The 56138-nt window shown below is 65.1% G+C and carries 55 protein-coding genes (2 of these 55 cut by a window edge); 29 read left to right on the forward strand and 26 right to left on the reverse strand.

The features are described 5' to 3' along the window. The 4 genes in view from FFS37_RS19320 to FFS37_RS19335 are tightly spaced (at most 53 nt apart) and all read right to left on the reverse strand, a layout consistent with a single transcriptional unit that may run on beyond the window. Positions 1-795: the 5' portion of a branched-chain amino acid ABC transporter permease gene (locus FFS37_RS19320; RefSeq protein WP_171026346.1), read on the reverse strand. 207 nt of this gene lie to the left of the window's left edge; 795 of the gene's 1002 nt are visible here — the first part of the coding sequence; it begins with the start codon at positions 793-795; its stop codon lies beyond the left edge, outside the window. Positions 796-836: 41 nt separating this feature from the next. After that, complete coding sequence (locus FFS37_RS19325; protein WP_137932561.1) at positions 837-2162, reverse strand: metal-dependent hydrolase family protein; 1326 nt, start codon at positions 2160-2162, stop codon at positions 837-839. A 53-nt stretch (positions 2163-2215) separates the two neighbouring features. Continuing rightward, positions 2216-2995, reverse strand: coding sequence for an alpha/beta fold hydrolase (locus FFS37_RS19330; RefSeq protein WP_137932562.1), 780 nt, complete (start codon positions 2993-2995; stop codon positions 2216-2218). Further along, on the reverse strand, positions 2992-3870 hold the full coding sequence (locus FFS37_RS19335) for a fumarylacetoacetate hydrolase family protein (protein ID WP_137932563.1): 879 nt from the start codon (positions 3868-3870) through the stop codon (positions 2992-2994). Before FFS37_RS19335 ends, FFS37_RS19330 begins: the two co-directional genes overlap by 4 nt. Before the next feature lie 222 nt (positions 3871-4092). On the opposite strand from FFS37_RS19335, the gene FFS37_RS19340 reads away from it, so the two are divergent. Then, positions 4093-4764 (forward strand): FadR/GntR family transcriptional regulator, encoded by a 672-nt coding sequence (locus tag FFS37_RS19340; RefSeq protein ID WP_137932564.1) that lies wholly within the window; start codon positions 4093-4095, stop codon positions 4762-4764. Between the two features lie 105 nt (positions 4765-4869). On the opposite strand, the gene FFS37_RS19345 is transcribed toward FFS37_RS19340, so the two are convergent. The 7 genes from FFS37_RS19345 to FFS37_RS19375 are packed head-to-tail and all read right to left on the reverse strand — an operon-like array spanning position 4870 to position 11189. Further along, entirely contained in the window at positions 4870-5661 is a 792-nt protein-coding gene (locus FFS37_RS19345; RefSeq protein ID WP_137932565.1) for a sugar isomerase domain-containing protein, read from the reverse strand. Positions 5662-5702: 41 nt separating this feature from the next. Next, a complete protein-coding gene (locus FFS37_RS19350; RefSeq protein ID WP_137932566.1) occupies positions 5703-6473 on the reverse strand; it encodes a GntR family transcriptional regulator in 771 nt (256 codons plus the stop codon). Beyond that, the gene (locus tag FFS37_RS19355; protein WP_137932567.1) at positions 6470-7345 is read right to left on the reverse strand and encodes an ROK family protein; all 876 of its coding nucleotides are present in this window, start codon (positions 7343-7345) and stop codon (positions 6470-6472) included. Before FFS37_RS19355 ends, FFS37_RS19350 begins: the two co-directional genes overlap by 4 nt. Beyond that, the gene (locus FFS37_RS19360) at positions 7342-8082 is read right to left on the reverse strand and encodes a PIG-L deacetylase family protein (protein ID WP_137932568.1); all 741 of its coding nucleotides are present in this window, start codon (positions 8080-8082) and stop codon (positions 7342-7344) included. Before FFS37_RS19360 ends, FFS37_RS19355 begins: the two co-directional genes overlap by 4 nt. After that, a complete protein-coding gene (locus tag FFS37_RS19365; protein WP_137932569.1) occupies positions 8079-8936 on the reverse strand; it encodes a carbohydrate ABC transporter permease in 858 nt (285 codons plus the stop codon). Before FFS37_RS19365 ends, FFS37_RS19360 begins: the two co-directional genes overlap by 4 nt. Continuing rightward, on the reverse strand, positions 8933-9865 hold the full coding sequence (locus tag FFS37_RS19370; protein WP_137932570.1) for a carbohydrate ABC transporter permease: 933 nt from the start codon (positions 9863-9865) through the stop codon (positions 8933-8935). The genes FFS37_RS19365 and FFS37_RS19370 overlap by 4 nt, the downstream gene beginning before the upstream one ends. Before the next feature lie 52 nt (positions 9866-9917). After that, the gene (locus tag FFS37_RS19375; RefSeq protein ID WP_137932571.1) at positions 9918-11189 is read right to left on the reverse strand and encodes an extracellular solute-binding protein; all 1272 of its coding nucleotides are present in this window, start codon (positions 11187-11189) and stop codon (positions 9918-9920) included. 322 nt (positions 11190-11511) lie between these two features. On the opposite strand from FFS37_RS19375, the gene FFS37_RS19380 reads away from it, so the two are divergent. Genes FFS37_RS19380 through FFS37_RS19390 form a run of 3 tightly spaced genes read left to right on the forward strand, consistent with a single transcriptional unit; the run spans position 11512 to position 14566 of the window. Continuing rightward, positions 11512-12804: an ABC transporter substrate-binding protein gene (locus tag FFS37_RS19380; protein WP_137932572.1), complete on the forward strand. Its 1293-nt coding sequence runs from the start codon at positions 11512-11514 to the stop codon at positions 12802-12804. Beyond that, positions 12804-13694 carry a carbohydrate ABC transporter permease gene (locus FFS37_RS19385; protein WP_137932573.1) on the forward strand — a complete coding sequence of 297 codons (891 nt, stop codon included), beginning with the start codon at positions 12804-12806 and terminating at the stop codon, positions 13692-13694. Before FFS37_RS19380 ends, FFS37_RS19385 begins: the two co-directional genes overlap by 1 nt. Then, positions 13691-14566 carry a carbohydrate ABC transporter permease gene (locus FFS37_RS19390; RefSeq protein WP_137932574.1) on the forward strand — a complete coding sequence of 292 codons (876 nt, stop codon included), beginning with the start codon at positions 13691-13693 and terminating at the stop codon, positions 14564-14566. The genes FFS37_RS19385 and FFS37_RS19390 overlap by 4 nt, the downstream gene beginning before the upstream one ends. A 61-nt stretch (positions 14567-14627) precedes the next feature. Here FFS37_RS19390 and pobA read toward each other — a convergent pair whose 3' ends face one another. The 6 genes from pobA to pcaD are packed head-to-tail and all read right to left on the reverse strand — an operon-like array spanning position 14628 to position 19436. Next, entirely contained in the window at positions 14628-15800 is a 1173-nt protein-coding gene (pobA, locus tag FFS37_RS19395; protein WP_137932575.1) for a 4-hydroxybenzoate 3-monooxygenase, read from the reverse strand. Next, the gene (locus FFS37_RS19400) at positions 15800-16852 is read right to left on the reverse strand and encodes a 3-carboxy-cis,cis-muconate cycloisomerase (RefSeq protein ID WP_137932576.1); all 1053 of its coding nucleotides are present in this window, start codon (positions 16850-16852) and stop codon (positions 15800-15802) included. Before FFS37_RS19400 ends, pobA begins: the two co-directional genes overlap by 1 nt. Before the next feature lie 12 nt (positions 16853-16864). Next, the gene (gene pcaG / locus FFS37_RS19405) at positions 16865-17479 is read right to left on the reverse strand and encodes a protocatechuate 3,4-dioxygenase subunit alpha (RefSeq protein WP_137932577.1); all 615 of its coding nucleotides are present in this window, start codon (positions 17477-17479) and stop codon (positions 16865-16867) included. Next, entirely contained in the window at positions 17479-18234 is a 756-nt protein-coding gene (pcaH, locus tag FFS37_RS19410; RefSeq protein WP_137932578.1) for a protocatechuate 3,4-dioxygenase subunit beta, read from the reverse strand. The genes pcaG and pcaH overlap by 1 nt, the downstream gene beginning before the upstream one ends. Then, the gene (gene pcaC, locus FFS37_RS19415; protein WP_137932579.1) at positions 18224-18631 is read right to left on the reverse strand and encodes a 4-carboxymuconolactone decarboxylase; all 408 of its coding nucleotides are present in this window, start codon (positions 18629-18631) and stop codon (positions 18224-18226) included. Before pcaC ends, pcaH begins: the two co-directional genes overlap by 11 nt. Then, positions 18624-19436 (reverse strand): 3-oxoadipate enol-lactonase, encoded by an 813-nt coding sequence (gene pcaD, locus FFS37_RS19420; protein ID WP_137932580.1) that lies wholly within the window; start codon positions 19434-19436, stop codon positions 18624-18626. Before pcaD ends, pcaC begins: the two co-directional genes overlap by 8 nt. Positions 19437-19530: 94 nt before the next feature. On the opposite strand from pcaD, the gene pcaQ reads away from it, so the two are divergent. The 8 genes from pcaQ (at position 19531) to FFS37_RS19460 (ending at position 27579) form a co-directional block, all read left to right on the forward strand. Beyond that, positions 19531-20448: a pca operon transcription factor PcaQ gene (gene pcaQ / locus FFS37_RS19425; protein WP_137932581.1), complete on the forward strand. Its 918-nt coding sequence runs from the start codon at positions 19531-19533 to the stop codon at positions 20446-20448. Positions 20449-20548: 100 nt separating this feature from the next. Continuing rightward, complete coding sequence (locus FFS37_RS19430) at positions 20549-21862, forward strand: ABC transporter substrate-binding protein (protein WP_137932582.1); 1314 nt, start codon at positions 20549-20551, stop codon at positions 21860-21862. A gap of 90 nt (positions 21863-21952) precedes the next feature. Continuing rightward, positions 21953-22627 (forward strand): ABC transporter ATP-binding protein, encoded by a 675-nt coding sequence (locus FFS37_RS19435; RefSeq protein ID WP_269750913.1) that lies wholly within the window; start codon positions 21953-21955, stop codon positions 22625-22627. Next, positions 22624-23346 (forward strand): ABC transporter ATP-binding protein, encoded by a 723-nt coding sequence (locus tag FFS37_RS19440; RefSeq protein ID WP_137932584.1) that lies wholly within the window; start codon positions 22624-22626, stop codon positions 23344-23346. Before FFS37_RS19435 ends, FFS37_RS19440 begins: the two co-directional genes overlap by 4 nt. Next, on the forward strand, positions 23343-24239 hold the full coding sequence (locus FFS37_RS19445) for a branched-chain amino acid ABC transporter permease (protein ID WP_137932585.1): 897 nt from the start codon (positions 23343-23345) through the stop codon (positions 24237-24239). Before FFS37_RS19440 ends, FFS37_RS19445 begins: the two co-directional genes overlap by 4 nt. Next, a complete protein-coding gene (locus FFS37_RS19450) occupies positions 24236-25303 on the forward strand; it encodes a branched-chain amino acid ABC transporter permease (protein ID WP_232375712.1) in 1068 nt (355 codons plus the stop codon). Before FFS37_RS19445 ends, FFS37_RS19450 begins: the two co-directional genes overlap by 4 nt. A gap of 2 nt (positions 25304-25305) precedes the next feature. Further along, entirely contained in the window at positions 25306-26091 is a 786-nt protein-coding gene (locus FFS37_RS19455) for a coniferyl-alcohol dehydrogenase (protein ID WP_137932723.1), read from the forward strand. A 42-nt stretch (positions 26092-26133) separates the two neighbouring features. After that, a complete protein-coding gene (locus FFS37_RS19460) occupies positions 26134-27579 on the forward strand; it encodes an aldehyde dehydrogenase (protein ID WP_137932586.1) in 1446 nt (481 codons plus the stop codon). A 31-nt stretch (positions 27580-27610) separates the two neighbouring features. Here FFS37_RS19460 and FFS37_RS19465 read toward each other — a convergent pair whose 3' ends face one another. Then, on the reverse strand, positions 27611-28540 hold the full coding sequence (locus tag FFS37_RS19465) for an aldose 1-epimerase (protein ID WP_137932587.1): 930 nt from the start codon (positions 28538-28540) through the stop codon (positions 27611-27613). A gap of 109 nt (positions 28541-28649) precedes the next feature. Here FFS37_RS19465 and FFS37_RS19470 point away from each other — a divergent pair, with 109 nt between their 5' ends. From FFS37_RS19470 to FFS37_RS19505, 8 genes are all read left to right on the forward strand, one after another. After that, a complete protein-coding gene (locus FFS37_RS19470; RefSeq protein WP_137932588.1) occupies positions 28650-29393 on the forward strand; it encodes a FadR/GntR family transcriptional regulator in 744 nt (247 codons plus the stop codon). Continuing rightward, positions 29390-31117 (forward strand): IlvD/Edd family dehydratase, encoded by a 1728-nt coding sequence (locus FFS37_RS19475; RefSeq protein ID WP_137932589.1) that lies wholly within the window; start codon positions 29390-29392, stop codon positions 31115-31117. Before FFS37_RS19470 ends, FFS37_RS19475 begins: the two co-directional genes overlap by 4 nt. Positions 31118-31127: 10 nt before the next feature. Beyond that, positions 31128-31907, forward strand: coding sequence for an SDR family NAD(P)-dependent oxidoreductase (locus FFS37_RS19480; protein WP_137932590.1), 780 nt, complete (start codon positions 31128-31130; stop codon positions 31905-31907). A gap of 32 nt (positions 31908-31939) precedes the next feature. Further along, positions 31940-32938 (forward strand): AraD1 family protein, encoded by a 999-nt coding sequence (araD1, locus tag FFS37_RS19485; protein WP_137932591.1) that lies wholly within the window; start codon positions 31940-31942, stop codon positions 32936-32938. Positions 32939-32991: 53 nt separating this feature from the next. Then, positions 32992-34017 (forward strand): ABC transporter substrate-binding protein, encoded by a 1026-nt coding sequence (locus tag FFS37_RS19490; RefSeq protein WP_137932592.1) that lies wholly within the window; start codon positions 32992-32994, stop codon positions 34015-34017. Positions 34018-34090: 73 nt separating this feature from the next. Further along, the gene (locus tag FFS37_RS19495; protein ID WP_137932593.1) at positions 34091-35194 is read left to right on the forward strand and encodes an ABC transporter ATP-binding protein; all 1104 of its coding nucleotides are present in this window, start codon (positions 34091-34093) and stop codon (positions 35192-35194) included. Beyond that, positions 35191-36063 carry an ABC transporter permease gene (locus FFS37_RS19500; RefSeq protein WP_137932594.1) on the forward strand — a complete coding sequence of 291 codons (873 nt, stop codon included), beginning with the start codon at positions 35191-35193 and terminating at the stop codon, positions 36061-36063. Before FFS37_RS19495 ends, FFS37_RS19500 begins: the two co-directional genes overlap by 4 nt. After that, the gene (locus tag FFS37_RS19505) at positions 36060-36860 is read left to right on the forward strand and encodes an ABC transporter permease (protein ID WP_137932595.1); all 801 of its coding nucleotides are present in this window, start codon (positions 36060-36062) and stop codon (positions 36858-36860) included. Before FFS37_RS19500 ends, FFS37_RS19505 begins: the two co-directional genes overlap by 4 nt. 15 nt (positions 36861-36875) lie before the next feature. Here FFS37_RS19505 and FFS37_RS19510 read toward each other — a convergent pair whose 3' ends face one another. The 5 genes from FFS37_RS19510 to FFS37_RS19530 are packed head-to-tail and all read right to left on the reverse strand — an operon-like array spanning position 36876 to position 42641. Beyond that, positions 36876-38279, reverse strand: a complete 1404-nt coding sequence (locus FFS37_RS19510; RefSeq protein ID WP_137932596.1) for an FAD-binding oxidoreductase — start codon at positions 38277-38279, stop codon at positions 36876-36878. Between the two features lie 19 nt (positions 38280-38298). After that, complete coding sequence (locus FFS37_RS19515) at positions 38299-38955, reverse strand: GntR family transcriptional regulator (protein WP_137932597.1); 657 nt, start codon at positions 38953-38955, stop codon at positions 38299-38301. Between the two features lie 16 nt (positions 38956-38971). Beyond that, positions 38972-40279, reverse strand: a complete 1308-nt coding sequence (locus FFS37_RS19520; RefSeq protein WP_137932598.1) for an aspartate aminotransferase family protein — start codon at positions 40277-40279, stop codon at positions 38972-38974. A gap of 5 nt (positions 40280-40284) precedes the next feature. Then, positions 40285-41343, reverse strand: coding sequence for a phosphotransferase (locus FFS37_RS19525; RefSeq protein ID WP_137932599.1), 1059 nt, complete (start codon positions 41341-41343; stop codon positions 40285-40287). Then, entirely contained in the window at positions 41340-42641 is a 1302-nt protein-coding gene (locus tag FFS37_RS19530) for an ArgE/DapE family deacylase (RefSeq protein ID WP_171026339.1), read from the reverse strand. The genes FFS37_RS19525 and FFS37_RS19530 overlap by 4 nt, the downstream gene beginning before the upstream one ends. A gap of 176 nt (positions 42642-42817) precedes the next feature. Here FFS37_RS19530 and FFS37_RS19535 point away from each other — a divergent pair, with 176 nt between their 5' ends. The 8 genes from FFS37_RS19535 to FFS37_RS19570 all read left to right on the forward strand — a co-directional run bounded on the left by FFS37_RS19535 (position 42818) and on the right by FFS37_RS19570 (position 51878). After that, positions 42818-43462, forward strand: coding sequence for a GNAT family N-acetyltransferase (locus FFS37_RS19535; RefSeq protein WP_137932600.1), 645 nt, complete (start codon positions 42818-42820; stop codon positions 43460-43462). Beyond that, positions 43441-46173 (forward strand): LuxR C-terminal-related transcriptional regulator, encoded by a 2733-nt coding sequence (locus tag FFS37_RS19540; RefSeq protein WP_232375713.1) that lies wholly within the window; start codon positions 43441-43443, stop codon positions 46171-46173. Before FFS37_RS19535 ends, FFS37_RS19540 begins: the two co-directional genes overlap by 22 nt. Positions 46174-46257: 84 nt before the next feature. Then, positions 46258-47379 carry a class II histone deacetylase gene (locus FFS37_RS19545; protein WP_137932601.1) on the forward strand — a complete coding sequence of 374 codons (1122 nt, stop codon included), beginning with the start codon at positions 46258-46260 and terminating at the stop codon, positions 47377-47379. Positions 47380-47383: 4 nt separating this feature from the next. After that, complete coding sequence (urtB, locus tag FFS37_RS19550; RefSeq protein ID WP_137932602.1) at positions 47384-48241, forward strand: urea ABC transporter permease subunit UrtB; 858 nt, start codon at positions 47384-47386, stop codon at positions 48239-48241. Further along, on the forward strand, positions 48238-49224 hold the full coding sequence (locus FFS37_RS19555) for a branched-chain amino acid ABC transporter permease (RefSeq protein ID WP_137932603.1): 987 nt from the start codon (positions 48238-48240) through the stop codon (positions 49222-49224). Before urtB ends, FFS37_RS19555 begins: the two co-directional genes overlap by 4 nt. Then, on the forward strand, positions 49221-49925 hold the full coding sequence (locus tag FFS37_RS19560) for an ATP-binding cassette domain-containing protein (protein WP_137932604.1): 705 nt from the start codon (positions 49221-49223) through the stop codon (positions 49923-49925). Before FFS37_RS19555 ends, FFS37_RS19560 begins: the two co-directional genes overlap by 4 nt. Before the next feature lie 2 nt (positions 49926-49927). Continuing rightward, complete coding sequence (locus FFS37_RS19565; RefSeq protein ID WP_137932605.1) at positions 49928-50629, forward strand: ABC transporter ATP-binding protein; 702 nt, start codon at positions 49928-49930, stop codon at positions 50627-50629. A 100-nt stretch (positions 50630-50729) separates the two neighbouring features. Beyond that, positions 50730-51878 carry a substrate-binding protein gene (locus tag FFS37_RS19570; protein ID WP_232375714.1) on the forward strand — a complete coding sequence of 383 codons (1149 nt, stop codon included), beginning with the start codon at positions 50730-50732 and terminating at the stop codon, positions 51876-51878. A gap of 35 nt (positions 51879-51913) precedes the next feature. Here FFS37_RS19570 and FFS37_RS19575 read toward each other — a convergent pair whose 3' ends face one another. Next, positions 51914-53560, reverse strand: a complete 1647-nt coding sequence (locus FFS37_RS19575) for an acetolactate synthase large subunit (protein WP_137932607.1) — start codon at positions 53558-53560, stop codon at positions 51914-51916. Positions 53561-53650: 90 nt separating this feature from the next. Next, positions 53651-54988, reverse strand: coding sequence for an aromatic ring-hydroxylating oxygenase subunit alpha (locus FFS37_RS19580; protein WP_171026340.1), 1338 nt, complete (start codon positions 54986-54988; stop codon positions 53651-53653). A 122-nt stretch (positions 54989-55110) separates the two neighbouring features. Between FFS37_RS19580 and FFS37_RS19585 the strand changes: the two genes are divergently transcribed. Further along, complete coding sequence (locus FFS37_RS19585) at positions 55111-56004, forward strand: LysR family transcriptional regulator (RefSeq protein ID WP_137932609.1); 894 nt, start codon at positions 55111-55113, stop codon at positions 56002-56004. 4 nt (positions 56005-56008) lie between these two features. Here the strand turns inward: FFS37_RS19585 and FFS37_RS19590 are convergent, their stop codons facing one another. Next, positions 56009-56138, reverse strand: partial view of an NAD(P)/FAD-dependent oxidoreductase gene (locus tag FFS37_RS19590; RefSeq protein ID WP_137932610.1) — the final stretch only. It continues 1139 nt past the right edge of the window; only the last 130 of its 1269 coding nucleotides appear in the window; the start codon falls outside the window, past its right edge — the gene reads right to left on this strand; it ends in the stop codon at positions 56009-56011.

Here is a 56138-nt window from a genome sequence, read left to right on the forward strand (position 1 = left end):
GTCCTCGCCGGGCGCGACGGACAGCGCCGAACCGCCGACGACACCAGCAAAGCCGGCAAGCCCGGCGCCGACGGCAAAGACGATGGCGAACACCGCGTGCACGTTGACGCCCGAGGCCTGCAGCATGGCGCGGTCGTCGACGCCGGCGCGGATCATCATGCCGACACGGGTCTTGTGCAGCATCAGCCAGAGGCCGACGCCGATCACGATCGCCGCCGCCAGCACGACGACGCGGTAGAGCGGATAGGTGAGGAAGACCGAAGCGCCATTGGAGCGCACGGCAGTGATGACCGGCAAGGTCAGTGCGCCGTCCAGCCATTCCGGCGTTGATATCTGGTAGGTGCCGCCGGCCCACACCGCCAGCATCAGGTCCGCGGCGACGATCGAAATGCCGATCGAAACAAGGGTCTGGCGCAGATCATCCCCCTCCAGGCGCCGGAAGACGAAGACCTGCATGATGACGCCGACGATGGCCAGCACGGCAAAACCGGCGGCGACGCCAAGCAGCCAGTAGCCGGTGCGGTTGGTCACCTCGTAGCCGATATAGGCGCCGAGCAGGTAGAGCGAGCCATGCGCCAGATTGACGTTGCGCATCAGGCCGAAGATCAAGGTGAAGCCGCTGGCGACGAGGAAATAGAGGCCGGCCAGCGTGATGCCGTTGAGGATGGCGCTGACGAAGGCTTTCTTCGAGATCAGGATCGCGTTCAGCCAATCCGGCCACGCGGCGAAAACCAGCCATGCCAGGACGGCGGCGGCAAGCAGACCGGCGAGACCCCAGGCCTGCCTGAGTGTCATGCCGCCGCTTGAGAGCGCCTGAGATGGCCGGTCGAGCAGGCTCATGCAGTCAGCCGCCGGCGCTGCTCGTTCATGCGCGGAGCCTTGTGGAACTTGCCGTCCTTCATGATGGCGAGGATGCGGTTCTTGTCCTGCAGGATGCGCACGTCGGAGATCGGGTCGCCATCGATCAAGAGGATATCGGCGAGGTAGCCTTCCTTGATCAGGCCGAGCTCGTCGCCCATGCCCATGATCTGGCCGCCATACTTCGTGCCGGCCTGGATGGCCTCCATGGGCGAGAAGCCTAGCATCTCGACGAAGGTCTGGATGTCCTTGGCATTGGTGCCTTGCGGCGTCCAGGCAAAGCCGTAGTCGCCGCCGATCAGGACGCGGATGCCGCGACGGTGCATCTTCTTCATCGTGTCGATGCACATTTCGAGCTCGCGCTCATATTCGAGCGACAGCGGGGAGCCGGGCTTGATGCCCCATTGCTCGGCATGGCGCGCGGTGTTGATCAGCCAGGCAATGCCGGGCGCGACGAAGTGCTTGTCCTTGACCGCCTCGAGCATATCAAGCGCTTCCTCGTCGGCGAAGGAGGCGTGGTAGATGTTCTGGATTCCGTGGCGCACGCACTGCTTGACCGAACCGGACGAGCGGGCATGCGCCGACAGCACCTTGTTGCGGCAGCGCGCCTCGGAGGCGGCCATGGCGACCTCCTCTTCCGACATCGGCGTCTCCTCCGCACCCATGCCGGTGATGCTCTCGCCGGACAGATTGAGCTTGATGGAATCGACGCCGTATTTGATCAGCTGGCGCACCGTGCGGCGGATTTCCTCCGGACCGGAAACGACGAGGCCTAGGTTCAACCCCTCATGCGGAATGTGCGATGGCGAGGAATCGCCGAGGCCGCCGACCGTGGTGATCTCGGGTCCGGCCGCGAGATAGCGAGGGCCGGGAAAGCGCCCCTGGTTGATGAATTTCTTGGCCACGACATCGAGGCGCGGCTTGGCGGCGGCGGCACCGCGGCCGGCGGTGAAGCCGGCGTCCAGCACCAGCTTGGCCATCTCCATGGTGACCAGCATGTGCTCCTCGACCTCCATCATCTGGATGGGGTCGATGCCGGGCGCATTGTTCCAGGACAGATGCAGGTGCGCGTCGATCATGCCGGGCATCAGCGTCGCGCCCATGCCGTCGATCACCGTTGCGCCACCGCTGTAGGAGGAGGACGACGAACCGTAGCGGGACGAGCCCTTGGTGATCTGCTTGATGCGGTTGCCCTGCACCAGCACCTCGCCGGTATAGGGATATTCACCCGTGGCATCGAGCACGCGCACATTGGTGAACAGCGTGCCGCCCGAACCGTTTCCGTTCCAGCTGTCGTCTGCCATCACAAGCCTCCCAACTTGCCGAGCGCACGAGTTCTACGCTCGATCAAAATTCCTCACCTATCAACCCGTCTCAAAAAATCGACCAGCTTCTGGCTGCTTTCGCGCGGGCTCTCCACCGTCGCCCAGTGTCCGCACCGATCGAGCGAAGAGAATACGGCTCCCTTGATCCTGTCGGCAAGCGCCTGTGCGACGCCGGGCGGATTGACGGTATCGGCATCGCCGGTGACCAGCAGCGTCGGCGCCGAGATTTTCCTGGCATCGACCGCCGTCGCCTTCGCCAACGCCTCGCAGGTGCGGGCATAGGATTCAGGATCCTGCCTGGTGATCGATTCCCGCACGAAGGCGACGGCCGCCGCGGAGGTCTCCCTTGTGTGCGCGGAAATCGCGTTGGCGACGATCTGGTCGGCTATCTCAGACATGCCGCCCGAACGCGCCAGCCGGGCGCGGTTGCCAAGACCCTGGCGTGTTGCTTCCGCCGGCTCGGCCAGAGCGCCGAACAGCGTCAGCGACCTGACCAGCGCGGGCTGCGTGGCGGCGATCTGCTGGCACACGATGGTGCCCATCGAATGGCCGACGAAGTGCGCGCCACCGACCCCCATGCCAGCCATGGCACGGATGACGGCCTCGCTCATCCCTTCAATGGTGAGCGGCTCGATCGGGCGCGGCGAACGGCCCGAGCCCGGCAGGTCGAGCCGGATGACACGGTGGCCAGACAGGGCCGCCATCTGCGGCTGGTACATGTTGGACGTGCCGCCGAGACCATGGATCATCACGACGGCGGCACCCTCGCCGACGGTTTCGGCGACCACATTGCCAACTGTCACGGTGGTCATGGCGCGTGCTCCGCGAAGCGGTTTTCCAGCGTGCCGATGCCGTCGATCTCGATACGCACGACGTCGCCGGCTTTCAGGTATTTCGGCGGATCGAAGCCGATACCGACGCCGACCGGCGTGCCGGTGGCGATGATGTCACCGGGCTTCAGCGTGATGCCCTGCGACAGCGTGGCGATGATGGTCGGGATGTCGAAGATCAGCAGCGCGATGCGGGAATCCTGGCGCAGATCCTCGTTGACGAAACACCTGATGCCGGCGGTCGCAAGGTCGAGTTCGTCCCTGGTCACCGCCCATGGGCCCATCGGGCAGAACGTGTCCTGAGACTTGCCGATCAGCCATTGGCTGTACTTGCCTTGCAGGTCGCGCGCGGTGACATCGTTGACGATGGTGTAGCCCCAGACATGGTCGAGCGCGTTCTCCTTGGAGATGCCGCGCCCACCCTTGCCGATGATGACGGCCAGTTCGGCTTCGTAATCGATGGCCGTCGAGACGGAGGGATCGATCAGCACGCTGGCATGGTTGGCGACCACCGATTCAGGCACTTTGGAAAAGATGATCGGGTGCTTGGGGATCGCGCCGGCACCGGCGCTGGAATCGAAGCCCGAGCGGGCGAACTCATGCGCGTGCTCGTGATAGTTCTTGCCAACGCAGAAAATGTTGCGGCGCGGCTGCGGGATCGGCGCCTCGACCTCCACCTGCGCCAAGGGGATCGGCGACAAGGTCCGGGGAATACCCGCGCCATTGCGCTCGATCAGCGCAAGGATTCCCGAACGCGCCTGCTCGACAGGAAAATCGAAAGGTGCGACCGTCTGGGCGTCGAGATCGACAAGGCCAACGCGACGTTCGCCTGCGATCGAGAAAGTCGCGACCCGCATCCAGTTCCTCCCTGAACCAATATTGAGCCAATTCTTCGCTCTTTTGTTACACGCTAGCGCCGATTGGTTTAGGCCGCAAGGGGGAATCTGAACTGAGCATACCGAAAAGAATTCGTGGCGAGCCCGCAAACGGCACGCTAGCATGAACCAGCCCGGCGATGGACTGTGATGCCGGAAGCTGCTATCAATGGTTTAATATTGGATCAGATAAAAGCGACCCAAATGCCGAAGCTTGTCGCCAGCGACATCGCCACCGCGCTGAAGAAGCGAATATCTTCCGGCGAGTGGGTCGAGAATGGCCGCATCCCGCCGGAGCGCGACCTGGCGAGCGAATTCGGCGTGGCGCGCAACACGATGCGGCGCGCCGTGTCCTTCCTCGAGGATGATGGCACCGTGGTGCGCCATGTCGGGCGCGGCACCTTCCTGACCGCCGCCAATCCGGCCTCGATGGCGGCCGTCGTCGGCCGGATGGAGGGCACCAGCCCTGCCGACATGATGGAGATCAGGCAATTGCTGGAACCGGCCGCGGCCTCCTTCGCCGCCACCAACGCCAGCGCCATGGAACTCAACGCCGTGCGCGAGGCGCACAGGATCGCCTCGGAATCGCAGGACATGCCGACCTTCGAGCACTGGGACGCGGAGTTTCACCACCGCATCTTCGCCTGCTCGCGCAACGAGTTCCTGAAAGAGATCCACAATCTGATGCGCATCCTGCGCAATCAGGCGCCGTGGTTCGAGATGAAGAAGCGCTCCTTTTCGGAGGAACGCCGCTCCATCTATTGCGAGGAGCATCAGGCGGTTCTCGACGCGCTGCTGCGCCGCGATCCGGAGAGCGCCAGCCAAGCCATGCTGGCGCATCTCAAGACCGTCCAGCGCAATCTGCTGGGACGGTAGAGCGGAATCCCGAAAAGCGGGAACCGGTTTTCGGGAAAGATCACGCTCCGGCACGGGGTCCAGGACCGGAAAGGCGTGAGGGCCACGCCTCCCCGGCACCAGATATCACTCGCCGCGCATCGTCGCCTGGAAGGTCGGCAGATGCTTCTTTTGCGCTTCCAGCATGCGCTCGCGGTAGACGCCGTAGATGACGTCGGTGTCGTGCAGCGTCACGCCGGCAATGGTCGGCGAGGCAAAGACCGGCAGTTCGATGCCGCGCTTGGCGAGCTGCTCGGCGGTGCGCGCGATCAGCTCGTGGGCCATGATCATGGCGAGCACGGTCGAGGAGCCGGAGACCGGACGGCTCCAGCCCTCGACCGGGACGATCGCGTCCTCGATCGGCGAGCAGGTGTCGATGACGAGGTCGGCGGCATCGGCCAGCCGCTTGCCGGAGGAATGCGTGGCAGGCTTGTCGAGATTGTTCTTGCTGGTGACGGCGACGACGAAGATACCGCGCTTCTTGGCATAGAGGGCGGTGTCGATGCCGGACGCGTTGCGGCCGCTATGGCCGAAGATGATGATGGAATCGCCCTTGTTGAGCGGCTGATGGTCGAGGAATTTCTCGGCGTATTTCTCGGTCCGCTCCAGCCACAGCAATTCGCGCACGCCGCCGGCGCCCAGCACATTGTGCCACATCACGCGCGGGTCGGTCAGCGGATTGAAGCCGACATAGCTGCCGTAGCGCGGGAACACCTCCTGCACCGGCAGCACCGAATGGCCGGAACCGAAGAGATGGACGAGGCCGCCCCCTTGCAGCGAGTCGGCGAAGCGGCTGGCCGCCTGGCCGAAGGCCTCTTCGTTGGTTTTCGCGGCCTTGTCGATGAGAGCGGCAAGGCGATGGATATAGAGATCGGACACGTGGATACTCCTGTTTTCAAGTGTCTGCCTGGGAGGGTGGATCAGCTTCGCGGGTTCAGCGGCACGCGTCCGGCGCGCAGCGTCGAGCGGATTTCGTAGCGGTCGCCGCGCATGATGGAGACGGTGAATTCGAACGGGCCGCGCTCGTCGGTGGTGATGCGCTCGACGATGAAGGCGGGACTGCCGGCGGGCAGGTCGAGCAACTCGGCATCGGCGGCGCCGACGGCGCCGACGCGGTAGTTTTCCCGTGCCGCCACCGGCACGATGCCGTAATGGCGCTCCAGCGCCTCGTAGAGCGAGCCCTGCAGCAAGCCTGCGTCGAGGAAACCCGGGACGCGCGCGGCGGAAAGCTGTGCCGTCTGGATGCCGATCGGCTCGCTGTTGCCGAGCCGCAGGCGCCGGATGCGCACGACCGGGTCGCCCTCCTCGATCTCCAGCGCGCCGGCGGCCGCCGCATTGGCCGTGGTCAGGCTGCAATCGAGCAGCCGCGAGCCGGCGACGACGCCCATATTGCCCATTTCCTGGGTGAAGCTGGTCAGTTCGCGCGTTCCCGCCACGAGCGTGGTGGAGCGCACGAAGGTGCCGCGGCCGTGCTCGCGGCGCAGCAGGCCGCCTTCCTCCAGATTGCGCAAGGCGTGGCGCAGCGTGATGCGGCTGACGCCGAACAGGGCACACAGGCGATCCTCCGCCGGGATCTGGTCGCCGGTCGCCCACTCGCCGCTCTTGACGATGGCGCGGATCGCTTCCTCCACCTGGTACCAGAGCGGTTCGGGTCGTCTGCGGTCCGGTTGCTGAAAGCTCGCCTGGCTCATCGCACCTGTCTCCACTTTTCTCCCGCGCGGCCGGCCAGTGCCGCGCCGGCAAGCCCCGCCCCCGCGCCGAAGCGGCCGGACCGGATCTCAACGCCGCGCAAATGCGACGGCAGTTGGCGCCGCAGCGCCGCCAGCAATGGCGGCCGCATCACGTCGAGCGCCTCGGCCAGTCCTCCCGACACCAGCACCGCCTGCGGATCGAGCAGCGCCACCGCGCCGGCAAGCGCGGTGCCGAGCTGGCGCGCTGGCACTTCGAGCAAGGTCAGCGCGGCCAGTTCGCCGGCATGTGCCGCCGCGATCAGCTGGCGGCCGCCGGCGAGCCCGATCCGGCCGGCAAGCGCGTCGAGCGCCCGGCCCGAAGCCATCCGCTCCAGCCAGCCGCTGCGCTCCTCGCCATCGTCCTTGATGTCGGCGCAGGCCCAGCCGAAGGAACAGGCGCCGCCCTGCGCACCGGCAACGATGCGGCCATTGGCCAGCACTGCGGAGCCGATGCCGGTGCCGATCGCCAGCAGGATCGCGTCGGACATGCCTTTCGCGCTGCCTTCGACGGCTTCGGCCAGCAACGCGATCTGCGCGTCATTGCCGAGCGCGATGGGCAGGTCCGGAAACAGGGCCTGGAGATCGACGCCGTCGAGGAAAGGCAGGTTCGGAATCCAGCGGCAGACAGGGCCCTCGACCAGGCCCGGCACCGCGATGCCGAGCGCATCGACCGTTCCGGCCTCCGCGCGTAGAGCGTTGATGCGGGCAACGAAGGCGTCGAGGCCGGCTGGAGCCGGCTCCCGGTTCGGCATTTCCAGGGCAGCGATGTCGCCGGTGAAGATAGCGGCGCGCAGATTGGTGCCGCCGAGATCGATGGCCAGAACCCGCGTCATCGGCTGGATCCTTTGCCGGCCGGCGGCGCGAACAGGCCGCTGCCGGCGTTCCAGGAATGCGAAGCCGCCGCGAAAGCCTGGGCGTGGCGCGTGCCACGCAGGCAGCCGCGCAACCGGTAGAGCGCGCTGTAATAGTCGACATAGGGAAAGCTGCTCAGCCCCCGCGCCAGCTCGTACTCCCGAACCGCCTCGGTCCAGGCATCGAAACCATCACTGACATCGACGAGATGCTCGGGGCGGAAGCCGTCATCATCTTCCCAGTTTTCGCCGAACAGCAGCAGGGACGGCGTGTGCGCGGCGTGGTCGCGGGCAATGGTCGGCAGAGCGGCGAAGAAGATGCCTGTCTGCGTCAGATGGGCGGCGGCACGATGGTCCTTGTGCCAGCTGCCATGCCAGTGGGTTATGACCACCTCCGGTTTCAGCTCGCGGACGACATCGCAGACCTTCAACGCCGTCTCGTCGTCGGAAGGCAGGAAGGCGTCATGCAGGCCGAGGCTTCGCAGCGTCACTCCAAGGCGCCCGGCCGCCCTGCCCGCTTCCTCTTCCTTCTGCACGCAGTAATGCGCGGGGACGAGACAGGGATGGCCCTGCTCGCCCATGGTCAGATGCAGGAAGGTGACCGAGGCGCCGCGCTTGACGGCAGCGGCCGCAAGCGGTCCCGCGATGACCTCGGCATCGAAGGCATGCGCGCCGACGACCAGGATGGAGCTTGCGGCGTAGACCTTGTCCTCGATCATTTCATGCCTCCCTGGGCGCCGACGCCCTCGCGAATCTGGCGGGCGAGCAGACAATACATGATCAGGATCGGCGCCATGGAGATGGCCAGCGAGGCGAAGACCAGGCCCCAGTCGGTACGGAACTGGCCGACGAAGACGCTGATCGCCAGCGGCACGGTCTTGTAGCGGTCGTCGAAGATGAAGATCAGCGGGAAGAAGAAATCGTTCCAGACGGCGATGGCCGTGAAGATGGCGACGATCGACACCGCCGGCTTCACCATGGGCAGGATGATCTGGAACAGGATACGGACTTCGCCGGCGCCGTCCATGCGCGCCGCCTCGTCGAGCTCGGAGGGCAGCACGCGCATGAAATTGGCGAAGATGAAGACGGCGAAGGGAATGCGGATGGCCGAGTAGACCAGGATCAGCCCGGTCAGCGAATCCAGGAGGCCAAGATTGCGCATCAGCGTGAACAATTCGACCGATGCCAGCCGGATCGGCAGCATGATGCCGGACAGGAAAAGGCCGAGCATGATGGCATTCCAGCCGAGCCGGTAGCGGCTGAGGGGATAGGCGGCCATGGCCGAGACGACGATGGTCAGGGTGACGGCACCGCCGGTGACGATCAGGCTGTTCAAGAAGTTGTGGCCGAGATCGGCGCGCGTCCAGGCGTTGACGAAATTGTCGAAGGCAAAGCGCGCCGGCAGGCCGAGCCGGTTGTCGTAGATCTCGGCGGTGGTCTTGAAGCAGGAGACAACGAGAATGTAGAGCGGCAAGAGCACCGCCGCCGTCCACACGACCAGCACGATCCAGCCCGGCAGCCGGGCAAGCTGCCGCGACAGGGCGGGCCTGTTGGGGATTGCCAGCGCGCTCATAGCTGCACCGTGCGGCGGTCGAAGAAGCGCAGCATCAGCAGCGTGCCGATGCTCAGGATCAGGAACAGCATAGTGCCCAGCGCCAGCGCCAGGCCAATGTCGGTGATGCCGACGGCGCCCTCCGCGCCGAAGGCGAGCCGGTAGAAATAAGTCACCAGCGTGTCGGTCGCGTAGCTCGGATTGCCCTGCACGCCCTGCATGACATAGACGATGTCGAACTGGTTGAAGGTGTTGATGAAGGACAGCGTGGTCAGCGTGCCCAGCGCCGGCATCAGCAACGGCAGCGCAACGGAGAACAGCATGCGCGCATTGCCGGCACCGTCGAGCCTGGCGGCCTCGAAGATCTGGCCCGATATCTGGCGCAGGCCCGCCGTGTAGATCAGCACCGGCAGGCCCATCCAGTTCCAGGCGTCGACGGCGATCAGCACCCAGAGCGCGGTGTGGCTGTTGCCGAGCACGGTCAGGCTGCCCTGGTGCAGGCCGAGCCCGTTGAGCGCCCATTCGACAACGCCGCCCGGCGCCAGCAGCAGGCGCCAGAGCGCGCCGACGATGACCGGGCTCAGCACCGCCGGGAAGAAGAACACCGACTGGAAGAAGGCTGCTCCCCTGTCGCGCAGGAACAGCAGCCAGGCGAACAGGAGCCCGATGCCATTCTGGAAGAGCATGATGCCGAAGAACCAGGAGGCGTTGTGCCACAGCGCGCCGTAGAGCCTGGCATCGCTTGGGAAAACGAAGAGACGGGCAAAATTCGACAGGCCGGCGAATTCGCCCATGCGCAGCCCCTTCCAGAGGAAGAAGCTGCCCCACAGCGACATCGCCAGGGGATAGAGGACGAAGAGCGCGTAGACCGCCAGCGCCGGCAGGATGAAAAGCACGGCCATGCGCTGCTGCGTGCGCTTCAGGCTGCTTGTGCGGCTGAGGTTGGCCATGCGGTGTTCTGTCCGGCGAAGGGCCGGCCGCGATGCGGCCGGCCCGGGCTTGCTACTGCTTGGGCTTGAACCAGGTGGCGACGGCGGCCTGCATGTCGGCCGCCAGCTTCTCCGGCGCGATGTTGCCTTCGACCATGTCGATGATTTCCGACTGCAGCACCGAGGAGGCGGTGGGCGACTGCCAGCGGAAGCCGACCAGCGTCAGGTAGGGCGTCGAGTTCTTCGACATCTCCATCATCTCGGCCAGCACCGGATCCTTCACCGTCACGTCGGTGCGCGCCGGCGGCCAGCCGAGTTCGTCGGCGAACATCTGCGCGAATTCGGCCGAGGCCATGAAGTTCAATACCTTGGTGGCGGCTTCCTTGTTGGCGCTCTCCGAGACGAGGCCATAGGAACCATCCGAAAAGGCCGAGGTGTAGACCTTCGCGCCGGCGTCATCGCCGGGGAACGGGAAGATCGAGAATTTCAGCTTCGGGTTCTGCGCCTTGAAGCTGCCGTTCTCGAACGAGCCGCCGAGGAACATCGCCGCCTTGCCGCCGATGAACTGCTGCGTGGCGGTGGTGTAGTCGATGCCGGCGAAGCCGTCCGGGAAATAAGGCTTCAGTTCGGCGAAGCGTTTCAGCGCCGCGACATAGCGCGGGTCCTCGAAAGTCGCTTTGCCCGTCATCATCTCGTCGTAGAAATCAGGACCGTAAACGGTCGGGCCGACGACGCCGACGCCGATCTCCAGCTCCCAGGCCGAACCGTTGGCGCCGCCGGTGGCGATCGGCGTGATGCCGGCCGCCTTCAGCTTGTCGCAGGCGGTGACGAAATCCTTGTAGGTCTTCGGAATGCCGATGCCTTGCGCCGCGAAGATATCCTGGTTGTAGAAGACGCCCATCATCGGCACCGAATAGGGCACGCCGTAGACCTTGCCGTCGGTGCGGCCGCGCGCGCCGCCAAGGGCGGCGTCCGGCATGTTCTTCAGTTCCGGCACGCTGTCGTCGAGCACGTCGAGATAGCCTGCATCGACGAAAGGCTGCAATTCGCCATAGGCCTTGAGCTGGGCGATGTCAGGTCCGCGCCCGCCACGCAGCGCCGTGCTCAGCCGGTTCTGGTAGTCGGCATCGGGCGTGAACTGGATGTTGACCTTGATGCCCGGGTTCTTGGCTTCGAAGGCATCGAAGATGCGGCGCATCGCGGCCTCGTCCTCGGTGCGCCAACTCCACAGCGTCACCGTGCTGTCGGCCCTTGCAGGCAAGGTTGTGAAGGCCCCGGCGAAAGCAGCGGCCAGGCCGCCGATCAGGCCAAGCGCCGCGCGACGGTGAAGTGAAAGCATGCTCATTGCCAGTCTCCCATTGTTTTCTGTGCTTGGCGTCCCGCGCCGCGTCGGCGTGGCGGGAGAGTCATTCGCTCGGAATAGTCATTATAACGACATAGCAGCATTCGCAATAGGTCTGATGCGACTCCAGAGTGGCGACAGCAGGGGAGAAGCGGCAGCTGAAAGTGTATAAAATATTGTTTTTCAACGATAAATCCTTCTGTCTCGACGAATGAAGAAATCTGAAATCCTTCTATAGGACGGATTTTCTCCAACAGGCCCTTGCGCCATCACCTGAACTTGTCATAACGTCATTGTGATCGATAGGCCCGAGGGAGGATGAGGAATGTCGTTTGCCTGGACTTCGAAACTGGCGTTGGCCGCGAGCCTTGCCATCCTGCCCGTCACGAGTTGGGCGCAAGCGGTCAACATTTCCTACCTGACTCACTGGTCGCCCGAGACCGTCGCGCTGCTGGAAGCCGCCGCGAAGGATTATGCCAAGACCAATCCGGATGTGAGCGTGACCGTGCGCGCCGTCCCCTTCGGCGATCTTCTGACCACGCTTCGCTCCCAGGGCGGCGGTTCGGACGGTCCTACGATCGGCGGCATCTACGACCTATGGCTGCCGGAGCTTGCCCGTGACAAGCTGGTCGCTCCAGCTCCCGACGCTGTCGCCTCGGAGGTGAAAGCCTCATGGCCGGCGGGTGTCGCCAGCGCGGCCTCGGTCGGCGGCAAGCTCTACGGCATTCCCAACGAGATCGACGTCTACGCGCTGAACTACAACAAGGCGCTGTTCAAGCAGGCCGGCATCGCGGCGGCGCCGAAGACCTGGGACGAGTTCAAGGACGCGGCGAAGAAACTGACCAACAAGGACGCCGGCCAGCAGGGGTTCGGCATGATCAACAGCTGGGCCGCCGGCGTCGTCCACCCCTTCGCCTCGCTGCTGGTTTCCAATGGCGGCGAGCTGGTCAGGGACGGCAAGCCGGCGCTCGACAGCAAGCAGGCCGGCGAGACCTTCGAGCTCTACGAGGAGCTCATCAAGTCCGGAGCCAGCGTGCCGGCCATGGCCACGGCCGACGCCAACACCACGGGCCCCTTCCTCGACAATTTCGTCTCCGGCAAGACCGGCATGATCATCATGGCCAACTGGTGGGAGAGCGCGCTGAGGACCGGCATGGGCGACAAGTTCGCCGACATCGCCACGGCGCCGATCCCGGTCGGCCCGAGCGGCGACAAGCCGCATTCGATCTCCTATTCCTGGATGACGGTGGTCAACGCCAATGCGGGAGAAGCCGAGCAGAAAGCCGCCTGGGATTTCCTCGCCTGGCTGAACAATCCGAAGTCCGGCAAGAACGGTGCTTCCGCCATGTCGGACATATTGATGTCGATGGGCATCCTGCCCTCGCGCACCTCCGACATCGAGGCGCACAAGGACAAGCTCGGCTCGGACTTCCTGTCGGGCTATGTCAGCGTGCTCGCCGACGCCAAGCCCTTCCCGGTCGTGCCGGGCGGACAGGAATTCTCCGAATCCCTGCAGCAGACGCTCGAGGCGTTGCAGTATGGCCAGGTCTCGGCCAAGGATGTGCAGGCGACGGCGCAGGCCGACGCCACTTCGATCCTGGAGCGCGCCGCCAAATAATGATTCAGAGGTACCGTGCCTCGGCGGGCATCATGCTGGCGCCCGCCGTGACGCTGATCGGCATCTTCATCCTTGTGCCGATGATGCTCACAGTCTGGCTGTCCTTCCAGGACTGGTCGACGCAGACGCCGTTTGCCAGCGCCTCGTTCATCGGGCTCGACAATTTCCGCGAGATCTTCGGGCCGACCTCGATCGGGCGCGACTTCAAGGCAGCGCTCGCCAACACCGCCATCTACACCGCGCTTTCCGTAGTCCTCATCCTGCCGCTGTCGGTGGCGTTCGGGCTGATGGTCTACCAGCATGACGTGCCCGGCGGCACCGCGCTACGCACCGCGCTGTTCTCCACCTACATGGTGCCGATGATTGCGGTCGCCCTGGTCTGGTCGAAGCTCTACGCGCCCGGAGAAGGGCCGCTCAACCAGATGCTCGGCATCATCGGCATCGGCCCACAGCCCTTTCTGTCGTCGCCGCGCTCGGCGCTGATCTCGATCGTCTTCCTCAACGTCTGGCAACAGGTCGGCTATTTCACCGTGCTGGCGATCGCCGGGCTGACGCAGATCCCCGGCAGCCTCTACGAGGCAGCCAAGCTTGACGGCGCCAACCGCTTCGAGCAGTTCCGCTTCATCACCCTGCCGCTGATGCGGCGCACGCTTTTGTTCAGTGCCGTCATCGCCATCATCAATGCGGTGCAGGTGTTCGAGCCGGTAGCATTGATCACGCAAGGCGGGCCGGTCGGCTCGACCAGTGTGCTGACCTACCACATCCGCCGCGTCGGCATCGAGCGCGCGCAGGGCGGGCTGGGCTCGGCCATGGCCGTCATGCTGATGCTGTCCTTGATCGTCGTGGTCTGCGCGCTGTTCGCGCTCGCCAACCGGAAGGACCAGGAATGAGCGCCGGCAAGCTTTCAGGTTCATCGAGCCGCCTGCAGCGCAGGCGTCCATCCGGGCGCAAGGCGTTGCTCGCCACGCTGATGCTGGTCGTGGCCGTCGCCTCGGCCTTCCCGCTGGTTTGGATGGTGCTCTCCAGTCTCAAGACGCCGGCCGAGAGCATGCAGGTGCCGCCGGTCTGGATACCGCACACGCCGAGCCTCGATGCCTATGAGAAGGTGTCAAGCGTGGTTAATGTAGGCCGCTCGATGTGGAACTCCCTGGTCATCGCCTCGATCACCACCGCAGGCATCCTGATCACCAGCATGATGGCAGGCTACGCCTTCGCCAAATACCACTTCCCGGGCCGCTCGCTTCTGTTCTCGGCGCTGATCGCCACCATGTTCCTGCCGCCGATCGTGACGCTGATCCCGCTCTACCGCCTGGTCGGTTCCATCGGCCTCAATGCCAGCCTCGCCGGCATCATCGTGCCCAACCTCGCCAACGCCTTCGGCATCTTCCTGATGCGGCAGTTCATAGCGGGCGTTCCGGACGATCTGATCGACGCCGCCCGCATGGACGGGGCGTCCGAACTGCTGATCCTCTACAAGATCGTGGCGCCCAGCGTCGCTCCGGCCATCGCGGCGCTGGCGCTGTTCGCCTTCGTCTATCACTGGAACAGCTATCTGTGGCCGCTCACCGTGCTGCAGGGCAATGCCGACGCCTATCCGATCGTCATCAGCCTCAGCCGTCTGCTCAGCTACAACAGGGGTGCGATGAATACCGGCCTGGTGATGGCCGGCGCCACGCTGGCCGTTCTGCCGCCGCTCATCCTCTTCGTCTTCCTTCAGCGCTTCTTCGTCGATTCCATCGTCGGCTCGGCGATCAAGGGATAGAGCAATTCCGGGAAGAGTGTCGCGCGGTTTTCCCTAGGGAAGTGCGTCATCGAATGAAACCCTACCAGGGCAGGCCGACATAATTCTCGGCGAGCGCCGTCGAGGCCGCGCGCGACTGCACGAGATAGTCGAGCTCGGCCTCCTGGATGCGCTGGCCGAAGTCGCCCGTATCGGGGAAGCGGTGCAGCATGGTGGTCATCCACCAGGAAAAACGCACAGCCTTCCACACCCGCGCCAGCGCCTTGCCGGAATAGGCGTCGATGCCGGCCGGTGATTTCTCGGCGTAGAAGTCATGCAGGCCGGTGAAGAGATAGCGCACGTCGCTGGCGGCGAGGTTGAGGCCCTTGGCGCCGGTCGGCGGCACAATATGGGCGGCGTCGCCGACCAGGAACAGCCGGCCGAAGCGCATGGGCTCGGCGACGAAGGAACGCAGCGGCGCGATGGACTTCTCGAAGGAGGGCCCGGTGGTGACGCTTGCCGCTATCCGCTCCGGCAAGCGGCGGCGCAGTTCGTCCCAGAAGCGGTCGTCGGACCAAGCCTCGACACGGTCGTCCTGCGGGCACTGGACATAGTAGCGGCTGCGATGCGTCGAGCGCATCGAGCACAGCGCAAAGCCGCGCTCGTGGTTGGCGTAGACCAGCTCATGATCGGCGGGCGGCACCTCAGCCAGGACGCCCAGCCAGCCGAACGGATACTGCCGCTCGAAGGTCTTCAGCGCGCCGTCCGGAACGGATTTGCGGCTGACGCCATGATAGCCGTCGCAACCGGCGATGAAGTCGCAATCGACCCGGTGCGTGACGCCGTCCTTCTCGTAGGTGACGAACGGGTCGATGCCGTCGAAATCGTGCAGCGCGACATTGTCCGCTTCGTAAATCGTGGTCAGGCCGGCCGCATCGCGCCTGTCCATGAGATCATGGGTGACCTCGGTCTGGCCGTAGACGGTGACATGCCTGCCGCCGGTGAGCCCATCGAGGTCGATACGATGAAGCCTGTCCTTGAACGCCAGTGAAAAGCCGGCATGCGGCAGACCTTCGGCATGCAGCCTCGCCGCCGCCCCCGCCTGCTCGAGCAGTTCGACCGTGCCCTGCTCCAGCACCCCTGCCCGCACGCGGCCCAGCACATGCTCGCGGCTCGAGCGTTCCAGGATGATCGTCTCGACGCCGATGCCGGCCAGAAGCTGCCCGAGCAGCAGGCCGGAGGGCCCGGACCCGATGATGGCGACCTGCGTGCGCATCAGTGCCCCAGGCTCTCGATCTGCCCGGCAAGTTCGGCCGCGAGCCGCAGCGCGGCGGCGGTTGCCACCACCATCTGCGGCAACAGCAGCCATTCCAGCGTCCAGGCAGCACCGGAGCGTTCCTGCTCATGTATGAGCGCCTGGTGCATGCCGGAGAGTTGCGCGGCGTTGAAACGGGCAAGCGCCACCAGCGCCTCGGCCTTCACCGGGTTCTGCTTGTGCGGCATGGCCGATGAGCCGCCGCCGCCGGAAAGCGCGATGTCGGTGCCGCCCTGTGCCATCAGCGCGATGTCCTGGCCGAATTTGCCGAGACTGCCAGTTACCAATGACAGCCAACCGGCGAAGTCCGCGAGCGCATCGCGCTGGCTCTGCCATTGCGGCGCGTCGGCGAGGCCGAGTTTTGCGGCAAGCGCGGCGCGCACCGCTGGCCCCTTGCCGCCCTGCTTTTCCAGCGTGCCGGCGGCACCGCCGAATTGCACGACAAGCAGGCGCGAGGATTGTTCCGACAGCCTCTCCTGGTGCCGCTGCAGTGGCGCCCGCCACGATGTCACGCGATCCGAAACCTTGATCGGAATAGCCGGCTGCATGCGTGTCATGCCGGTCAGCGCCCTGTCCCCGAAGTGCTCTTCAAGCGAGGTAAGGCGAATGATGGTCTCGGTCAGCAGCAGGCTGACGTGCTCGACGGTCGCTTTCAGCCGAAGCACAAGGCTCGTGTCGATAACGTCCTGGCTGGTCGCGCCAAAGTGCACCTTGTCGCCGTGCGGTTCGCCGACCGCCACCCTGATCTGCCGCACCAGTTCCGGAACCGCGACGCCGTCCTTGGCGACGCCTGCCCTGAGCAAGGCGGTGTCCGGCCGGAACGAGGCCAGTGCCGTCACGATCGCTGCCGCGGCATCCCTGGCGATGATCCCGTTCTGGGCCTCCGCCTCCGCCAGCGCGCTCTCGAATTCAAGCATTGCATCGATTTCCGCCTCGACGGAGAAATGCCTCGATGCCTCCTCGTCGCCGAGGAGGGCCGAAAGCAGTGGATGATCGAAGGGTGATACGGTCATGTCACGGATCTCCTAGCTGTCGAAGAAGACCGTTTCCTTCTCCCCTTGGAGATGGACGTCGAAAATGTAGGTGTCGCCCTGGCGTTCGGCGATCAGCGTCGGCACACGGATACGGTGCTCGATGCGCGCTAGGATCGGATCCTCGGCATTGGCCTTTTCCTCATCCGAGAAATAGAGCCGCGTATGCAAACCGAGATTGATGCCGCGCGCAACGATCCACAACGTGATGTGCGGCGCCATCAGGCGGCCATCGGCTAAAGGCACACGGCCCGGCTTGATCGTCTCGAAGGCACAGACGCCCGTTTCCATATCGGTCGGGCAGCGGCCCCAGCCGAAAAAGTTCGGATCGGCCGCACCGCGCATCTCCGCCGGCGAGTTGTAAAGCCCGTCGGCATCCGCCTGCCAGATTTCGATCAGCGCGTCCCTGAGCGGCGAGCCGGTGCCGTCGAATACCCGGATCTTGAGACCGATGCGCTCGCCTTTCGTCTTGTCGTTGACCATGGTCGCACCGAGATCGGTGGCATAGACGCCGCCGATGCCACAAAAATTCGGCGTCAACCCGATATGGACGTAAGGTCCCGCGGTCTGCGAAGGGCTCTCCTTCAACCGGTCGAGCGACTGGGCCATCAATTGCCCTCCAGCCTGTTTTCGAACAGCGAGGAGCGGCGTCCGCGCAGCACGATGTCGAACTTGTAGGCAAGCGCATCCATCGGGATCGTCGCCTGCGTATCGAGGATCGCCGTCAGCGCTTCGATGGCCGCCCTGTCGGCGATGCCGCGCACGATCGGGCATTTCCAGATCAGCGGGTCGCCCTCGAAATACATCTGCGTGATCAGCCGCTGGGCGAAACCATGGCCGAACACCGAGAAATGGATATGCGCCGGGCGCCAGTCGTTGGGCCCGTTCGGCCAGGGATAAGGCCCGGGCTTGACGGTGCGGAACGCATAGAAACCGCCCTCGCCCGTGATGGTGCGGCCGCAGCCGCCGAAATTCGGGTCGAGCGGGGCAAGGTAGCCGTCCTTCTTGTGACGGTAGCGGCCGCCGGCATTGGCCTGCCAGAATTCGACGAGCACGCCGGACACGCCGACGCCACGCTCGTCGAGCACGCGCCCGTGGACGATGATGCGCTCGCCGATGGCACTTTCGCCCGGCCTGGCGAAATTGTGGATCAGATCGTTGTCGAGTTCGCCGAGCATCGCATGGCCGAAGACCGGGCCGGATATTTCCGACAGTGTGTTGTCGAACGACAGCAAAGCCTTCTGCGGCGAGCGCAGCACCGAACTCTTGTAGCCTGGCGTCAGCGCGGGCGGATGCCACGTCCGGTCGCGCTGGAAGAAGGCTCCGGTTTCGGGCGTCCGGTTGGAACCGGGATCAGAGGACATCCTTTGCTCCGTCCATTTCCGAAAACACCTCCTTGGCAACCCTGAAGGCGCTATTGGCCGCCGGCACGCCGGCATAGATTGCGACATGCAGGAAAGCTTCGCGAATGTCTTCGCGAGACGCACCCGTGTTGACCGTGGCGCGCAAATGCAGGGCCAGTTCCTCATGATGGCCAAGTGCTGCCAGCAGCGCCAGCGTGATCATCGAGCGCTCGCGCTTGCTGATGCCGGGACGTGCCCAAACAGTTCCCCACGCGGCCTCCGTGATCATTTCCTGGAAGGGCTGGTCGAAATCGGTGGCGGAGACCTCGGCCCGGTCGACATGCGGGTCGCCAAGCACGGAGCGCCGTACCGCGACGCCGGTGCGGTATCTGGTTGCGTTGGCGGGGACTTCATCCATGGGTTTCTGCTCCAGGGGAAAGCGATGCGAGGAAATCGCGGATCAGGGCGACGAGCGCCTCGGGCTGCTCGATACAGGGAATATGTCCGGCGCCGCGGATGATCTCGAAGCGGGCGCCGGGAATGAGGCCTGCCAGCGAGCGGACGAGATCCGGAGGCGTGGAGCCGTCCTGGTCGCCGACCACGCAAAGCGTCGGCACGGCGATATGGGTCGCGCTCACGGTGAAATCGGCATCGCGGACCGCCATGCAGCTGCCGATATAGCCTGACAGTTCCTGCCTGGTCAGCATGGTTCGGCAGCCGGCAAGGTCGGCCGCGCGGCCGGCATGAAAATCGGGCGTGAACCACACCTTCATCACGCCGTCGGCGATTGCCTCGATGCCGTCGCGCCCGACGGTCGCGATGCGGGCATTCCAGCTCTCGGCCGTCCCGATCCTGTGGGCCGTGTCGCTCAGGACGAGCGCCTCCACGATCTCAGGCCGGCGCGCATAGAGCCGCTGCGCGACCATGCCGCCGATCGAGAGGCCCACCAGCACGACCCTGCCCAAACCGAAATGGTCGATCAGGGCGCTCAGATCGTCGGCGTGATCGTCGATGGAGCGCACGCCGCTGCCCGTGCCGGACAGGCCATGGCCACGCTTGTCGTAGAGCAGCAGGGGCCGCTCGCCCGCCAGCCGCGCCACAACATCGTCCCAGATGCGGAAGTCAGTGCCGAGGGAATTGATTAAAACAAGCGGAACCGCCTTGCCGTTCGCATCGACATATCGGTGGTGCAGCGTGATGCCGCCAAGGGTGACGAATGACACGGTTATCGGTCCTCCAACTCCACATTGCACAAGGCATTTGGTTGGGTAAAATGATATTTTCGCCAGTTTCATTAACTCTGGGGTTATCAAAATCATGTCCGAGAGCCGAATCCGGTTCCGTCACCTGCAGGCATTCCTCGAGGTCGCACGGCAGGGAAGCGTGGCTCGCGCTGCCGATTTTCTCCATGTCAGTGCGCCGGCGGTGACCAAGACCCTGCGCGAACTGGAAGAGGCCCTAGGGGTCGCGGTCGTCGAACGCGACGGGCGCGGCATCCGCGTCACCAGGCTTGGCGAGATTTTTCTGGACCATGCCGGTTCGGCGATCACAGCGCTGAAGCGCGGCATCGATTCCGTGCGCCAGGACGGCGCCATCAACCGGCATCCGATCCGCATCGGCGCGCTGCCGACGGTGTCGGCCAAGGTCATGCCGCAGGCCATGAGCCTGTTCCTCAAGGAAAACACCGGCGCGGCGATCAAGATCGTCACCGGCGAAAATGCCGTATTGCTCGAACAATTGCGCACCGGCGCGCTCGATCTCGTGGTCGGGCGGCTGGCGGCGCCCGAGAACATGACCGGCTTCTTCTTCGAGCACCTCTATTCCGAGCAGGTGCTGTTCGTGGTGCGGGCGGGACATCCATTGCTGGAGCCTGGCGCCGACATCTTCGCCAGGCTCGACGAATTCCCGGTGCTGATGCCGACCCGGGAATCCGTCATCCGGCCCTTTGTCGACCGCCTGTTCATAACCAACGGCATGACCGCGCCCGCAACCGAAATCGAGACCGTCTCGGATTCCTTCGGCCGCTCCTTCATGCGACAGAGCAACGCGGTGTGGATCATTTCAGCCGGGGTGGTGGCGAACGAGATCGCGAGCGGCGCCTTCGTCGCCCTGCCGGTCGACACCGAAGAAACCAAGGGGCCGGTCGGCCTGACGATGCGCACCGACACCGCACCCTCGCCGGCCTTCTCCATCCTGTTGCAGACGGTCCGCGAGGCGGCGCGGCAAGGCGGCTGATCCACTAACCCCAGGGTTAATAAAACACCGCAAAATATCATTTTACCGAACCAAATCGCTGGTGCACTGTGGCCGCAGAGGAGATTGGAGGGAGGAAAGCATGACCCATTCTATCGGCAGCAAATACAGTGCCCGCGGCATTTCGCGACGCCAGTTCATCGCCACCTCGGTCGCCGGCGGCACCGCGCTCGCGCTTGGCGGCCGCAAGGCTTTCGCGGCCGGCGATACACTGAAGGTCGGCTTCGTCAGTCCGCGCACCGGGCCGTTGGCCGGCTTCGGCCAGACCGACGGCTACGTGCTCGACCTCGCCCGCAAGGCGCTGGCCAACGGCATCCAGCTCGGCGGCAAGACATACAATGTCGAGATCCTCGACCAGGACACCCAGTCCGATCCGTCACGCGCCGGCCAGCTCGCCAAGGACCTGATCAACAACCAGGCCATCGACCTGATGCTGGCCGTGTCCACGCCGGAGGTGATCAATCCGGTGGCCGACGCCTGCGAAGCCGCCGGCGTGCCCTGCCTGTCGACCGTCATGCCCTGGGAGGCCTGGTATTTCGGCCGTGGCGCCAAGCCGGGCGCGCCCTCGCCGTTCAAGTGGACCTATCATTTCGGCTTCGGCGTCGGCGAATTCTTCAAGACCTACATTTCGCAATGGAACCTGATCGAGACCAACAAGAAGGTCGGCGTCATGTATCCCAACGACGCCGACGGCAACGCCATCCGCGCCAATCTGGCGCCGCTGCTGGCCAAGCAGGGCTTTACGATCGTCGATCCGGGCGCTTACGAAACCGGCACCACCGACTATTCCTCGCAGATCGCGCTGTTCAAGCAGGAAGGCGTCGAGATCTTCAATTCCTTCCCGATCCCGCCTGATTTCGCGGCTTTCTGGCGGCAAGCGGCACAGCAGGGGCTGATCAAGCAGATCAAGATCTGCCAGGTCGCCAAGACCGGCCTGTTCCCCTCGGACATCGAAGCGCTCGGCGATCTCGGCATGAAGATTTCCAGCGCCGCGTACTGGCACAAGGCCTTCCCTTACAAGTCGCCGCTGACCGGTGTCTCGGGCACCGAGCTCGCCGATGGTTATGAGGCGGCGAGCGGCAAGCAATGGACGCAGCAGCTCGGCGCCTCCATGTCGCTTCTCGACGCCGGCTTCGAGGCGCTGAAGGCAAGCGCCGACGCCAAGGACAAGGCCTCGGTCGCCAAGGCGCTGAGCACCCTCAAGACCGAAACGATGATCGGCAAGGTCGACTTCACCAGCGGCCCGGTGGCCAATGTCTCGCCAGGTCCCATCATCGGCACGCAATGGGTGGCAGCCAAGGAAGGCAGCAAATTCCCGCTCGACTACGTCGTGACCGAGAACGCCACCGACCCGAAAGTGCCGGTCGAGGCCAAGCTTCAGCCGTATAACGGCTGACGGACCGGCGACGGAGATCGCACCGTGACCAGCCCAACCGACGCCGCGATCCTCAGCGCCGCCGGCGTCCACAAGCGTTTCGGCGCGCTTGTGGTGCTGGACGATATCGACTTCGCCATGGGCGAGGACGAGGCGGTCGGCATCGTCGGCCCGAACGGCGCCGGCAAGACCACGCTGCTCAGCGTGCTTTCCGGCGCATTCCCGCCGAGCTCCGGCAGCATCGCCTTCAAGGGCGATGACGTGACCGCGCTGCCCGCGACGCAGCGCTGCCGGCTTGGGCTGGTGCGCACGCATCAGGTCCCGAAACCGTTCGGCGGCATGACCACGTTCGAGAACGTCTTCGTCGCCGCCTCGCATGGCGCGGGTCTTGGCCGCGACGAGGCCTATGAGGAAGCGCTGGGCTCGCTGAAACTGTGCGGCATGATTGGCGTCGCCAACCGGCGCGCCGAGACGCTCGGCCTGCTCGATCGCAAACGCCTGGAGCTGGCGCGGGCGCTGGCGGCGCGCCCGACGCTGCTTTTGCTGGACGAGATCGGCGGCGGCTTGACCGATGGCGAGGCGAGCGAGCTCGTCGGCACCATCAAGGAATTGCGCCGCCGCAAGATCGGCATCGTCTGGATCGAGCACATCGTGCATATCCTCCTGCAAGTGGCGGAGCGGCTGATCTGCATGGATGCGGGGAAGATCATCGCCGACGGCGAGCCACGGGCGGTCATGGCCGATCCGCAGGTGATCCGCGCCTATCTCGGCGGAGGCCCGAAATGAGCTTTCTGGCGGTCGAGGACCTGGTCGTGCGGCATGGCCTGCTGCAGGCGGTGCGCGGCGTGACATTCAGCGTTGGGCGCGGCGAGACCCTGGCGCTGGTCGGCGCCAATGGCGCCGGCAAGACGACGCTTCTCAGGGCAATCGCCGGCGCACACCTGCCTTCCGCCGGCCGCGTTATGCTGGACGGCGCCGACCTCACCGGCGTGCCGTCGCACCGGCGCGTCGCCATGGGCATCGCGCTTGTGCCCGAGGGACGAAAGCTGTTCGTGCGCATGAGCGTCGAGGAAAACCTGCTGCTCGGCAAGACCGCCGGGCGGCCGGGCGACTGGAGCGTCGACAAGGTGCTCGAGATGTTCCCGAACCTGAAGCCGCGCCGACACGCCAGGACAGGCCATCTCTCGGGCGGTGAACAACAGGCGACGGCGATCGGCCGGGCGCTGATGAGCAATCCTGACGTGCTGCTGCTCGACGAGGTGTCGCTCGGCCTGTCGCCACTGATCGTCGACCGCGTCTATGCCGCGCTGCAAGGCCTCATCAATTCCGGAACCACCATCATCCTGGTCGAGCAGGATCTCAACCGCGCACTCTCGGTCTCCGACAAGGTGATCTGCATGCTGGAAGGCAGGGTAGCGCTCGCGGCGGACAGCCGGAGCGTTTCGCGCGACGAGGTGACGAAAGCCTATTTCGGCCTGCACAGGCAGAAGGCCGAACCGGCATGAGCAACCAGATCATCCAGGGCGTGCTACTCGGCGGCTACTACGCGCTCATCGCCTGCGGCCTGTCCTTCATGTTCTCGGTGATGCGCATCATCAACCTCGCCCATGGCAGCCTGGCCGTGCTGTCGGCTTATGCGCTGTGGTGGCTGGCCTCCCGCTTCCACATTCCGCCCTTTGCCGGGCTGCTCATCGTGCTGCCGCTGATGGCTGCGATCGGCTGGGCGCTGCAGCGCTTCCTGCTGGAGCGAAGCGCGCGGGGCGGCGCCCTGTTGCCGATCCTCACCACATTCGGCCTCGCCATCGTCATCGACAACATGCTGTTCGAGCAGTTTGGCGCCGACACGCGCTCGCTGGCGCCGTTCATCGGCAGCCTTTCCTACGATTCCTGGGAATGGCCGGGCAGCATCTATGTCGGCAAGCTGGCGGTCATCATCTTTCTCATCGCCGTCGCGCTGCTTGGCGGGCTGCAACTGTTTCTCAGCCGCACCGGGCTCGGCCGAGCGATACGCGCCACGTCGGAGGACCCCGACACGTCAGGCCTGGTGGGTGTCGACGCGCGCCGCGCCAACGCCGTCGCCGCGGCCATCGCCATGGTTACGGTCGGGCTGGCCGGCGCGTTTCTCGGCATGCGCGCCACCTTCGATCCCTATGCCGGCGCGCCGCAATTGCTGTTTGCCTTCGAGGCCGCCGTCATCGGCGGGGCCGGGTCACTGTGGGGCACGCTGATCGGCGGCATCGTGCTGGCGCTGGCCCAGACGCTCGGCGCCCAGGTGCACCCGCAAGGTTTCCTGATCGGCGGCCACGCCGCGTTCCTCATCGTGCTGTTCGTGCGGCTGTCGATGTCCGGCTTCAGCCTGCGTGGACTTCTCCATCGGCCTTCGCGGAGCGCCTCATGAGTGCTGCTTCGACCACGCCCATCATCGAGCGCGGCACGGCGACATCGCGCATTGCCGCCATTGCCGTGGCCGTCATCATCGCGTTGCTGGCGATCGCTCCGCAATTCCTTTCCGCCGGTGTCGTCGACCGCATGACGACGCTGTTCATCTACGTGATCCTGGCCGCCATGTGGAACGCACTGGCCGGCTTCGGCGGGCTGGTCTCGGTCGGGCAGCAGGTGTTCTTCGGGCTCGGCGCCTATTTCGCCATCCGCCTCGCCGATGCGGGCCTCAACCCGTTCGTGGCGCTGTTTGCCTCCGCCATCATCGTCGGCCTGGTCTCGTGGCCGCTCTCGCTGGTCATGCTGCGCCTCAAGAACGGCGAGTTCGCCATCGGCATGTGGGTGATCGCGGCCCTGACGCATCTGCTGGTCAATCTCGACCGGCTTGTGCAGGGCGAAACCGGCACCTCGCTGATCTCGCTCAACGTCTACGATGCCGGCACCCGGCGGGTGACGATATACTGGCTGGCGCTGGCCTCGATGACCGCGCTGCTCGCCATACTGTTTGGCCTGCTGCGCGGCAGCACGGGCGCCGCCATCCGCGCCATCCGTGACAATGAGGACGCCGCCGCCTCGGTCGGTGTGCGCGTCACCGGCACCAAGCGGCTCCTGTTCGTGCTCGCCGCCTTCGGCATCGGCGTTGCCGGCGCGCTGTGGCTGGCGACATCGATCACCTTCCAGCCGAAGACCTACTTCAACGTGCAGTGGACCGCCTACATGATCTTCATGGTGCTGGTCGGCGGCATCGGCACATTCGAAGGCGCCATTCTGGGAGCCGTCGTATTCTTCCTCATCGAGACATGGTTCGGCGGTACCGGCGTCTGGTACCTCGTCGGCCTTGGCGCCGCGGCCGTGCTGTTCTCGCTCTTCCTGCCGCGCGGCCTGTGGGGGACGATCGAGGAACGCTTCGGGCTGCGCCTGCTGCCGGTCGGCTATCGCGTAAGGCTTGCCGAGGATGCGGCGGATCCGGCCGGCAACGGCGTGCACCCAGAGATGACGACAACAAATCGGGAGACGGCATGACCATGCTTTTCGGCAAGACGATCCTCATTACCGGCGTCGCCTCCGGCATCGGTGCGCGCACGGCCGAACTCGCCGGCCAGCTTGGCGCCGACGTGATCGGCGTCGATGTGCGCGAGCCGGCCGCACCGGCCGGCAGCTTCGTCAAGGCCGATATTTCCTCGAAGGCGGGCGTCGACGATCTCGTGGCGCGCCTGCCGCACCGCATCGATGCGTTGTGCAATGTCGCCGGGCTCTCCGGCAATACGGGAGCGGTGTCGACGCTGGCCGTCAATTTCTTCGGGCTGCGGGCCCTTTCGGAGGGCCTGGCGCCAAAGCTCCGCGAGGGCGGCGCCATCATCAATGTCGCCTCGATCGCCGGCTATGGCTGGCGTGCCAATCTCAACCGCGCCGCCTCGATGGCGAGCATCGAAGGCTTTCCCGATGTCGCCAAGGTCGTTGCGGAGCACGCGGTGAAGAACGAGGAAGGCTATCCCGTCTCCAAGGAACTGCTGCTTTTGTGGACAATGCGCGCCGCGCATCAGGATCAGTTCAAGAGCCGGGGCATCCGCGTCAATGCCGTCAGCCCCGGCCCGGTCGAAACGCCGATCCTGAAGCAGTTCCGCACCGTGCTTGGCGACGCGCGTGTCGACAGCGACATCGCCAGGGTCGGGCGCGCGGGCACATCGGGAGATATCGCCCCGGTCGTGCTGTTCCTGTGCTCCGACGGCGCGCGCTGGATCAACGGCGCCAACGTGCCGGTTGACGGCGGCCTCGAAGCATCGATCAATGCCGAAGTGCTCGGCTTCTAAAATGCAATCTGCAACGCTCCAGCGGGAGTGAGGGAGAAACCCATGGACATCGGACTTCTGATCGACGGCGACGAACGGGCGGCCACCGGCAAGGCCTCCTACGAGCGGCTCGATCCCTTCACCGGCAAGCTTGCGACCCGCGCCGCCGCGGCCAGCATCGCCGACGCCAACGTGGCGGCCGAAGCGGCTGCAGCAGCCTTCCCCGCCTGGTCGAAGACCGGCCCCGGCGAGCGCCGCACGCTGCTCCTGAAGGCAGCCGATGTGATGGCCTCGAAGGTCGGTGAATTCACCAGGCTGATGATGGAGGAGACCGGCGCGACAGGTCCCTGGGCCGGCTTCAACGTCATGCTGGCGGCCAACATGCTGCGCGAAGCGGCGGCGATGACGACGCAGATTTCGGGCGAGGTCATCCCGTCCGACAAGCCGGGAACGCTCGCCATGGCGATCCGCCAGCCGGCCGGCGTTTGCCTGGGCATCGCGCCATGGAATGCGCCGGTCATCCTCGGCACGCGGGCCGTGGCGATGCCGATCGCCTGCGGCAACACGGTGGTGCTGAAAGCCTCCGAACTATGCCCCGGCACACACCGGCTGATCGGCCAAGCGCTGGTCGAGGCCGGCCTGCCCAAGGGCGTCATCAATGTCGTCACCAACGATCCCAGGGATGCCGCAGCGATCGTCGAGACGCTGGTCGCGCACCCCTCGGTCAAGCGCGTCAACTTCACAGGTTCGACCAAGGTCGGCCGGATCATCGCCGAGCTCGCCGGCCGGCACCTGAAGCCGGCGCTGCTGGAACTCGGCGGCAAGGCGCCGCTGATCGTGCTCGACGACGCCGACATCGATGCGGCGGTCAATGCGGCGACCTTCGGCGCCTTCATGCACCAGGGCCAGATCTGCATGTCGACGGAGCGCCTCATTGTCGATGAGGCGATCGCCGACGAGTTTGTCGCCAAGCTCGCGGCCCGCGCCTCGCAACTGCCGGCGGGCGATCCGCGCGGACATGTCGTGCTGGGCTCGCTGATCAGCAGCCAGGCCGCCGACAAGATGGAAGAACTGGTCACCGATGCCGTCGCCAAGGGTGCCAGGCTTGCCGCCGGCGGCAAGCGCAGCGGCACGGTGGTCGAGGCGACGCTGCTCGATCATGTGACGCCGGCGATGCGCGTCTATTCGGAAGAATCCTTCGGACCGGTCAAGCCGGTGATCCGCGTCAAGGGAGAAGACGAGGCCGTGCGCGTCGCCAACGACACCGAGTACGGCCTCTCGTCAGCCGTGTTCAGCCGCGACATCCGCCGCGCCATGGCGGTCGCCGCCCGCATCCAGTCCGGCATCTGCCACATTAACGGGCCGACGGTCGGCGACGAGGCGCAGATGCCGTTCGGCGGCGTCAAGGGATCGGGTTACGGCCGCTTCGGCGGCAAGGCCTCGATCGCCGAGTTCACCGACCTGCGCTGGGTGACGATCGAGGATCCCGGCCAGCATTATCCGTTCTGAACCGGCTTCCTGCGACGGCCGGCAAATGAGATCAGATATCCAATGACGGTTTGAAGCGAACGCTGGCGGATCGCGTTTGACCGGGCGCCAGCACGATGCTTCCGGTCCTGGTCGTCTTGTCGTCCATCCGGTTGAAGGCGTCGGTAATGTTGCTGACCGGCTCGGCGCAAAAGAACGGCTCATTTGGCGGCGTGTAGAGTACGAGGAAGTCGAGCGGCGCCTCGGCCTCGATGTCCAGTCGCCTTCCCTGTTCGGGCCAGGCGATCCGGGCGCGGCGCTTCCATCCGGTGAAAACCGTGTCGAAATTCACCTCCGGCACGTCAACGCCGATGGACGGGTCGGCCCCGGCCAGCGGCAGGACGTGCCGGGTGGGCAGGACATCCGCATCGGTTTCCCACATGCCTGATACCTGCGCCTGGACGTGCGTCCACGGCGTCGACGGGAAATAAGGATGCAGGCCGAAGCCGGCCGGCATAGGCGCGCCTGAGAGATTGCGTATCGAAATGGTGATGCACAGGCTGTCATCAGCCAGCGAGATTGCCTGTTCGGCCTCATAACTCCACGGCCAGGAATCGGCGATATGGCGATAGCGCAAGACGACGGCGCTGGCTTCCTGCCGCGCGATTGTCCATGGCCTGCGCCAGCCATGGCCATGTTCATGGTGCGGATCGTCAGGTCGGCTGGGCAGTTCGATGGCGCGCCCGGCAAATTCGAAGCGGCCACCCCTTATGCGATTGGAATAGGGAACGAGCGGGAAGCAGGCCATGGCGCTCGCGTCGCAACGGTCGATCGCCGCCTGATCCGCCGGGCGCAGCCAATCCAGGGCAGCGCCGTCATGCAGCCAACGATACGACGCCACGGCACCGCCGGCAGCGGGAGCCACCTCAACGGCCGCGATGCCGTCGCTGATCGAAACCAGTTCGGTGCGTGGCTTGGCCATCGCAGCGGAATTCTTTGTCATCGGCACGTCCCCCTCCCTTGACTCCGACCACCATAGCGATAAGACATATCATATGAATAGTATGAAGAATAAAAAATCCTTCAGCACGGCCCGGACGTCGAGGGTTACCGTGGCTGTATCCAGCGGCTCGACCGCGCTGCATGCAACTGTCGTCGAGCAGATCGGCCTGCGTATCGTCCAAGGCGACTTCCTGCCTGGCGAGGCGCTGCCCAACGCCGATGATTCCAGCGAAATGCTGGGAGTGAGCCGCACGGTGCTGCGTGAGGCGCTGAAGGTGCTGGCCGGCAAGGGGCTGGTCGAATCGCGGCCGAAGACGGGCACGCGGGTGCGTCCACGCGCCGACTGGAATTTCCTCGACCCCGATGTCCTGTCCTGGCGCTATGCCGCCGGCGTCAGCACCGAGGATGTCCGCGCCCTGTTCGAATTGCGCCGCGCCATCGAGCCGATGTCGGCCGCGCTTGCCGCGAAACGCGCGACGCCCGAGCAGATTGCCGAGATCAATGCCGCGCTGACCGAGATGGAAGCGGTTGTCGATGACGGGGACCGCTTCGCCAAACCGGACCTCGTGTTCCACCAGACCATCCTGCGGATGACCGGCAACGAGTTGATCGGCTCTCTGGCGGCCCTGGTCGAAACGGCGCTGGTGATGAGCTTCCGGCTCTCCAACGACAATCCGGAAGGGCAACGTCATTCGCTGCCGCTGCATCGCGAAGTTGCCGAGAAGATCGCCAGCGGCGACGCTGCCGGTGCGCAGAAGGCGCTTCTGGTGCTCATAGACAATGCGGAGGACGACGTGCGCCGCAGCGTCGAGAACCGCAACAAGCGCCGCCAGGACCGGGATCAGACATCGTGACCGAGAAAAGACGCAAACTGCGGTCCGAATCCTGGTTCGGCGGTGAAGGCAAGAACGCCTTCATGCACCGCAGCTGGATGAAGAACCAGGGCATTCCCGCCGACGCCTTCGACGGGCGCCCGGTGATCGGCATCTGCAACACCTGGTCGGAACTGACCCCGTGCAACGCGCATCTGCGGGCGCTCGCCGATCACGTCAAGCGCGGTGTCTACGAAGCCGGCGGCCTGCCGCTGGAGTTTCCGGTGATGTCGCTCGGCGAAAGCAACATGCGCCCGACGGCCATGCTGTTCCGCAACCTGGCCAGCATGGATGTCGAGGAATCGATCCGCGGCAACCCGATCGACGGCGTCATCTTGCTGGTCGGCTGCGACAAGACCACGCCGGCGCTGATGATGGGCGCGGCCTCCTGCAACCTGCCGACCATCACCGTCTCGGGCGGGCCGATGCTCAACGGCAAGTTCCGCGGACAGGATATCGGCTCGGGAACGCATGTGTGGAAATTCGCCGAGGAGGTGAAGGCCGGACGCATGCCGGTCGCCGACTTCCTCGCCGCAGAACAGGGACAGAGCCGGTCGGCCGGCAGTTGCATGACGATGGGCACGGCCTCGACAATGGCCAGCATGGTCGAGGCGCTCGGCATCGGCATGCCCGACAATGCCGCGATCCCGGCCGTGGATTCGCGTCGCGGCGTACTTGCCCAGATGGCGGGGCGCCAGATCGTCAACCTGGTCCATCGCGACGTGACGATTTCACAGATCCTCACCAAGCAGGCCTTCGAGAACGCCATCCGCGTCAATGGCGCTATCGGCGGCTCGACCAATGCGGTGCTGCATCTGATCGCCATCGCCAACCGGGTCGGCGTCGATCTCAGCCTCGACGACTGGGACCGTCTCGGCCGCGATGTTCCGACCATCGTCGACCTGATGCCGTCGGGCCGGTTCCTGATGGAAGATTTCTACTATGCCGGGGGGCTGGCTGCGGTCATGGCGTCGCTTGATGAAGTGGGGCTTCTTCATCGCGACGTCATGACCGTCAGCGACAAGACCATCGGAGAGTTGATCGACGGCGCCCCCAATTACAATCGCGAAGTCATCCGGCCGCTGAGCGAACCGCTGACCAAGGAGGGCGGCATCTCGATCCTGCGCGGCAATCTGGCGCCCAACGGGGCGGTCATCAAGCCGTCGGCGGCAACGCCCGAGCTTATGCAGCATCGCGGCAAGGCCGTCGTCTTCGAGAACATCGAACATTACTACGCCCGCATCGACGATCCAGACCTGGACATCGACGCATCGTCGGTGATGGTGCTGAAGAACTGCGGGCCGCGCGGCTATCCCGGCATGGCAGAGGTCGGCAACATGCCGCTGCCGGCGAAGCTGCTCAAACAGGGCGTCTCCGACATGGTGCGCATTTCGGATGCGCGCATGAGCGGCACCGCCTACGGCACCGTGGTGCTGCATGTGGCGCCGGAGGCCGCGGCCGGCGGCGCGCTTGCTTTGGTGCGTGACGGCGACCTCATCGAGCTCGATGTCGCAGGCCGCCGCCTGGAGCTCCTGGTGTCGGACGAAGAACTGGCGATCCGCCGCCGCGACTGGAAGCCGCCGGCGCCACCCGAAGGTGGCTACCAGAGCCTCTATGTCGAGCGGGTGCTGCAGGCCGACAAGGGCTGCGATTTCGACTTTCTCGTCGGCCGGCGCGATGCCGGCATTCCCCGGCACTCGCATTAGGAGGCGCGCGATGACGGATCAGACCGGCGGCTACGCAACCTATCCCAGCCTCAAGGGCCGCAGCGTGTTCATCACCGGCGGCGGCAGCGGCATCGGCGAAAGCCTGGTGCGCCATTTCTGCGCGCAAGGCAGCCGCGTCGCCTTTGTCGACCTGGCGCAGGAGCCTTCACAACGCCTCGTCGATGCGATCGCGGCCGAGGGCCATGCCGCGCCCTTGTTCATCCCGTGCGACCTGCGCGACGTGGACGAGCTGCGCGCGGCCACTGAAAAAGCAGCGCTCCACAACGGCCCTATCCAGGCGCTCTGCAACAATGCCGGCAATGACGATCGTCACCAGACAAAGGATGTTACCGCCGCCTATTGGGATGACCGCATGGCGGTCAACCTGCGCCACCAGTTCTTCGCGGCGCAGGCGGTGCGCCCGCAGATGAGCGCGCTGGGCGGCGGTTCGATCATCAATTTCGGCTCCATCACCTGGATGGTCGGCGATCCGGACTGCCCGGCCTATGTCACGGCCAAGGCGGCGGTCTATGGCATGACGCGGGCACTGGCCCGCGAACTCGGTCCCGAGCGCATCCGCGTCAACTGCATGGTGCCGGGCTGGGTGATGACCGAGCGCCAGGTGCGGCTGTGGCTGAACCCGGCCGGCGAACGCCAGATCGCGGAAAGGCAGTGCCTGCCGGACCGGCTGCAACCCTCCGATATCGCGCGCATGGCTCTGTTTCTCGCCGCCGACGACAGCCTGATGTGCACGAGCCAGCAATTCATCGTCGATGCGGGCTGGGTGTGACCCGCAGGACTTCAAGGGAAGAAGGGTATTTCATGCGTCTCGTTCAGTACACAACGCCCGATGGCGGCAGGCGTGTCGGCCGTGTCTCAGACGATGGCAATCACCTGCATCCACTGGACAACACCGGCACGGTGCTGGAACTCGCCGAAGCCGCGATCGCGCAAGGCACGTCCATTGCGTCACTGGTCGAGCAGCGCACGGGCGCGGCTACTATGAACTATGACGAATTGCTGCGCGAAGGCCGCGTGCTCGCCCCCGTTGATCATCCCGAGCCGGCGCGCTTCCTGGTCACGGGTACCGGCCTGACCCACACGGGAAGCGCGGCCGCGCGAAACCAGATGCATGTGCTGACGCATGGCGAAGGTGGGGACGAATCCGATTCCTTGAAAATCTTCCGCATGGGGTTGGAGGGCGGCAAGCCCGGCGCCGGCAAGATCGGCATCCAGCCCGAATGGTTCTTCAAGGGCGTCGGCACCTGCGTGGTGGCGCCCGGCGCCGATCTGCCCATGCCCGCCTTCGCGAAGGCGGGGGCCGAGGAAGCCGAGATCGTCGGGCTTTATCTCAACGGGCCGGACGGCCATCCCCATCGCATCGGCTACGCGCTCGGAAACGAGTATTCCGACCATGTCACCGAGGGCGAGAACTACCTCTATCTCGCCCATTCCAAGCTTCGCTCCTGCTCGATCGGCCCCGAATTGCTGGTTGGCGACCTGCCGAACGAAGTGCGCGGCCATTCCCGCATCCTGCGCAACGGCGCCGTCGTGTGGGAGCAGGAATTCCTCTCCGGCGAGGCCCACATGTCGCACTCGGTCGCCAATCTCGAGCACTTCCACTTCCGCTACCCGATGCACCGCCGGGCGGGCGACCTGCACGCCTATTTCTTCGGCGCGGCGGTGATGAGCTACGCCTCCGGCATCAAGACGGCTGCCGGCGACGAGTATGAAATCCAGGCACGGACATTCGGCAAGCCCCTGCGCAACCGGATGGTGGCGGTGCCGGACGAGGGACTTGTCACCGTCACCCAACTGTGACGGCAGGGGTCCCGCAGAATGCGGTCCATCAGAACGAAAATGGGAGATCAAAAATGGGACTGAAGAGAGCATTTCTAAAACTTGCGGCAATCGGGCTCGGCATCGGCCTGATGACGTCGGCGGCGCTGGCCGCGAACCTTCGCGTGCTGGCCTGGGACGGCTATGCCGACCCGGACTGGGTGAAGGACTTCACCGCGGCGACCGGCATCGGCGTCGATGTCGTCTTCATCGGCAGCGATGACGAGATCTGGGCCAAGATCAAGGGCAGCGAAGGCCAGGACTTCGACGTCTTCGCCGTCAACACCGCGCAGCTGCAGCGCTACATCAAGGCCGACCTCGTCGCGCCGATCGACATCACGAAGCTGCCGAACCAGAAGGAAGTACTGCCGCGTTTCCGCGACCTGTCGCAGGTCAGCGGCGACACCAAGGACGGCAAGGTGTACGGTATTCCGTTCTGCTTCGATTCCATCGGCCTGATCTACGACACCGACAAGGTCAAGCCGGCGCCGACCTCGATGTCCGTCCTCTGGGATCCGGCCTACAAGGGCAAGATCCTGGCCTATGACAATGGCGAGCATAACTTCTCGTTCACCGCGCTCACCCTCGGCTACAAGGATCCCTTCAACCTCAGCGCCGAGCAGATGGCGGCGGTCAAGGCCAAGCTGGTCGAGCTCAAGCGCAATGTGCTGAGCTTCTACACAACGGCCGACGAAGCGCAGCAGATCTACCAGAACAACGATGTCGCGCTGATCTGGGCCAACTACGGCCAGCAGCAGGTCAAGGCCCTGCAGAAGATCGGCGCCCATGTCGCCTATATCAATCCCAGCGAAGGCGCGCTCGCCTGGCTCGACAACTGGGTCATCTCCAAGGGCGTGCGCGACAACGCGGCCGCCGAAAAGTGGATCGACTTCATGCTGACCAAGAAGGTCAGCGGCGAGCTTTCCGAGCGCACCGGCTTTGGGAACACCGTGGTCGAGTCGAGCAGCGCCGGCAGCAACGACAAGCTGGTCTGGCTCAACAATGTCGAGGACCCGCTGAAGCGCTCGGACATGTGGAACGAGATCAAGGCTACGCCCTGATCTTCATCTGACGGTTTCGAAGGACCGGCGGTCCGGACGTTCCGGACCGCCGAAGCGTATGCGAGAATATCCCATGAGCCAGAATACCGACCTGCTGACGCTGCGGTCCGTTTCGAAATCCTACGGCAAGGTGCCGGTGCTGCACGGCATCGACCTTTCGATCCGTGACGGCGAATTCCTGACCGTCCTGGGACCATCGGGTTCGGGCAAAACCACGGTGCTGCGGCTGATCGGCGGTCTGGAGCCGCTGTCCTCGGGCGAGATTCGCCTCGATGGCCACGACATCAGCCGCATGCCGATCAACCGGCGGCCCTTCAACACCGTTTTCCAGGATTATGCGCTGTTCCCGCACATGACCGTTTCCGGCAATGTCGGCTACGGCCTGTCGGTGCGTCATATCAAGCGCAAGGAGATCGCAAGCCGGGTCGCGAAGGCGCTTGATCTGGTGCAGCTCGGCCGTTTCGCCGACCGGTTTCCGGCTCAGCTTTCCGGCGGCCAGCGCCAGCGTGTGGCACTTGCCCGGGCGCTGATCTGCCAGCCACGGCTGATCCTGCTCGACGAACCGCTTGCCGCGCTCGATCTCGAACTGCGCCGGCAGATGCAGGAGTTCCTGAAATCCATCCAGCGCGAGATCAAGACCACCTTCCTGTTCGTCACCCACGACCAGGAGGAAGCCATCGGCATGGCCGACCGGATCTGCGTCATGCAGGCCGGCCATATCCGCCAGCTCGGCACGCCGCACGAGCTTTACTACCGGCCGAATTGCGAGTTCGTCGCGCGCTTCTTCGGCGAGAACAATCTGGTGGCCGGCAAGCTCGGAACCGTGCAGGGCGAACAGCGTTCCATCGAGACCGCGCTGGGACGGCTGGTCTGCTCGGTCAGTGACCAGCCTCACCTCAAGGCAGCGCCGGATGGCGCCGGCGCCTTCGCGGCGTTCCGTCCCGAAGCCTTGCGCCTCGCGGATACCAGAGATAGCGACAACCACTTTGGCGGCACCATCGCCGATCTGGCTTTCGCCGGCTCGTCCACCGTCGCCACGATCACGGCCGGCCCGGACAGCGCGGCACAACGCCTGCGGCTTCGCATGCCGAGCCGGATCGACGGCAGCGCGCTCAAATCCGGCGAGCCGGTCTCGCTCTCTTTCGCGCCGCATGAAGGCCATCTGGTGCTGGCATGAGAAGCGCCGCCTCCATGCAGGCCGGGGAAAGGCGATTGTCGCTGCTGGTGACGGTGCTGGCTTACGCCATGCCGGTGATCTTCGTGCTGGTGCCGCTGGCGATCTTCCTCGTCTACAGTTTCTTCAGCGTCGACCAGGGCACGATCGTCTATGCGCCGACGCTCGGCAATTACATCAGGTTCTTCACCGACCCGATCTTCCTGCCGGTGTTCTGGAACACCATCATCCTGTGTCTGTCGGTCGCGGTGATCTGCATCCTGCTTGCCTATCCCACGGCGTATTTTCTAACCACGCTCAAGGGCCGTTGGCGCTACGCGCTGTTGATGCTGCTGCTGGTGCCGCTGTTGATGAGCTACGTCATCAAGATCTATGCCATCCGCAGCATCCTCGGCCTCAACGGTTTCCTCAACAAGGCGCTGGTGGCGCTCGGCATTCTGGACCAGCCGTCGACGCTTTTCGTTTTCAACATGAACGCCATCCTGCTGACGCTGACGCTGCTGCTGATCCCCTTCGCCATCCTGCCGATCTTCCTGTCGCTGGAGCGCATTCCGCAGACCTTGCTGCGCGCCTCCGACGACCTTGGCGCGAGCGGGCTGCAGACGTTCCTGCGCATCACCTTGCCGCTCAGCCTGCCCGGCGTCGCCTCGGCGGCGAGCTTCGTCTTCGTGCTGGCGATCGGCGACTTCCTGACGCCGCAGATGGTGGGCGGCATCAGCGGCTTCACCTTCGGCCGCATCCTCTACAGCCAATTCGGAACCGCCTATAACTGGCCCTTCGGCGCAGCACTTTCGGTGGCGCTTGCCATCGTCGTGATCCTGGCCATCCTCATCGGCGAGCGCTTCGGGCGCAACCGGGGATCCTCGGTATGAGCACCCTGCCCCGCTTTTCCACGATCTTCCTGGCGGCCATCACGACACTGGTCGCGGCACTGCTCTACAGTCCGCTCTTCGTGCCGATCGTGTCGTCCTTCTTTCCTCTTTCGCAAGGCAATGTCGACTGGTCGTCGCCGACCCTCTCGACCTATGTGTCGCTGGCTCAAAACCACGACATACTGGCGGCCCTTCGCACCACGCTGATCGTCGGCCTGTGCACGGTCGTGCTCTCCGTGGTCAGCGGAACGCTGCTGGCGCTCTACTATCACGGCCGCCGCGCTGGACGCTCCTTCCTGCAGTTCATCATCTTCCTGCCGTTCCTGATGCCGCCGATCATCAGCGGCCTGGCGCTGCTGATCTTCTTTCGCGAAATCGGCCTTGAGCGCTCGCTGCTGACCGTCGTCATCGGCCATACGGTGTTCGTGCTGGCGATCGTCTACCGCACGGTGCTGACGCGGCTGCAGTCGATGAGCCGCACGCTGGTCGAAGCCTCCTACGACCTAGGCGCCACCGGTTGGCAGACATTCTGGCGCATCATCCTGCCCAACCTGTCGAGCGCGATGGTCGGCGGCGCCATCCTGGCCTTCGCGCTGTCTTTCGACGAGACCATGATCACCATCCTGGTCACCGGCACGCAAAGCACGCTGCCGGTCAGGCTGTGGGCGATGATGCGGCTCGGCTTCTCACCGGACATCAACGCGCTCGTGGCGCTGATCCTGATGTTCACGGTGCTGCTTTGCGTGCTCGCCGCCCGTTTTCTCATCCCAAGGCAGATGGCGGCGGAACGGAGCTGAGCTACCGGACGCCTGTCATCTTGCGAGGCCTGTTGGATCGAGGTCGAAGACACGCCCGCGGTTGAGGATGTTCTTCGGGTCGAGCGCCGCCTTCAACCGCCGCATCGTGGCGATTTCCGCATCGCCTCGCACCAGATGCAGCCACTTTTTCTTGTCGAGGCCGATGCCATGCTCGGCCGAAACGCCGCCTCCGGCGGCGGCCACGCCGCGATAGATGATGCCGTATGCCGCCTCGGGATCGGCGGTGAGGACCTGGTAATGCAGATTGCCGTCGCCGAGATGGCCGAAGACATAGATTTCCGCGGATCGATCGACGGCGTGGATGGCAGCGTCAGCTTCGCGCAGGAAAGCTCCCATGCGCGCCAGCGGAATGCTGATGTCGACGCCGACAAGGCCCTTCATTGCAAACAGGATACGGTTGGCATCCTCGCGCACGTCCCACAAGGCACGAAACTCGCGCGGCGACTGCGAGACGACGACATCATCGACGACCCCGTCCTCGACCGCCTGCATCAGAACCTCGGCAAAGCGCTCGCTGTCGCGTTCGGGCTCGTTGCCCTGGATCTCGGCCAGGACATAGACGGGTGAGCCGGTAGGCAATGGTGCTGACATGGCCATGCTTGCCACCATGACATCATAGAGCGGCGCGAAGTTGACCTCGTAGGCGGACAACAACGGCCCAAGCTTTTGCCGCAGCAGGGCAAGCAGGGCGATCGCCGCATCGAGCGAGGAAAGCGCGCAGAAAGCGTTCACCTCGGAGGCCGGTTTGGGATGCAGCCTGAGCGCCGCGTGGGTGACGACGCCGAGAGTTCCCTCGGTGCCGATGAAGAGTTGGCCCAGATCATAGCCGGAATTGTCCTTGGGCAGGCCCTTCAGCGACGTCAGCACGCTGCCGTCGGCCAGAACCGCCTCCAGCCCCAGCACCTGCGCTCTGTACATTCCATAACGCAGAACGCGGATGCCGCCGGCGTTGGTGGCAATGTTACCGCCCACGGTCGCCGAGCCGCGCGCGCCGATATCGACACCGAACATCAGCCCGGCGCCGTCGGCCGCCTCCTGGACCGCCTGCAATGTCGCGCCGGCTTCGGCGACGATCGTGGCGGCTTCAGTGTCGGGGACGGCAAGCCCGGTCATGCGCTCCAGCGACAGCACGATCTCGCCTGGCTGGGCGCGCGCTGCGCCGGCCAGTCCGGTGCGGCCGCCCTGGACGACGATCGGCTGGCCGACCGCGTTGCAGCCGGCGAGTATCGCCGCGACACCAACGGTATCGCGCGGGCGCAGCACCACTTCGGGAAGCACGCCGAGCTTGCCGTCGGGATCGTCGCGATAGCGCTGGTCGACATCGGAGCCGGCGAGCACGCCGCCGGCGCCCAGCCGTTCACCAAGTGCCGAAAGAAGTCTTTGTGTTTCAGGCGACATCGGCCATTCCTACCCCAGATCAGTCCGGTGAGCGAAGATTTTGGGAGAGTACGGCGGCCGCCGCGGCTATGTCCTGCTCGATGGACGCCCTCACGGCGGAGCCGTCGCCCTCTTCCAGCGCGGCGACGATCTTGCGATGGGCGTCGTTGGACCGCGGGATGTAGCGGTCGGCCTGCATCAGGAGCTTCAGATAGGGCCCGACCCGACCCCAGAGGTCACGGATCATGTTGAGCAGGATCGGCGCGCCAGCCTGCTGGTAGATGGCAAAGTGGAAGGCCTCGTTGAGCGACAGATAGGCGCGGGCGTCATCGGCCTCGATGGCGCGCTGCATGCCGGCCAGCGTGACCTGGATGTCGACGAGCCCGCTTTCGCCGATGCGCGAGGCCGCCATTTCCCCCGCCAGTCCTTCGACGGCGATGCGGATGCGGGTCAGTTCCTCGAAGGCGGGCGCCGACAGCAGCGGCACGATGATCGAGCGGTTGTTGCGCATTTCCAGAAGCCGCTCGGCGACCAGCCTCTGCAGCGCTTCGCGGATCGGCGTGGTCGAGATGCCGAAGGTCTCGGCGAGTTTGCGGATGACCAGGGACTGGCCGGGGCTGAAGCCGCCCGAAATCAATTCCTGCTTGAGCGCGCCGTAGGCGCGGTCGTTCAGGGTTTGATGTTCGAGCTTCAGCATCAGCGGCCCGCTCCGCTCACCATTGCGACAATGCGCGGTCGAGCGTCTCGGCCAGCTGCTCGGCATTGTCCCTGGCGAACGGCAAGGGCGGCCGTATCTTCAGGACATTGCCGCGCGGCCCGCAGGAGGAGATCAGCACCCCATCCTCGCGCATGGCTTCCACGACCGCAGAAGTCCTGGCGGCGGCCGTGGCCTCGTCCTGCGCCACCAGCTCGACCCCGAAATAGAGCCCGTTGTGCCTGACATCGGCGACCATGCCGTGGCGGCTTTGAAGCGCGCTCAGCAGTTCGCCGGTATAGGCGCCGACAGTGCGCGCATTCTCGATCAGCCCCTCGCCCTCGATCACTTCGAGCACGGCAAGGCCGACGGCGGCCGCGACCGGGTTGCCGCCGAACGTATTGAAGTAGCCGGTATTGGAACCGAAGGAGGAAACCAGCTTCGGCCGCACGATGACCGCGCCCATCGGATGCCCGTCGCCGATCGGCTTGCCCATGGTGACGATGTCGGGCTCGAGGCGGTAATTGGCGAAGCCCCACATGCCCTGGCCGAGACGGCCAAAACCCGACTGGACCTCATCGGCGATGAGGATGCCGCCGGCCTTGCGGACGTGATCGGCCGCCTCACGCATGACAGCCGCATCAGGGAAGAAAATGCCGTCGCTGGAAAATGCCGAGTCGACAAGCAGCGCCGCCGGGCGGATGCCATGCGCGCGCATGTCCTCGATGGCGGCTGCGACATTCCTGGCGAAGCCACCAGCGGCGGCGCCATGCCCGCGGAACGTGTCCGGCGCGGCCACCGTCCGGTGATGCGAGGGCACGCCTTTCGCGCCCGTGGCCGCCGGCGACAGCTGTGCGGTGGCGATGGTGGCGCCGTGATAGGCGAAATCGGTGATGATCACGCCGGTGTTGCCGGTGGAATGCTGGGCGATGCGGACGGCTAGATCATTGGCCTCGCTGCCGGTGCAGGTGAACATGGCGTGGCCGAGATGAGACGGAAGGGTGCCGAGCAGCTTTTCCGCGTAGTCGAGGATGATCTCGCTGAGGTAGCGTGTATGGGTGTTGAGCGTGGCGGCCTGGCCCGAAAGCGCCTCGACGACGCGCGGATGGCAGTGCCCGACCGAAGCGACATTGTTGTAGGCGTCGAGATATCTGCGGCCTCCCGCATCGTAGAGCCAGACACCGCTGCCACGCACCAGATGGATCGGGTTGCGGTAGAAGGCGCGGTAGGTCGGCCCAAGCAGCCTGGCGCGGCGTTCGAGCAAGGCTTGCTCGGATGCGGACGTGCCGGCGCCGGCAACGGCATTCACGGGTGAGGACTGGGACACGGCATCTACTCCGGCTTGGAATGATCGAGAAAATAGCGGCGGGCGTCGGCGGACGACAGGGCGTCCAGCCGTTCGAGGGATGCCCAGACCTCGGTGATGAGGCGCAGCACGTAGTCGCGCTTGGCCGGGAACCGCTCCGCCTGCCAGCTCGCAATGTTGGCGATGAGGGCAAGGCGGGCACGGATCAGGTCGAACAGGATGCCGATCTCCTCGGCCTCGAGCGGCTGTACCGACTGATAGCCGGCGACAAAGCGCGCGGCCGGAGCCAGCGGATGGCCGTCTGCCGGCCAGCGATAGACGGCACCGATGGCAAGGTCGCAGATCAGCGGCGAATGGATCATGTCGCCGAAATCGAGGATGCCGCTGACGATTTCCGGCCGCGAGGCATCCATGACGACATTGTAGGAATTCATGTCGTTGTGAACGATCTGCGCGCGCAGGCCGGGAATGACCGGCGCAGCATGTTCCTCGAAAGCGTCGATGACGCGTTCGACCATGGCGCGGTGGCCGGCATCGGCGATGTCAGCCAGCATGGGCCGTGTCTTGGCGACCTTGCGGATGTCCCATAGCAGGTCGCTGCCGGCGGCCGGATGAAAGAAGCCGCGCAGTGCGCGGCCAAGCCGGGCCAGGAAGATGCCGAGATTGCGGTCCTGTGCAGCCGATGCCGGCGAGCGTGAAAGCAACTGGCCGGGCAGATAGGTCACCAGCCGGACAATGCGCGGCGGCGACCCGCCGACACTGACCGTGAACTGGGCGTCGCCGTCCAAGCTCTTGCGCACCGAGGGAACCGGCAAGGCCGGGTCGACGGCCAGTATGTGATCGAGCGCCCGGTTCTGGAAATCGGTGAAGCCTGCCTCTTCCGCCGGGTGGGAAACCTTGAGGACGAACTCGCCATGGCCTTCCGTCTGGACGTGGAAATTGTGATCGCGTTCGCCCGGCAGCGGGCGCGCGCTGCCGGTCAGGCCATAGTGTTGGCGCAGGATGCCAAGCGCGTCGGCGATCGAAACATCGGGCGCATCCTCGGCGAGCGTTTCGCCAAAAGCATCGGTCACGGATGCATTCATGAGCTCATCCCCGGATCGATGGGCTCGAGCCCGCACCAGTCGGCGATGAACAGCGCGATCGTCTGGGTGACCTTGCGTACCGAATCGAGATCGACGGCCTCGTCATAGCCATGCGGCATGCGGCAGATCGGGCCATAAACGATCGCCGGCGTGTCGGCATAGAGGCCGAAGAAGCGCGCATCGGTCGTCGCGGAGGTGACATGCTCGGTCAGCGGCTCGCCCCATACGGCCGTGTGGCTGCGGCGCAGCACGGCTTCCATCTCGTCGGCGCCCTCCAGCACGTAGCCCTCTGCCATGAAGCCATTGTAGGTCATCTTGGGCGGGCGGTTGGCCAGGAAAGGATCGGCGCGCGCCGCATCGGCGATGCAGGCCTCGAGTTCCGCCCTTGCATCCTCCAGTTTCTGCCCGGGATAGGTGGCGACGCGCATCTCGAACACGCAGCGCGCCGGAACGCTCGACGTCCACTCGCCGCCTTCGATCTTGCCGAGATTGAAACGGATCGGGTGCGGATGATTGCAGAAGTGCCTGTCGTCGACCTTGCGTTCGTTCCACACGATTTCGAGCCGCTTCAGCGCCTGGATGATGAGGAAGGCCTTCTCGATGGCGTTGGCGCCAGCGGAGAAGGCACCCGATGCATGCTGCGGGTCGCCGTCGACCTCGACCCTGAACCAGATCGGACCGACCTGGGCCCGCATCAGCCTCGGCTCCAGCGGCTCGGGAATGAAGGCGGCATCCGCACGATAGCCCCGCTGCAGGCAGGCGAGCGCGCCGTTGCCGGTGCACTCCTCTTCGACCACGGACTGGAGATAGACATTCGCGGCCGGCTGATAGCCGAGGCCGCGCAGGGCGGCGAGCGCATAGAGACAGGCCGACAGGCCGGCCTTCATGTCGCCGGCGCCGCGTCCGTGCATCCAGCCGTCCTCGATGACGGGGTCATAGGGATCGCGCACCCAGCGGTCGAGCGGTCCGGTCGGTACCACGTCGATATGGCCGTTGAGGATCAGCGAACGGCCGGTAGCATTGCGCGGCGTGTGGGTGGCAACCACGTTGAAGGCGTCGTCATAGGAGACCGCGACAGGCGAAAAACCCGGAAGACCGCGGATCGCATCGACATCGACGCGCCACATGTCGACCGCGTAGCCATCGGCCTCGTAAGCGGCGGCCATGAAGGACTGCGCCGCGTGTTCCTCGCCGCGCTGCGAGGGAAAGCGCACGAGATCGGCGAGAAAGGCGAGCTGGCGGTCGAAACCGGCGTCGACCGCGCGCAAAATGGCTTCGTCAGCTACCCGCTCAGGCATGATATTCCGCTTTCCCGTGAATGGTGTATCATATCTCATATGCCATTTCCGGGAAAGGCAAGAAGACAGGCGAGCCAAAATCATGGCCCACCGTCATAAGCCCTTGGCAGGCGGGCGTGGAGTTGGCATCAGCTTGGCCGATGCCGCAAGCTTGCGCGGTGAAAGATCGAGGACAAATGCAGGTCACCGAAGGCGCATTGCCGGATGAAGTCACCGATCTCACGTCCGGTTACCGGCGCGTGCCGGCGGGCAAGATCATCAACGCGGTGACATGGATGGAAGCGCGCGCCCGGGTGCCAAGTCTCGCGCGACCGCTTGCGATGACCCGGATCAACAAGCCCGATTGCGCCTCCTACCGCGCGACCTTTGTCGAGATCGGCGCGCCATGGCTGTGGGACCGCGCCGCCGAAATGTCTGATGCAGAAATCGCTGCCCATTTCGCCGACCATCGACACCATCTCTATTACGGCCATGATGAGAGCGGAGACCATGTCGGCATGGTCGAATTCTCCGTGACCGGCGATGAGATCGAGATCACTTATTTCGGCCTCTTCCCCTCCTTGACCGGCCGCGGCCTCGGCAAGCGGCTGATGGCCGGCGCGCTCGACGAGGCATGGCGCCTCAACCCCGCGCGCATCTGGCTGCATACCAGCAGCATCGATCATCACAGCGTCATCGGCTTCTACAGAGCCTGCGGGTTCGAGCCCTTTGCGGCCGGTTTCGAGATCACCGACGATCCCCGGATCAAGGGGACCCTGCCGCGCGACGCGGCGCCGCAAATCCCGCTGATCGAGACCGAATGGGTGCCTGGCTCCCGATGAGACCGTCCTCGCAGCCGACCGGCCAGGCATCGCCGCATCACCGCCGCTGGGTGAAGCGCGAGAGCATCCTGTCGAGGCTGGAGCGGCAGATCGACAGGCGCATCGTGCTGTTCGCCGCGCCCGCCGGCTTCGGCAAGTCGACGACGATGGCGCAATGGGCGGCCGAGGTCGCACGGCACGGGCGGCTGACCGCCTGGTTTTCCTGCGAGGCGACGGACAATGACGAGGGCGCCTTCCTGTCGCATCTGGTGGGTGCGGTGCGCCATCTCGTGCACAGTCCGGCCGATCTGGATCTCGCCTTCCAATCAAGCCCGATCCCGCAGCTCGACGTGGTCCTTGCGGCCCTTGTCGCGGGCTTTGCCGCGCGCGATGCCGAGATCACCCTGTTCTTCGACGACTACCACGCCATCGAAACAGCGACGGTGAAGCGGTTCATGGAGCGCTTGACCCGACAGGCACCCGCCAACATCGTCTTCGTCATCGGCTCGCGCAACCTGCCCGACCTGCAGCTTGGCAAGCTCAGGGTGCTCGGCGACGTCTTTGAAATCGGGCCGGACGATCTGCGCTTCGCCTCCTCCGAAGCCGAAGCTTTCTTCAACGACAAGCTGGGCCTCAGCGTCAGCAGCGGTACGGTCGAGACCTTGTGCTCGCGGACCGAAGGCTGGGCCGCCGGCCTGCAACTTGCCTCACTGTCGCTCAGCGCCGCGCAAGCACCTGAAACCGTCATCGGCAATTTCACCGGCGCCAACCGCAACGTCGCGGACTTCCTGATGGGAGAAGTGTTTCTGGGATTGCCGCCGGCGCTGGCGAAGTTCCTTCTCCACTCCTCGGTCTTCGAACGTTTCAGCGCCGAGGCCTGCCGGGCGGTGATGCGCGCGGCCGACGCCGAGGCGGCAATCACCGAAATCGAGACCCGCAACCTCTTCCTGGTGCCGCTCGACGAGGAGCGGCGCTGGTTCCGCTATCATCACCTGTTCCGCGACTTCCTCGGCCGCGAGATGGAACGGCGCGAACCGGAGATGATCGCACCGCTGCATCTGGCGGCCTCGGAATGGTTCGGCGAACGCAAAATGCTGACCGAAGCCATCGGCCATGCGCTGGCCGCCGGCGACCAGGCGCGCGCGGCGGTGTTCGTCGAGAACAATGCGCTGGAGCTCATCGCACAGTGCCAGCTGCTTTATGTGCGCCAGTTGCTCGCGCTGTTGCCCAAGAACCTCATCGATCAGCGCATCCGGCTGCAGCTCGTCGTGCTGTGGCTGGCGGTGCATTCGAGCCAGCCGGAGATCGCCCAGCACACGCTCGCCAATGCGCGCAAGCTCACCGTAACCGGCCCGACGGAAATCAGTGATCCGGGCACGCTGACGGGGACCACGATCGAGGCCGAGCTCGAAGTCCTTGCAGCCGCCGTTCACAGCACGCTGGAGCAGTTCGAGGACGCGCGCGACACCGCGCTGGCGGCTCTGCGCATCATCGCGCCCGATGCCTGGTTCATGGAAGGGGCGACCGCCAATGTCATCGGCTACAATCTCTACGCGCTGGGCGACCTCGAAGGGGCACGTTCGGCGGTGGACGCCGCGCGAAAGGCGCATGAGCGCAGTGGCAGCCTGCTCGGCGTCACGATCGCCAATTGCTACATGGCGGTCATCGAGCGTTCGGCAGGCCGCCTCCCCGCCGCCGAACGGCTGCTGCGCAACGCCATCATCGAGGCCAGGACACGGATCGGCGCGAACTCCTATGCCGAGGCGCTCGCCGGAACGTTGCTTGCCGAACTCGCCTATGAGACCAACGCGTCCGGCGAAGCGCTGACGCTGGTCGAGAATCTCGGGCCGCTGATCGAGGGCGCCGCCGTCATCGTCTATCCACTGGCCAGCGTGCCGACCTATGCCCGCGTGCTGCAGCTTGCCGGCTGCGGCGACGCCGCACTCGACATGCTGGAGCGCGTCTACCAGCGCGTGCGCGGTTCCGTCTATCGCCGCCTCGCCTCGGTGCTGGTGCATGACCGCATCCGGCTGCTGCTCGACCAGGACCGAACCACCGAGGCTCGCGCGCTGCTGGACGAGCACCGCCGCGAACGCAGCCAAGCGGCACCGAGCGTGGCCAACGAGTTCGAATACTTCGCCGAAGGCAGGTTGCTGACGGCGGAAAAATCCCATGCCGGAGCGGCGGCGATCTTCGACACCCTGCTGGAACGCACGAAACGCAGCGGACGCATGCGCCGCCACATACTGGCGCTCATCCTGTCTGCCAAGAACGCCGGCCAGGACCGGCGCGAGGCCGACCGATACCTCCTGGAGGCATTGCGCCTGGCCCAACCCTCCGGCTTCATACGCTCCTTCGTCGATGAGGGCAGACCGGTCGTTGAAAGCCTGCTGCGGCTGCGCGCCGCGCTGGCAAAGACCGACCCGGCACTGTCGGCCTACGCAACACGCATCATCGATGCCGCGCAGGCAATGCCTGCCGCGACACGCAGACCGGCCGCAGCGGCGACCGATGGAGAACAGCTCACACAGCGCGAATCCGAAATGCTGCGCTGCCTGGCGGAGGGAATGTCCAACAGGGATATCGCGGTCGCGCTGTCGGTCAGCGAGACGACGGTGAAATGGCATTTGAAGAACATTTTCGGCAAGCTCTCGGTCTCGAACCGCGTGCAGGCCGTGCGCGCCGCACCGGCCGCCTTGAACCTGCGCACCCCTCCGAAAGGAGGGGCATAGAACATCCGGCACAGCCCCTCTTTCGGGTCGGGCCATGCGATCGTTAGCCTGCTAGCGTCATCTGGTTGGTAGAGGACGCTGCGGATGGCGACAGGGTACGTTTTTCACGAACAGCTTATGTGGCATGACACCGGCTCCAGCGCCGACATGATGCCTCCCGGCCGTTTCGTGGAGCCCGGTCGCCATCTGGAATCCCCCGGATCGAAACGCAGGCTCAACAACCTCATCCAGGTCAGCGGCCTGGCGCGTCATCTGGTGCCGATCATCGCCGAGCCGGTGAGCGTCGAGGACCTGCTGCGTGTCCACACCCAACGCCACGTCGACGATATCAGGCAGCTCAGCGAGCGGGGCTCCGGCTTCGCCGGTCCGCAGGCGCCGATCGGCCTCAACAGTTTCGACATCGCCCTGTTGTCGGCCGGCACCACCTACGCCGCCATGCGCGCGGTGCTGACCGGCCGTGTCGACAATGCCTATGCCCTGGCGCGGCCGCCTGGGCATCATGCCGAGCCCGACCAGGCGATGGGCAATTGCCTGTTCTCCAACATCGGCGTCGCCGTGCGCCGGCTGCAGCACGAGGGCCTGCTTGGCCGCGCGGCGATCGTCGACTGGGACGTGCATCACGGCAACGGCACCGAGACGGTATTCTATTCCGACCCGTCGGTGCTGACCATTTCACTGCATCAGGACAATCTCTATCCGACCGGACGCGGCGCGCTGGCCGACAATGGCAAGGGCGCGGGCGAAGGCTACAACATCAATGTGCCGCTGCCGGCGGGCAGCGGTACGGGCGCCTATGAAGCGACGTTCGACCGTGTCGTCGCCCCGGCGTTGCGCGCCTTCAAACCGGATCTCGTCATCGTCGCCTCCGGATTCGACGCTTCCGGCTTCGATCCGCTCGGCCGCATGATGCTCAACAGCGAATGCTTCCGGCGGCTCGCCGCGCGCATGGTGGCGCTGTCCGCCGAGGTGTCCGGCGGACGCCTGATGATGACCCATGAGGGCGGCTATTCCGAAGGCTACGTGCCGTTCTGCGGCCACGCCGTCATCGAAACGCTGGCCAACCATCGCACCGAAGTCGTCGATCCGCTGTCCGACCATATCGACGAATGGGCGGGACAGGATTTGCAGCCGCATCAGGCTGCCGTGATCGATGCCGCCGAAAGCCTGCTCGCGGGCTTGCGCCAACGCCTCGCAAGTGCTGCCTGACGCGATGGATTTTATCGTCACCACGCTCCTCAATGCACTGACGCTGATCAGCATCCTGATGCTGGTCGGGCTCGGGCTGGCGATCAGCTTCGGCCTGATGAACGTCACCAACCTGGCGCATGGCGAGTTCGTCACCGTCGGCGCCTTCGCGGTCTATTTCGTCCAGAGCATCGGCGGCTCCTTCTGGCTGGGCCTGGCCGCCGCCCCGATCGCCGGCGCGGTGGTCGGCTGCATCCTGGAGTTCGCCATCATCCGACACCTCTATTCGCGCCCGGTCTCGACCGTACTCGCGACCTGGGGCGTCAGCCTGATCCTGCAGCAAGGGCTGGAACTGACCTTCGGCCTCGGCGCCAAGCCGGTGACGCCACCGATCGACGGCACGCTGGACCTGTTCTTCACCGCCTATCCGGCCTACCGGCTGATCCTGATCGGCATCGCCACGGCAACCCTGCTCGGCGTCATCCTGCTCATCAGCCGGACCTCCTTCGGGCTCGACATCCGAACCGTCATCCAGAACCGTGAGATGGCGGAAGGCGTCGGCATCAACACGCGGCGCACCTACGCCATCGCCTTTACCTTCGGCGCAGCCATCGCCGGGCTTGCCGGCGGCCTGGTCGCGCCGCTGGCAATCGTGCTGCCGCAGATGGGGGTGAACTACCTCGCCAACGCCTTCTTCGTCGTCATCGTCGGCGGCGTCGGCTCGATCGGCGGACTGGTCGCGGGCAGCGTCTTCGTCGGCGGCCTGACCAGCGTGCTCAATTACCAGATCTCGCCGTCGCTGGCACAGGCGATCGTGCTGCTGGCCGCGATCGTTGCGGTGCGGCTGCGGCCCAACGGCCTGTTCAACGGAGCGTCGCGATGATCGCGCGCGACCGCAACTGGTTGCTGGTGTTCGCCGTTTGCGCGGCGCTCGCGATCGTCTATCCCCTCTTCGCCGACGGCTACCAGCTGACCGTCATTCGCGACGCGCTGATCTTCGGCCTGTTCGCGGCGAGCCTCGACTTCTTCTGGGGCCGCACCGGCATATTGTGTTTCGGCCATGCCGCCTTCTTCGGCATCGGCGGCTACATCATGGCGCTGGTCACGCTCAACGATGCCATTCCCTTCGGCAGCCTGCTCGGCATCGCCGGCGCCATCGCGGGCGCCGCCTTCGTCGCCGCGATCATCGGCTACTTCCTGTTCTTCGGCGGCATACGCGGCAGCTACTTCACCATCGTCACGCTGGCGATGGGCGTGATCTGCCAGCAGGCCGCGATCTCCTGGAGTTCGGTCACCGGCGGCGATAGCGGGCTGATCGGCATCCCGCCGATCGAATTCGATCTCGGTGGAACGCATGTCGACCTCAGCCAGGACCTGCCGAGCTACATCTTCGTCGCGTCCATCGTCGCGGTAGTCGTTCTGGCGTTGTGGTCGATCAGCCGTGGCCGCTGGGGCACGGTGCTGACCGCGATCCAGGACAATGAGGTCCGGGCGGCGGCCCTTGGTCACAATGCGCCGCTGCGCCTGCTCGTCACTTTCGTGCTTTCGGCGGCGATCGCGGGGCTTGCCGGCGCGCTCTATGTCTGCATGGCCGGGCTGGTCGCTCCGGATCTTTCGGGACTGCTTCTTTCGACCGAGGTCATCGTCTGGGTGGCCGTCGGCGGACGCGGCACCCTGCTTGGTCCTGTGCTGGGCGCCATCGCCATCCAACGCGCGCAACAGACGATCTCAAGCTTCAATCCAAGCCTGTGGCCGCTTCTGCTCGGCTGCGTCTTCGTCATCATCGTCTTCGTGCTGCCGGACGGCATCCTCTCGATCTACGCGCGGCTCAAGAGCCTCTTCAAAGGTGGGAGGCAGGCGCAATGAGCGATGTCCTGCTCCGGGCCGAGAATGTCGGCATACGCTTCGGCGGCCTGCAGGCGTTGGAAGCGCTGAACCTGACGGTGCACGACAAGGAACTGTGCTGCATCATCGGGCCGAACGGCGCTGGCAAGAGCACCTTCCTCAACGTGCTGACCGGTACGCTTCGCCCGACCACCGGCAGCGTGCGCTTCCTCGGCCACGACATAGGCGGGCTGCCCCTCCACCGCATCGCGCGCCTGGGCATCGCCCGCAAGTTCCAGATTCCGTCGGTCTTCCCGAGCCTGTCGGTGGAGGACAATCTCAAGGTGGCGCGCTGGGGCGCGCCCTCGCCTGCGCGGCCGATCGGTGAACTCCTGGACCTGGTCGCGCTCGGCAACCGCGCCGCCACGCTGGCGGGCGGGCTCGCGCACGGCCAGAAGCAGTGGCTGGAGATCGGCATGGCGCTGGCCATCGAACCGCGTCTGCTGCTGCTCGACGAACCCACTGCCGGGATGACGCCGCAGGAGACGATGGCGACCGCGGAAATGCTGTTGCGGCTCAAGGGCGAATTCTCGATCGTCGCCGTCGAGCACGACATACGCTTCGTGCGGGCGCTGAATTGCGAGACGCTGGTGCTGCATCAGGGTCGCCGGCTGCGCAGCGGCCCCTTCCACGACATCGAGGCCGACGAGATGGTCCGCGACGTCTATCTGGGGAGGCGGTGACCATGCTGCGCACAATGGCGGTCTCGGCCGGCTACGGCATGCTCCCGGTGCTGAACGGAATCGACCTCAGCGTGTCATCCGGCGAGGTCGTCGGCCTGCTCGGCCGCAACGGCGCCGGCAAGACGACGCTTCTGCGCGTCATCGCCGGCGGTTTGAAGGTGAGCGGCGGAGCCGTGGTGCTGGGCGACCAGAACCTCACCAACGCGCCGGCTTTCCGCCGCGCGCGAGCGGGCATCGCGCACGTGCCGCAAGGCCGCGGCATCTTCAATCAGCTCACCGTCAGACAGAACCTCGAAGTCGGCACCCGGGCCGCCCGTGACCGGGGCGACGGCGGCATTCCGGACGACATATTCGGCTATTTCCCGATCCTGCGTGAACGCGAAGCGCAGGTCGCCGGCACGCTCTCGGGCGGCCAGCAGCAGATGCTGGCGATCGGCCGCGCGCTGTGCGGGCTGCCGTCGGTGCTGCTGCTCGACGAGCCTTCGGAAGGCATCCAGCCGAACATCGTGCAATCGATCGCCGAGCTGGTGCCGCGCATCGCCCGGGAACGCGGCATCGCGATCATCCTTGTCGAGCAAAATCTCGATCTCGTTCTGAAGGCAGCCGACCGCTGCCTGGTGATGGAGAAAGGCAGGATCGTGCACGAGGGCACGCCTGAAGCATTCGCCGACGAGAGCCTGCTGAAGGACCTCTTGGCCCTATGATGCGCGCCCTGCCGCGCCTGGACCTGTTGACTTGTAAGACGCGCATGGGGCGCGTCTGGGATTGGAAGGGAACACAAAAATGATAAGCAGAAGAACTGTCTTGAAATCCGGCGGCGCCGCGGCCGCCTTCGCCATGGTGGGCGCGCCGTCGATCCTGCGCGCCGCCGACACCGTCAAGGTCGGCCTGTCGATCCCGATCACCGGACTGCAGGCGATCCTCGGCGAGACGCTGCTCAATTGCTACAAGCTCGCCGCCGCCGAACTCAACGCCGCCAACGGCATTGGCGGCCGCCAGGTCGAACTCTTCATCGAGGACAACCAGACCACGACCAAGGGTTCGATCGACAAGGCGCGCAAGCTCATCAACGAAGACAAGGTCGACGTTGTGATGGGAACGATCATATCGCCCGAGCGCAGCGCCACGCTGTCGGTGACATCGAAGGCCAAGAAGCTTTTCTTCTATCCGACCAATTTCGAGGGCGGCGAATGCAACCGCTACTTCGTCGCCACCGGCCCGATCCCGATGCAGCAGGTCGATCCGATGATGCCCTGGGTGGCCGAGAATCTCGGCAAGACCATCTACATCATGGCGTCCGACTACGCCTGGCCGCAGAAGATGACCGAAGCGATCACGGCGGCCTATGAGAAGGCCGGCGGCAAGATCATCGGCGCCGACTACTACCCCTTCGGCACCACCGATTTCGGCCCGGCCTTCCAGAAGATCAAGTCGCTGAAGCCCGATGTCGTCTGGTCGATGGTGGTCGGCAACGACGCCGTCACGCAGCTCAAGCAGTATCGCAGCTTCGACGTCAAGCAGCCGCTGATCGCGCCGCTCGACGAGGTCTTCAACAAGGACGCGCTGCCGCCGGGCGTTGCCGCCGGCACCTATGCGCCGCAACCCTACTGGATGGCGCTCGACAATCCGGTCAACAAGAAGTTCATCGCGAGCTTCCGCGAAAAGTTCGGCCAGGAGAAGATGGTCAACGGCATCGGCGAGGCCGGCTACAACGGTCTGCACCTCTATGCGCTTGCCGCGGAGAAGGCCGGGTCGCTGAAGGACGACGACGTGCTCAAGGCGCTGCCGACCATCGAGTTCGACGCGCCGCAAGGCAAGATCCGTGTCGATGCCTCCAACAACCACACGCTCTGCCACTCCTATGTCGGCAAGGCGGCGGCCGACGGCATCAGCTACGAGATCGCCAAGGATTTCGGCACCATCGCGCCGGTCACGCCCTACTGCAAGATCTAGGATATGAACCAATCCTGACGGCGGTTTCGCCGCCGTCAGGTCGCCTTTGGCGCCGGCAACCGTTCGCGCAATTCATCGACGAGCACCCGGGTGTTCTCTGAATAGTCGATGGGCACCACCACGAGATGCACGCCGCCATCGGCGAAGGCCTGTTCCAGTGCCGGCCGCAATTCGCCGATCTCCCGGACCCTGGTTCCCCTGGCGCCATAAGCCTCGGCATATCTGACGAAATCCGGATTGCCGAAGGTCATGCCGAAATCCGGAAACTCGTCGACCGCCTGCTTCCAGCGGATCATGCCATAGGCGTGGTCTTCGAGAAGAAGCACGACGAGGTTGAGCTTGAGCCTGACGGCGGTCTCCAGTTCCTGGCTGTTCATCATGAATCCGCCATCGCCGCAGATGGCCATCACGCGGCGCTGGGGATAGAGCAGCGCCGCCATCATCGCCGACGGCAGGCCGGCGCCCATGGTGGCCAGCGCATTGTCGAGCAGCAGCGTGTTTGCCATGCGCGTGCGGTAGTTGCGCGCGAACCAGATCTTGTACATGCCGTTGTCGAGCGCCAGGATGCCGTCGGCCGGCATCACGGCACGCACGTCGTGCACGATGCGCTGCGGGGTGAAGCGATCCTCGGTGGCCCGCGCCGCGATGCGGCTCAATATGCCTTCGCGAAGTGGCAGCAGGGTCTGCGCATTGGGAATCCTGCCCTCGACGCGGTCGGCCAGCAGCGCCAGCGATGGGCCAAGGTCACCGACGATCTCGGCCTGCGGAAAATAGACCTGCTCCACGTCAGCGGAGTGGTAGCCGACATGGATGACCTTCGGTCCCTCAGGCCCCATGATGAAGGGCGGCTTCTCGACCGTGTCATGGCCTATCGTGATGATCAGGTCGGCCTGCTCTATCGCCTCATGCACATAGTCGCGTTCCGAAAGGGCTGCCGTGCCCATATAGAGTTCGGTGCCGCCGGGCACGGTGCCCTTGCCCATCTGCGTGGTGAAATAAGGGATCTGCGTGCGCAGCACGAACTGGGCGATGTCGGGCGTCACGCGCGGGCGCGACGCAGCCGCGCCGAACATCAGCAGCGGGCGCTTGGCCTCCATGACCATGCGGGCGGCGCGGTCGAGCGCGTCCGCACCGGCGATCGGCAGGTCGACCGGATGCGTCGGCACCAGAGCGACCGGTTCGCACTCCGCCGCGGCGATATCTTCCGGCAGTTCCAGATGCACGGGACCCGGGCGCTCCTCCTGCGCGACGCGGAAGGCTTCGCGCACCAGCGAAGGGATCATCCGGGGCGAGACGATCTGGCGCGACAGCTTGGTCAGCGGCTTCATCGCCGCAACGATGTCGACGATCTGGAAGCGCGCCTGCCGCGATGACAATATGCCCTTCTGGCCGGTGAGCATGATCATCGGCATGGCGCCGAGCAGCGCATAGGCGGCACCTGTCGTCAGATTGAGCGCGCCGGGCCCGAGCGTGGTGATGCACACGCCCGGCTTGCCGGTGAGCCTGCCATAGGTGGCGGCCATGAAAGCCGCCGCCTGTTCGTGACGGGTGAGGATCAGCTGGATCGACGAACGGCGGATCGATTCGACGATGTCCAGATTTTCCTCGCCCGGGATACCGAATATCCGGTCGACCCCTTCATTCTCCAGGGCCGCCACGAACAGATCCGAACCTTTGGTCATCAACCGTCTCCTGCAATGCGTCCATTCCGTCAGCCACCTTCATATGGCACTGGAATGCGACGCCTCAAAGAGGCAGTCTTCGACCTCGGGTCAAAGCCGCGTGTTGCAGCCCGCTGCCTTGGGCGAAGCGAAGAGCTGCGACGGCGCGGACCATTGGCTGGCCGGCGCGCCGCGCGTGCCGGTGATCAGCGAACGCAGTTCCGACAGATAGGTCTGCACGAAGAACGAGGTCTGGCTTTCAAGCGGCGTATAGGGGCCGGGCCGATAGGCGCGCGACATGATGCCGTCGGCATTGTCCTCGGTGATCTTCTTGTCCTGCACGGTGGTGACGTCCCACATCCAGCTGACGGCGTCGGCATCGACATCCCGATCGGCGTCCTTGTCGACAAGCCAGGTCAGGACGACATCGGTTTCCATCGCGTTGCGCGGTATCATCTGGAAGAGGGTGACATAGTCGTTGGCGGCACTGGCAAAGGACAGCCTGCCTATGCGGAAGCCGCTTTCGCCGCCATCATAGGCGTTGCGGCCGCCCATCAGGCAGGAGACCGCCTCACCGGTGTCGGACAGGGTTTTGCGGCCCGAGCCGATCGGCTTGCGGTGCATGGCGAACGGCATGGTGTCGAGGTCGCCGGGCTGCCACGCGCCCTTGTGGAATTCGGCATCGCCGATGACGCTGTGCCAAGCCTCGATCTCTTCCTTCCACTCGACCGCCTTGTCGGCGTCACGGGTCGCGGTGACTTTCACGTGGCCGTTGACCCGATAATATTCGGGATGCGCCGGCCGGCAGTGGTAGCATTCGAGGAAGTTCTCGAGCACCAGCTTCCAATTCGCCTTGGTCAGGTAATTCTTGCGCGCAACGATGCGCGCGCGGTCGAGACCGTTCTCCAGCAATCCGCTGGTCAGCCCGTCCGCGACCGGCTGGATGTCGGGCAAGGACTTGGCATCGAGGCCGCAGAGCACCAGCCCGCCGAAACATTTCGAAGGCACGCGGTGCAGCCCCAACGCCTCTGGATCGACGCTTGGCGGAAGATCCTGACGCGACTGCAACTCGCCCGTCAGTCTGAACGACCAGGCGTGATAGGGGCAGACCAGAAGCTTGCCGCGCCCATCCTTGGTGCAGAGTCGCGAACCGCGATGGGTGCAGACATTGTAGTAGGCGGCGATATCCTCTTCGCCGTCGCCGAAACGCACGACGATGATCTCCTCGTCGAACAGTTGACGCACGATGTAGCGCCCCTTCTCAGGCACCTCGCTGGCATGGGCGACGAGCACCCATTGGCGTGGAAACCACAGCTCCCGCTCCAGCGCGAAGATCGCCGGGTCGGCATAGAATGCCTGGTCGAGCGACCAGTCCTGACGCTGGCGGTCTATCAGGCGGACGATCCCGTTCGTGTCGATTGGCTGGCTGTTCGGTGTGTAGGCCTGCACGGCGGACACCTTTCTGCACGCTGGCGCTAGGATGATGTTTCGATAGAGTTTGCGATGCGGAAACGCTTGCGGCAAATACAGAAATGATAGACCTTCATATCGAAAAAGCATGAAGGCTCACCATGAAGACGCTCAAGACATCGCTACCGCTTCTCAATGCCATGGTCGTCTTCGAGGCCGCCGCGCGGCATGGCGGACTGACGCCTGCCGCCCAGGAACTCAACATCGCGCAATCGGCGGTCAGCCGGCATGTCGCCAATCTCGAGCGGCAATTGTCGGTCGCGCTTTTTGTCCGCAAGGGCAACCGAGTCGCCATAACCGGGGCCGGCACGGCGCTGGCGGGAGCGATCCGCGACGGGCTGACGACGATCCGCCAGGCGGTCGAGGAACTGACCGAGCGCGACAGCGATACGTTCGTCATCGGCTGCAGCCATGATCTCGCGCAGGCATGGCTGATGCCGCGCTTCAGCCTCGTCACCTCGCTCGTCGCAAATGGCCGGGTGCTGCTGCAGACGTCGAACGACTACAGGGATTTCGACCAGCCGGAGGTGGCCCTGTCGATCCGCTTCGGCGAAGCCGAACAATGGCCTGGTCTCGTTGCCGAAAAGCTGTTCGACGGCGAGTGGTTCCCGGTCTGCGCGCCGGCCTTCCTGGCGCGCTATCCTGCGCTTGCGACGGAAGTGCCCGAGGCTTTTCTCGGCGTGCCGCTGCTGCATCAGGCGACGCCGCCGGGAGCGATCGACAGCTGGCAATCCTGGATCGGAACCGGCCGGAAACTCGAGGGCCCGCGGTTCACCAGCTATATGTCGATGATACACGAGACCATCGCCGGGCGCGGCGCGGCCCTTGCCTGGGCGGGCTTCGCCGACGAACAGCTGCGGCGCGGCCAGCTCGTGCGGCTGACCAGGGCCTCACGCCGCCACGCCGGCTCCTTCCACGTGGTGACGAGAAGGAATGCCGGCCCGACCGTCAGGACGGTGGCGCAGGCGCTGTTCGGCAGCGTCGGCGCCACCTGAAAGATCAGGCTTCGCGCCCAAACCGGGACGCGTCGTGACGGGCACCCCAAGCCGGCATGGCGGCCTCGACCTCGGCTTCCGATCCGAAGGCATCGGATGCGTAGCGGTCGACACGGAATCGCGCCGGAGCAACG

The organism is Mesorhizobium comanense (genome assembly GCF_005503535.1).
In the GTDB taxonomy this organism is placed as follows: Bacteria; Pseudomonadota; Alphaproteobacteria; order Rhizobiales; family Rhizobiaceae; genus Mesorhizobium; species Mesorhizobium comanense.

What these genes read in the sequence shown, in the direction of transcription:
- FFS37_RS19365 (WP_137932569.1), bottom strand. Translation starts at nt 8,936, where the DNA reads ATGAGCGCGCTGGCAATCCCCAACAGGCCCGCCCTGTCGCGGCAGCTT.
- FFS37_RS19355 (WP_137932567.1), bottom strand. Translation starts at nt 7,345, where the DNA reads ATGACGCGGGTTCTGGCCATCGATCTCGGCGGCACCAATCTGCGCGCC.
- FFS37_RS19530 (WP_171026339.1), bottom strand. Translation starts at nt 42,641, where the DNA reads ATGCCTGAGCGGGTAGCTGACGAAGCCATTTTGCGCGCGGTCGACGCC.
- FFS37_RS19505 (WP_137932595.1), top strand. Translation starts at nt 36,060, where the DNA reads ATGAGCACCCTGCCCCGCTTTTCCACGATCTTCCTGGCGGCCATCACG.
- FFS37_RS19585 (WP_137932609.1), top strand. Translation starts at nt 55,111, where the DNA reads ATGAAGACGCTCAAGACATCGCTACCGCTTCTCAATGCCATGGTCGTC.
- FFS37_RS19400 (WP_137932576.1), bottom strand. Translation starts at nt 16,852, where the DNA reads ATGACCGTATCACCCTTCGATCATCCACTGCTTTCGGCCCTCCTCGGC.
- FFS37_RS19460 (WP_137932586.1), top strand. Translation starts at nt 26,134, where the DNA reads ATGGACATCGGACTTCTGATCGACGGCGACGAACGGGCGGCCACCGGC.
- FFS37_RS19490 (WP_137932592.1), top strand. Translation starts at nt 32,992, where the DNA reads ATGGGACTGAAGAGAGCATTTCTAAAACTTGCGGCAATCGGGCTCGGC.
- FFS37_RS19390 (WP_137932574.1), top strand. Translation starts at nt 13,691, where the DNA reads ATGAGCGCCGGCAAGCTTTCAGGTTCATCGAGCCGCCTGCAGCGCAGG.
- FFS37_RS19350 (WP_137932566.1), bottom strand. Translation starts at nt 6,473, where the DNA reads ATGAGCCAGGCGAGCTTTCAGCAACCGGACCGCAGACGACCCGAACCG.
- FFS37_RS19335 (WP_137932563.1), bottom strand. Translation starts at nt 3,870, where the DNA reads ATGCGGGTCGCGACTTTCTCGATCGCAGGCGAACGTCGCGTTGGCCTT.
- FFS37_RS19440 (WP_137932584.1), top strand. Translation starts at nt 22,624, where the DNA reads ATGAGCTTTCTGGCGGTCGAGGACCTGGTCGTGCGGCATGGCCTGCTG.
- pcaQ (WP_137932581.1), top strand. Translation starts at nt 19,531, where the DNA reads ATGTCCGAGAGCCGAATCCGGTTCCGTCACCTGCAGGCATTCCTCGAG.
- FFS37_RS19375 (WP_137932571.1), bottom strand. Translation starts at nt 11,189, where the DNA reads ATGAGCATGCTTTCACTTCACCGTCGCGCGGCGCTTGGCCTGATCGGC.
- FFS37_RS19575 (WP_137932607.1), bottom strand. Translation starts at nt 53,560, where the DNA reads ATGACCAAAGGTTCGGATCTGTTCGTGGCGGCCCTGGAGAATGAAGGG.
- FFS37_RS19545 (WP_137932601.1), top strand. Translation starts at nt 46,258, where the DNA reads ATGGCGACAGGGTACGTTTTTCACGAACAGCTTATGTGGCATGACACC.
- FFS37_RS19430 (WP_137932582.1), top strand. Translation starts at nt 20,549, where the DNA reads ATGACCCATTCTATCGGCAGCAAATACAGTGCCCGCGGCATTTCGCGA.
- FFS37_RS19330 (WP_137932562.1), bottom strand. Translation starts at nt 2,995, where the DNA reads ATGACCACCGTGACAGTTGGCAATGTGGTCGCCGAAACCGTCGGCGAG.
- FFS37_RS19325 (WP_137932561.1), bottom strand. Translation starts at nt 2,162, where the DNA reads ATGGCAGACGACAGCTGGAACGGAAACGGTTCGGGCGGCACGCTGTTC.
- FFS37_RS19385 (WP_137932573.1), top strand. Translation starts at nt 12,804, where the DNA reads ATGATTCAGAGGTACCGTGCCTCGGCGGGCATCATGCTGGCGCCCGCC.
- araD1 (WP_137932591.1), top strand. Translation starts at nt 31,940, where the DNA reads ATGCGTCTCGTTCAGTACACAACGCCCGATGGCGGCAGGCGTGTCGGC.
- pcaH (WP_137932578.1), bottom strand. Translation starts at nt 18,234, where the DNA reads ATGTCCTCTGATCCCGGTTCCAACCGGACGCCCGAAACCGGAGCCTTC.
- FFS37_RS19560 (WP_137932604.1), top strand. Translation starts at nt 49,221, where the DNA reads ATGAGCGATGTCCTGCTCCGGGCCGAGAATGTCGGCATACGCTTCGGC.
- FFS37_RS19500 (WP_137932594.1), top strand. Translation starts at nt 35,191, where the DNA reads ATGAGAAGCGCCGCCTCCATGCAGGCCGGGGAAAGGCGATTGTCGCTG.
- FFS37_RS19380 (WP_137932572.1), top strand. Translation starts at nt 11,512, where the DNA reads ATGTCGTTTGCCTGGACTTCGAAACTGGCGTTGGCCGCGAGCCTTGCC.
- FFS37_RS19540 (WP_232375713.1), top strand. Translation starts at nt 43,441, where the DNA reads ATGGGTGCCTGGCTCCCGATGAGACCGTCCTCGCAGCCGACCGGCCAG.
- FFS37_RS19455 (WP_137932723.1), top strand. Translation starts at nt 25,306, where the DNA reads ATGCTTTTCGGCAAGACGATCCTCATTACCGGCGTCGCCTCCGGCATC.
- pobA (WP_137932575.1), bottom strand. Translation starts at nt 15,800, where the DNA reads ATGCGCACGCAGGTCGCCATCATCGGGTCCGGGCCCTCCGGCCTGCTG.
- FFS37_RS19495 (WP_137932593.1), top strand. Translation starts at nt 34,091, where the DNA reads ATGAGCCAGAATACCGACCTGCTGACGCTGCGGTCCGTTTCGAAATCC.
- FFS37_RS19340 (WP_137932564.1), top strand. Translation starts at nt 4,093, where the DNA reads ATGCCGAAGCTTGTCGCCAGCGACATCGCCACCGCGCTGAAGAAGCGA.
- FFS37_RS19370 (WP_137932570.1), bottom strand. Translation starts at nt 9,865, where the DNA reads ATGGCCAACCTCAGCCGCACAAGCAGCCTGAAGCGCACGCAGCAGCGC.
- FFS37_RS19555 (WP_137932603.1), top strand. Translation starts at nt 48,238, where the DNA reads ATGATCGCGCGCGACCGCAACTGGTTGCTGGTGTTCGCCGTTTGCGCG.
- FFS37_RS19450 (WP_232375712.1), top strand. Translation starts at nt 24,236, where the DNA reads ATGAGTGCTGCTTCGACCACGCCCATCATCGAGCGCGGCACGGCGACA.
- urtB (WP_137932602.1), top strand. Translation starts at nt 47,384, where the DNA reads ATGGATTTTATCGTCACCACGCTCCTCAATGCACTGACGCTGATCAGC.
- FFS37_RS19465 (WP_137932587.1), bottom strand. Translation starts at nt 28,540, where the DNA reads ATGACAAAGAATTCCGCTGCGATGGCCAAGCCACGCACCGAACTGGTT.
- FFS37_RS19360 (WP_137932568.1), bottom strand. Translation starts at nt 8,082, where the DNA reads ATGATCGAGGACAAGGTCTACGCCGCAAGCTCCATCCTGGTCGTCGGC.
- pcaG (WP_137932577.1), bottom strand. Translation starts at nt 17,479, where the DNA reads ATGGCCCAGTCGCTCGACCGGTTGAAGGAGAGCCCTTCGCAGACCGCG.
- FFS37_RS19510 (WP_137932596.1), bottom strand. Translation starts at nt 38,279, where the DNA reads ATGTCGCCTGAAACACAAAGACTTCTTTCGGCACTTGGTGAACGGCTG.
- FFS37_RS19565 (WP_137932605.1), top strand. Translation starts at nt 49,928, where the DNA reads ATGCTGCGCACAATGGCGGTCTCGGCCGGCTACGGCATGCTCCCGGTG.
- FFS37_RS19535 (WP_137932600.1), top strand. Translation starts at nt 42,818, where the DNA reads ATGCAGGTCACCGAAGGCGCATTGCCGGATGAAGTCACCGATCTCACG.
- FFS37_RS19480 (WP_137932590.1), top strand. Translation starts at nt 31,128, where the DNA reads ATGACGGATCAGACCGGCGGCTACGCAACCTATCCCAGCCTCAAGGGC.
- FFS37_RS19525 (WP_137932599.1), bottom strand. Translation starts at nt 41,343, where the DNA reads ATGAATGCATCCGTGACCGATGCTTTTGGCGAAACGCTCGCCGAGGAT.
- FFS37_RS19445 (WP_137932585.1), top strand. Translation starts at nt 23,343, where the DNA reads ATGAGCAACCAGATCATCCAGGGCGTGCTACTCGGCGGCTACTACGCG.
- pcaC (WP_137932579.1), bottom strand. Translation starts at nt 18,631, where the DNA reads ATGGATGAAGTCCCCGCCAACGCAACCAGATACCGCACCGGCGTCGCG.
- FFS37_RS19515 (WP_137932597.1), bottom strand. Translation starts at nt 38,955, where the DNA reads ATGCTGAAGCTCGAACATCAAACCCTGAACGACCGCGCCTACGGCGCG.